General features: G+C 28.0%; 97 protein-coding genes (1 of these 97 only partly in view). All 97 read right to left on the bottom strand.

The window, feature by feature from the left end; translation table 11 throughout:
* Nucleotides 1-99, bottom strand: partial view of a hypothetical protein gene (locus QZ357_RS03720; protein ID WP_290771932.1) — the 5' portion only. It extends 348 nt beyond the left edge of the window; 99 of the gene's 447 nt are visible here — the first part of the coding sequence; its start codon is at nt 97-99; the stop codon falls past the left edge of the window.
* Nucleotides 100-190: 91 nt separating this feature from the next.
* Complete coding sequence (locus QZ357_RS03715; protein WP_290771929.1) at nt 191-892, bottom strand: hypothetical protein; 702 nt, start codon at nt 890-892, stop codon at nt 191-193.
* A gap of 167 nt (nt 893-1059) precedes the next feature.
* Nucleotides 1060-1590: a hypothetical protein gene (locus QZ357_RS03710; protein WP_290771926.1), complete on the bottom strand. Its 531-nt coding sequence runs from the start codon at nt 1588-1590 to the stop codon at nt 1060-1062.
* A gap of 89 nt (nt 1591-1679) precedes the next feature.
* Entirely contained in the window at nt 1680-1967 is a 288-nt protein-coding gene (locus QZ357_RS03705; protein WP_290771923.1) for a sigma factor-like helix-turn-helix DNA-binding protein, read from the bottom strand.
* 40 nt (nt 1968-2007) lie between these two features.
* On the bottom strand, nt 2008-2412 hold the full coding sequence (locus QZ357_RS03700; RefSeq protein WP_290771921.1) for a hypothetical protein: 405 nt from the start codon (nt 2410-2412) through the stop codon (nt 2008-2010).
* A 24-nt stretch (nt 2413-2436) separates the two neighbouring features.
* Nucleotides 2437-3117 carry a D-Ala-D-Ala carboxypeptidase family metallohydrolase gene (locus QZ357_RS03695; RefSeq protein WP_290771918.1) on the bottom strand — a complete coding sequence of 227 codons (681 nt, stop codon included), beginning with the start codon at nt 3115-3117 and terminating at the stop codon, nt 2437-2439.
* Nucleotides 3118-3321: 204 nt separating this feature from the next.
* Complete coding sequence (locus tag QZ357_RS03690) at nt 3322-3903, bottom strand: DUF2612 domain-containing protein (RefSeq protein ID WP_290771915.1); 582 nt, start codon at nt 3901-3903, stop codon at nt 3322-3324.
* A gap of 2 nt (nt 3904-3905) precedes the next feature.
* On the bottom strand, nt 3906-5069 hold the full coding sequence (locus QZ357_RS03685; protein ID WP_290771913.1) for a baseplate J/gp47 family protein: 1164 nt from the start codon (nt 5067-5069) through the stop codon (nt 3906-3908).
* Nucleotides 5070-5082: 13 nt separating this feature from the next.
* The gene (locus tag QZ357_RS03680; protein WP_290771910.1) at nt 5083-5448 is read right to left on the bottom strand and encodes a hypothetical protein; all 366 of its coding nucleotides are present in this window, start codon (nt 5446-5448) and stop codon (nt 5083-5085) included.
* A gap of 9 nt (nt 5449-5457) precedes the next feature.
* Nucleotides 5458-6078, bottom strand: coding sequence for a Gp138 family membrane-puncturing spike protein (locus tag QZ357_RS03675; protein ID WP_290771907.1), 621 nt, complete (start codon nt 6076-6078; stop codon nt 5458-5460).
* A gap of 4 nt (nt 6079-6082) precedes the next feature.
* Nucleotides 6083-8026: a M23 family metallopeptidase gene (locus QZ357_RS03670; RefSeq protein WP_290771904.1), complete on the bottom strand. Its 1944-nt coding sequence runs from the start codon at nt 8024-8026 to the stop codon at nt 6083-6085.
* Complete coding sequence (locus tag QZ357_RS03665; protein ID WP_290771901.1) at nt 8010-8396, bottom strand: hypothetical protein; 387 nt, start codon at nt 8394-8396, stop codon at nt 8010-8012. Before QZ357_RS03665 ends, QZ357_RS03670 begins: the two co-directional genes overlap by 17 nt.
* Nucleotides 8397-8415: 19 nt before the next feature.
* Nucleotides 8416-8997, bottom strand: a complete 582-nt coding sequence (locus tag QZ357_RS03660; RefSeq protein WP_290771898.1) for a phage baseplate protein — start codon at nt 8995-8997, stop codon at nt 8416-8418.
* An 8-nt stretch (nt 8998-9005) separates the two neighbouring features.
* Nucleotides 9006-10421, bottom strand: coding sequence for a hypothetical protein (locus QZ357_RS03655; RefSeq protein WP_290771896.1), 1416 nt, complete (start codon nt 10419-10421; stop codon nt 9006-9008).
* 6 nt (nt 10422-10427) lie between these two features.
* The gene (locus tag QZ357_RS03650; RefSeq protein WP_290771894.1) at nt 10428-10667 is read right to left on the bottom strand and encodes a hypothetical protein; all 240 of its coding nucleotides are present in this window, start codon (nt 10665-10667) and stop codon (nt 10428-10430) included.
* An 8-nt stretch (nt 10668-10675) separates the two neighbouring features.
* Nucleotides 10676-11152, bottom strand: coding sequence for a phage tail assembly chaperone (locus QZ357_RS03645; protein ID WP_290771892.1), 477 nt, complete (start codon nt 11150-11152; stop codon nt 10676-10678).
* A gap of 34 nt (nt 11153-11186) precedes the next feature.
* The gene (locus QZ357_RS03640) at nt 11187-11621 is read right to left on the bottom strand and encodes a phage protein (protein ID WP_290771890.1); all 435 of its coding nucleotides are present in this window, start codon (nt 11619-11621) and stop codon (nt 11187-11189) included.
* Between the two features lie 20 nt (nt 11622-11641).
* Nucleotides 11642-12763 carry a DUF3383 family protein gene (locus QZ357_RS03635; protein WP_290771888.1) on the bottom strand — a complete coding sequence of 374 codons (1122 nt, stop codon included), beginning with the start codon at nt 12761-12763 and terminating at the stop codon, nt 11642-11644.
* A gap of 14 nt (nt 12764-12777) precedes the next feature.
* Complete coding sequence (locus tag QZ357_RS03630; RefSeq protein WP_290771886.1) at nt 12778-13362, bottom strand: hypothetical protein; 585 nt, start codon at nt 13360-13362, stop codon at nt 12778-12780.
* A 1-nt stretch (nt 13363) separates the two neighbouring features.
* On the bottom strand, nt 13364-13747 hold the full coding sequence (locus QZ357_RS03625; protein ID WP_290771884.1) for a hypothetical protein: 384 nt from the start codon (nt 13745-13747) through the stop codon (nt 13364-13366).
* Between the two features lie 2 nt (nt 13748-13749).
* Nucleotides 13750-14457 (bottom strand): hypothetical protein, encoded by a 708-nt coding sequence (locus QZ357_RS03620; protein ID WP_290771882.1) that lies wholly within the window; start codon nt 14455-14457, stop codon nt 13750-13752.
* A gap of 1 nt (nt 14458) precedes the next feature.
* Nucleotides 14459-14944 (bottom strand): DUF4054 domain-containing protein, encoded by a 486-nt coding sequence (locus QZ357_RS03615; protein WP_290771880.1) that lies wholly within the window; start codon nt 14942-14944, stop codon nt 14459-14461.
* A 22-nt stretch (nt 14945-14966) separates the two neighbouring features.
* Nucleotides 14967-15365: a hypothetical protein gene (locus tag QZ357_RS03610; protein ID WP_290771879.1), complete on the bottom strand. Its 399-nt coding sequence runs from the start codon at nt 15363-15365 to the stop codon at nt 14967-14969.
* Nucleotides 15366-15446: 81 nt separating this feature from the next.
* Nucleotides 15447-16295, bottom strand: coding sequence for a DUF2184 domain-containing protein (locus tag QZ357_RS03605; RefSeq protein ID WP_290771877.1), 849 nt, complete (start codon nt 16293-16295; stop codon nt 15447-15449).
* A 180-nt stretch (nt 16296-16475) separates the two neighbouring features.
* Nucleotides 16476-16985, bottom strand: a complete 510-nt coding sequence (locus QZ357_RS03600) for a hypothetical protein (RefSeq protein ID WP_290771875.1) — start codon at nt 16983-16985, stop codon at nt 16476-16478.
* A complete protein-coding gene (locus QZ357_RS03595; protein WP_290771873.1) occupies nt 16985-18292 on the bottom strand; it encodes a DUF2213 domain-containing protein in 1308 nt (435 codons plus the stop codon). The genes QZ357_RS03600 and QZ357_RS03595 overlap by 1 nt, the downstream gene beginning before the upstream one ends.
* A 110-nt stretch (nt 18293-18402) precedes the next feature.
* On the bottom strand, nt 18403-18786 hold the full coding sequence (locus QZ357_RS03590; RefSeq protein ID WP_290771871.1) for a hypothetical protein: 384 nt from the start codon (nt 18784-18786) through the stop codon (nt 18403-18405).
* A gap of 12 nt (nt 18787-18798) precedes the next feature.
* Complete coding sequence (locus QZ357_RS03585) at nt 18799-19284, bottom strand: hypothetical protein (protein WP_290771869.1); 486 nt, start codon at nt 19282-19284, stop codon at nt 18799-18801.
* A gap of 2 nt (nt 19285-19286) precedes the next feature.
* Entirely contained in the window at nt 19287-20012 is a 726-nt protein-coding gene (locus QZ357_RS03580; RefSeq protein WP_290771867.1) for an ADP-ribosyltransferase, read from the bottom strand.
* A gap of 4 nt (nt 20013-20016) precedes the next feature.
* A complete protein-coding gene (locus QZ357_RS03575; protein WP_290771865.1) occupies nt 20017-20844 on the bottom strand; it encodes an ADP-ribosylglycohydrolase family protein in 828 nt (275 codons plus the stop codon).
* Nucleotides 20845-20849: 5 nt separating this feature from the next.
* Nucleotides 20850-21056: a hypothetical protein gene (locus QZ357_RS03570; protein WP_290771862.1), complete on the bottom strand. Its 207-nt coding sequence runs from the start codon at nt 21054-21056 to the stop codon at nt 20850-20852.
* Nucleotides 21057-21087: 31 nt separating this feature from the next.
* Entirely contained in the window at nt 21088-22095 is a 1008-nt protein-coding gene (locus QZ357_RS03565) for a zeta toxin family protein (protein WP_290771860.1), read from the bottom strand.
* A gap of 10 nt (nt 22096-22105) precedes the next feature.
* Nucleotides 22106-22270: a hypothetical protein gene (locus QZ357_RS03560; protein WP_290771858.1), complete on the bottom strand. Its 165-nt coding sequence runs from the start codon at nt 22268-22270 to the stop codon at nt 22106-22108.
* 16 nt (nt 22271-22286) lie between these two features.
* Entirely contained in the window at nt 22287-22628 is a 342-nt protein-coding gene (locus QZ357_RS03555; protein ID WP_290771856.1) for a hypothetical protein, read from the bottom strand.
* Nucleotides 22629-22638: 10 nt separating this feature from the next.
* On the bottom strand, nt 22639-22929 hold the full coding sequence (locus QZ357_RS03550; protein WP_290771854.1) for a hypothetical protein: 291 nt from the start codon (nt 22927-22929) through the stop codon (nt 22639-22641).
* A 110-nt stretch (nt 22930-23039) separates the two neighbouring features.
* On the bottom strand, nt 23040-23897 hold the full coding sequence (locus tag QZ357_RS03545; RefSeq protein WP_290771852.1) for a phage minor head protein: 858 nt from the start codon (nt 23895-23897) through the stop codon (nt 23040-23042).
* Nucleotides 23894-24193, bottom strand: a complete 300-nt coding sequence (locus QZ357_RS03540; protein ID WP_290771850.1) for a hypothetical protein — start codon at nt 24191-24193, stop codon at nt 23894-23896. The genes QZ357_RS03545 and QZ357_RS03540 overlap by 4 nt, the downstream gene beginning before the upstream one ends.
* 26 nt (nt 24194-24219) lie before the next feature.
* A complete protein-coding gene (locus tag QZ357_RS03535) occupies nt 24220-24726 on the bottom strand; it encodes a hypothetical protein (RefSeq protein WP_290771848.1) in 507 nt (168 codons plus the stop codon).
* Nucleotides 24727-24756: 30 nt separating this feature from the next.
* Nucleotides 24757-24960, bottom strand: a complete 204-nt coding sequence (locus QZ357_RS03530; RefSeq protein WP_290771845.1) for a hypothetical protein — start codon at nt 24958-24960, stop codon at nt 24757-24759.
* Nucleotides 24961-24984: 24 nt separating this feature from the next.
* On the bottom strand, nt 24985-25149 hold the full coding sequence (locus QZ357_RS03525) for a hypothetical protein (protein ID WP_290771843.1): 165 nt from the start codon (nt 25147-25149) through the stop codon (nt 24985-24987).
* Between the two features lie 21 nt (nt 25150-25170).
* Entirely contained in the window at nt 25171-25296 is a 126-nt protein-coding gene (locus QZ357_RS03520; RefSeq protein WP_290771840.1) for a hypothetical protein, read from the bottom strand.
* Nucleotides 25297-25307: 11 nt separating this feature from the next.
* The gene (locus tag QZ357_RS03515) at nt 25308-25478 is read right to left on the bottom strand and encodes a hypothetical protein (protein WP_290771838.1); all 171 of its coding nucleotides are present in this window, start codon (nt 25476-25478) and stop codon (nt 25308-25310) included.
* 82 nt (nt 25479-25560) lie between these two features.
* Complete coding sequence (locus QZ357_RS03510; RefSeq protein ID WP_290771836.1) at nt 25561-25905, bottom strand: hypothetical protein; 345 nt, start codon at nt 25903-25905, stop codon at nt 25561-25563.
* Between the two features lie 36 nt (nt 25906-25941).
* Complete coding sequence (locus QZ357_RS03505) at nt 25942-26187, bottom strand: phage holin (protein WP_290771834.1); 246 nt, start codon at nt 26185-26187, stop codon at nt 25942-25944.
* Between the two features lie 16 nt (nt 26188-26203).
* The gene (locus tag QZ357_RS03500) at nt 26204-26494 is read right to left on the bottom strand and encodes a hypothetical protein (protein ID WP_290771832.1); all 291 of its coding nucleotides are present in this window, start codon (nt 26492-26494) and stop codon (nt 26204-26206) included.
* 19 nt (nt 26495-26513) lie between these two features.
* On the bottom strand, nt 26514-26762 hold the full coding sequence (locus tag QZ357_RS03495; RefSeq protein ID WP_290771830.1) for a hypothetical protein: 249 nt from the start codon (nt 26760-26762) through the stop codon (nt 26514-26516).
* A gap of 160 nt (nt 26763-26922) precedes the next feature.
* Entirely contained in the window at nt 26923-27138 is a 216-nt protein-coding gene (locus QZ357_RS03490) for a hypothetical protein (protein ID WP_290771828.1), read from the bottom strand.
* 18 nt (nt 27139-27156) lie between these two features.
* Nucleotides 27157-27288: a hypothetical protein gene (locus tag QZ357_RS03485; protein ID WP_290771826.1), complete on the bottom strand. Its 132-nt coding sequence runs from the start codon at nt 27286-27288 to the stop codon at nt 27157-27159.
* Between the two features lie 38 nt (nt 27289-27326).
* Nucleotides 27327-27701, bottom strand: a complete 375-nt coding sequence (locus QZ357_RS03480; protein ID WP_290771824.1) for a hypothetical protein — start codon at nt 27699-27701, stop codon at nt 27327-27329.
* Between the two features lies 1 nt (nt 27702).
* The gene (locus QZ357_RS03475) at nt 27703-29628 is read right to left on the bottom strand and encodes a hypothetical protein (protein WP_290771822.1); all 1926 of its coding nucleotides are present in this window, start codon (nt 29626-29628) and stop codon (nt 27703-27705) included.
* Between the two features lie 56 nt (nt 29629-29684).
* Nucleotides 29685-30143: a hypothetical protein gene (locus QZ357_RS03470; RefSeq protein ID WP_290771820.1), complete on the bottom strand. Its 459-nt coding sequence runs from the start codon at nt 30141-30143 to the stop codon at nt 29685-29687.
* A gap of 142 nt (nt 30144-30285) precedes the next feature.
* Nucleotides 30286-30930 carry a hypothetical protein gene (locus QZ357_RS03465; RefSeq protein ID WP_290771817.1) on the bottom strand — a complete coding sequence of 215 codons (645 nt, stop codon included), beginning with the start codon at nt 30928-30930 and terminating at the stop codon, nt 30286-30288.
* Nucleotides 30931-31045: 115 nt separating this feature from the next.
* Nucleotides 31046-31177 (bottom strand): hypothetical protein, encoded by a 132-nt coding sequence (locus tag QZ357_RS03460; protein WP_290771815.1) that lies wholly within the window; start codon nt 31175-31177, stop codon nt 31046-31048.
* 24 nt (nt 31178-31201) lie between these two features.
* A complete protein-coding gene (locus tag QZ357_RS03455; RefSeq protein ID WP_290771813.1) occupies nt 31202-31348 on the bottom strand; it encodes a hypothetical protein in 147 nt (48 codons plus the stop codon).
* A 28-nt stretch (nt 31349-31376) separates the two neighbouring features.
* Nucleotides 31377-31571 (bottom strand): hypothetical protein, encoded by a 195-nt coding sequence (locus tag QZ357_RS03450; protein WP_290771811.1) that lies wholly within the window; start codon nt 31569-31571, stop codon nt 31377-31379.
* Nucleotides 31572-31582: 11 nt separating this feature from the next.
* Nucleotides 31583-32005 carry a hypothetical protein gene (locus QZ357_RS03445; protein WP_290771809.1) on the bottom strand — a complete coding sequence of 141 codons (423 nt, stop codon included), beginning with the start codon at nt 32003-32005 and terminating at the stop codon, nt 31583-31585.
* Between the two features lie 172 nt (nt 32006-32177).
* Nucleotides 32178-32711 carry a hypothetical protein gene (locus tag QZ357_RS03440; RefSeq protein ID WP_290771807.1) on the bottom strand — a complete coding sequence of 178 codons (534 nt, stop codon included), beginning with the start codon at nt 32709-32711 and terminating at the stop codon, nt 32178-32180.
* Nucleotides 32712-32747: 36 nt separating this feature from the next.
* Nucleotides 32748-33785 carry an S-layer homology domain-containing protein gene (locus QZ357_RS03435; protein WP_290771805.1) on the bottom strand — a complete coding sequence of 346 codons (1038 nt, stop codon included), beginning with the start codon at nt 33783-33785 and terminating at the stop codon, nt 32748-32750.
* A gap of 169 nt (nt 33786-33954) precedes the next feature.
* The gene (locus tag QZ357_RS03430; RefSeq protein ID WP_290771803.1) at nt 33955-35079 is read right to left on the bottom strand and encodes a hypothetical protein; all 1125 of its coding nucleotides are present in this window, start codon (nt 35077-35079) and stop codon (nt 33955-33957) included.
* Between the two features lie 2 nt (nt 35080-35081).
* Nucleotides 35082-35228 (bottom strand): hypothetical protein, encoded by a 147-nt coding sequence (locus QZ357_RS03425; RefSeq protein WP_290771801.1) that lies wholly within the window; start codon nt 35226-35228, stop codon nt 35082-35084.
* On the bottom strand, nt 35225-36427 hold the full coding sequence (locus QZ357_RS03420) for a hypothetical protein (protein WP_290771799.1): 1203 nt from the start codon (nt 36425-36427) through the stop codon (nt 35225-35227). The genes QZ357_RS03425 and QZ357_RS03420 overlap by 4 nt, the downstream gene beginning before the upstream one ends.
* A 15-nt stretch (nt 36428-36442) precedes the next feature.
* Complete coding sequence (locus tag QZ357_RS03415; protein WP_290771797.1) at nt 36443-36919, bottom strand: hypothetical protein; 477 nt, start codon at nt 36917-36919, stop codon at nt 36443-36445.
* 67 nt (nt 36920-36986) lie between these two features.
* Entirely contained in the window at nt 36987-37202 is a 216-nt protein-coding gene (locus tag QZ357_RS03410) for a hypothetical protein (RefSeq protein ID WP_290771795.1), read from the bottom strand.
* 10 nt (nt 37203-37212) lie between these two features.
* A complete protein-coding gene (locus QZ357_RS03405; protein WP_290771793.1) occupies nt 37213-38829 on the bottom strand; it encodes a DUF1073 domain-containing protein in 1617 nt (538 codons plus the stop codon).
* On the bottom strand, nt 38795-39271 hold the full coding sequence (locus QZ357_RS03400; protein WP_290771791.1) for a hypothetical protein: 477 nt from the start codon (nt 39269-39271) through the stop codon (nt 38795-38797). Before QZ357_RS03400 ends, QZ357_RS03405 begins: the two co-directional genes overlap by 35 nt.
* A 170-nt stretch (nt 39272-39441) precedes the next feature.
* Nucleotides 39442-39702 carry a hypothetical protein gene (locus QZ357_RS03395; protein WP_290771789.1) on the bottom strand — a complete coding sequence of 87 codons (261 nt, stop codon included), beginning with the start codon at nt 39700-39702 and terminating at the stop codon, nt 39442-39444.
* Nucleotides 39703-39872: 170 nt separating this feature from the next.
* Nucleotides 39873-40142, bottom strand: coding sequence for a hypothetical protein (locus QZ357_RS03390; RefSeq protein ID WP_290771787.1), 270 nt, complete (start codon nt 40140-40142; stop codon nt 39873-39875).
* A gap of 83 nt (nt 40143-40225) precedes the next feature.
* On the bottom strand, nt 40226-40405 hold the full coding sequence (locus QZ357_RS03385; RefSeq protein ID WP_290771785.1) for a hypothetical protein: 180 nt from the start codon (nt 40403-40405) through the stop codon (nt 40226-40228).
* Nucleotides 40406-40696: a hypothetical protein gene (locus QZ357_RS03380; protein ID WP_290771783.1), complete on the bottom strand. Its 291-nt coding sequence runs from the start codon at nt 40694-40696 to the stop codon at nt 40406-40408.
* A gap of 3 nt (nt 40697-40699) precedes the next feature.
* Entirely contained in the window at nt 40700-41968 is a 1269-nt protein-coding gene (locus QZ357_RS03375; RefSeq protein ID WP_290771781.1) for a PBSX family phage terminase large subunit, read from the bottom strand.
* Entirely contained in the window at nt 41958-42107 is a 150-nt protein-coding gene (locus tag QZ357_RS03370) for a hypothetical protein (protein ID WP_290771779.1), read from the bottom strand. Before QZ357_RS03370 ends, QZ357_RS03375 begins: the two co-directional genes overlap by 11 nt.
* Entirely contained in the window at nt 42088-42390 is a 303-nt protein-coding gene (locus QZ357_RS03365; RefSeq protein WP_290771777.1) for a hypothetical protein, read from the bottom strand. The genes QZ357_RS03370 and QZ357_RS03365 overlap by 20 nt, the downstream gene beginning before the upstream one ends.
* A gap of 144 nt (nt 42391-42534) precedes the next feature.
* Complete coding sequence (locus QZ357_RS03360) at nt 42535-42957, bottom strand: hypothetical protein (protein ID WP_290771775.1); 423 nt, start codon at nt 42955-42957, stop codon at nt 42535-42537.
* A gap of 113 nt (nt 42958-43070) precedes the next feature.
* Nucleotides 43071-43349 (bottom strand): hypothetical protein, encoded by a 279-nt coding sequence (locus QZ357_RS03355; RefSeq protein WP_290771773.1) that lies wholly within the window; start codon nt 43347-43349, stop codon nt 43071-43073.
* Nucleotides 43330-43500, bottom strand: coding sequence for a hypothetical protein (locus QZ357_RS03350; protein WP_290771771.1), 171 nt, complete (start codon nt 43498-43500; stop codon nt 43330-43332). Before QZ357_RS03350 ends, QZ357_RS03355 begins: the two co-directional genes overlap by 20 nt.
* A 180-nt stretch (nt 43501-43680) precedes the next feature.
* Nucleotides 43681-44205, bottom strand: a complete 525-nt coding sequence (locus QZ357_RS03345; RefSeq protein WP_290771769.1) for a hypothetical protein — start codon at nt 44203-44205, stop codon at nt 43681-43683.
* A 10-nt stretch (nt 44206-44215) separates the two neighbouring features.
* Nucleotides 44216-44536, bottom strand: a complete 321-nt coding sequence (locus QZ357_RS03340; RefSeq protein ID WP_290771766.1) for a hypothetical protein — start codon at nt 44534-44536, stop codon at nt 44216-44218.
* Entirely contained in the window at nt 44536-44871 is a 336-nt protein-coding gene (locus QZ357_RS03335; protein WP_290771764.1) for a hypothetical protein, read from the bottom strand. Before QZ357_RS03335 ends, QZ357_RS03340 begins: the two co-directional genes overlap by 1 nt.
* The gene (locus QZ357_RS03330; protein ID WP_290771762.1) at nt 44859-45434 is read right to left on the bottom strand and encodes a hypothetical protein; all 576 of its coding nucleotides are present in this window, start codon (nt 45432-45434) and stop codon (nt 44859-44861) included. The genes QZ357_RS03335 and QZ357_RS03330 overlap by 13 nt, the downstream gene beginning before the upstream one ends.
* 19 nt (nt 45435-45453) lie before the next feature.
* Complete coding sequence (locus QZ357_RS03325) at nt 45454-45645, bottom strand: hypothetical protein (protein ID WP_290771760.1); 192 nt, start codon at nt 45643-45645, stop codon at nt 45454-45456.
* A gap of 15 nt (nt 45646-45660) precedes the next feature.
* The gene (locus QZ357_RS03320; protein ID WP_290771758.1) at nt 45661-45852 is read right to left on the bottom strand and encodes a hypothetical protein; all 192 of its coding nucleotides are present in this window, start codon (nt 45850-45852) and stop codon (nt 45661-45663) included.
* Nucleotides 45836-46153, bottom strand: a complete 318-nt coding sequence (locus tag QZ357_RS03315) for a hypothetical protein (RefSeq protein ID WP_290771756.1) — start codon at nt 46151-46153, stop codon at nt 45836-45838. Before QZ357_RS03315 ends, QZ357_RS03320 begins: the two co-directional genes overlap by 17 nt.
* 246 nt (nt 46154-46399) lie before the next feature.
* The gene (locus QZ357_RS03310; protein ID WP_290771754.1) at nt 46400-46654 is read right to left on the bottom strand and encodes a hypothetical protein; all 255 of its coding nucleotides are present in this window, start codon (nt 46652-46654) and stop codon (nt 46400-46402) included.
* Complete coding sequence (locus QZ357_RS03305) at nt 46654-47079, bottom strand: hypothetical protein (RefSeq protein WP_290771752.1); 426 nt, start codon at nt 47077-47079, stop codon at nt 46654-46656. The genes QZ357_RS03310 and QZ357_RS03305 overlap by 1 nt, the downstream gene beginning before the upstream one ends.
* 99 nt (nt 47080-47178) lie before the next feature.
* Nucleotides 47179-47457: a hypothetical protein gene (locus QZ357_RS03300; protein WP_290771750.1), complete on the bottom strand. Its 279-nt coding sequence runs from the start codon at nt 47455-47457 to the stop codon at nt 47179-47181.
* 3 nt (nt 47458-47460) lie between these two features.
* A complete protein-coding gene (locus QZ357_RS03295; protein WP_290771749.1) occupies nt 47461-47859 on the bottom strand; it encodes an NUDIX domain-containing protein in 399 nt (132 codons plus the stop codon).
* Complete coding sequence (locus QZ357_RS03290) at nt 47859-48530, bottom strand: terminase small subunit (RefSeq protein WP_290771746.1); 672 nt, start codon at nt 48528-48530, stop codon at nt 47859-47861. Before QZ357_RS03290 ends, QZ357_RS03295 begins: the two co-directional genes overlap by 1 nt.
* A gap of 14 nt (nt 48531-48544) precedes the next feature.
* On the bottom strand, nt 48545-48910 hold the full coding sequence (locus QZ357_RS03285) for a hypothetical protein (protein WP_290771744.1): 366 nt from the start codon (nt 48908-48910) through the stop codon (nt 48545-48547).
* 13 nt (nt 48911-48923) lie between these two features.
* Nucleotides 48924-49400, bottom strand: a complete 477-nt coding sequence (locus QZ357_RS03280) for a ribonuclease H (RefSeq protein WP_290771743.1) — start codon at nt 49398-49400, stop codon at nt 48924-48926.
* Between the two features lies 1 nt (nt 49401).
* Nucleotides 49402-49773, bottom strand: coding sequence for a hypothetical protein (locus QZ357_RS03275; protein WP_290771741.1), 372 nt, complete (start codon nt 49771-49773; stop codon nt 49402-49404).
* A gap of 93 nt (nt 49774-49866) precedes the next feature.
* Nucleotides 49867-50361 (bottom strand): hypothetical protein, encoded by a 495-nt coding sequence (locus tag QZ357_RS03270; RefSeq protein ID WP_290771740.1) that lies wholly within the window; start codon nt 50359-50361, stop codon nt 49867-49869.
* Nucleotides 50362-50484: 123 nt separating this feature from the next.
* Nucleotides 50485-50706, bottom strand: a complete 222-nt coding sequence (locus QZ357_RS03265) for a hypothetical protein (protein ID WP_290771739.1) — start codon at nt 50704-50706, stop codon at nt 50485-50487.
* A gap of 13 nt (nt 50707-50719) precedes the next feature.
* A complete protein-coding gene (locus tag QZ357_RS03260; protein ID WP_290771738.1) occupies nt 50720-50926 on the bottom strand; it encodes a hypothetical protein in 207 nt (68 codons plus the stop codon).
* Nucleotides 50927-50931: 5 nt separating this feature from the next.
* Nucleotides 50932-51291 (bottom strand): hypothetical protein, encoded by a 360-nt coding sequence (locus tag QZ357_RS03255; RefSeq protein WP_290771737.1) that lies wholly within the window; start codon nt 51289-51291, stop codon nt 50932-50934.
* The gene (locus QZ357_RS03250) at nt 51288-51590 is read right to left on the bottom strand and encodes a hypothetical protein (RefSeq protein ID WP_290771736.1); all 303 of its coding nucleotides are present in this window, start codon (nt 51588-51590) and stop codon (nt 51288-51290) included. The genes QZ357_RS03255 and QZ357_RS03250 overlap by 4 nt, the downstream gene beginning before the upstream one ends.
* Nucleotides 51568-52068 carry a hypothetical protein gene (locus QZ357_RS03245; protein WP_290771735.1) on the bottom strand — a complete coding sequence of 167 codons (501 nt, stop codon included), beginning with the start codon at nt 52066-52068 and terminating at the stop codon, nt 51568-51570. Before QZ357_RS03245 ends, QZ357_RS03250 begins: the two co-directional genes overlap by 23 nt.
* On the bottom strand, nt 52058-52327 hold the full coding sequence (locus QZ357_RS03240; protein ID WP_290771734.1) for a hypothetical protein: 270 nt from the start codon (nt 52325-52327) through the stop codon (nt 52058-52060). The genes QZ357_RS03245 and QZ357_RS03240 overlap by 11 nt, the downstream gene beginning before the upstream one ends.
* Between the last annotated feature and the right edge of the window lie 122 nt (nt 52328-52449).

The raw sequence follows: 52449 nt of genomic DNA, 5'->3' as shown, positions 1-52449 counted from the left end.
ATTGTTATTAAAAACAACTACACTTTGAGCATTTACAGTCTGCTCGGCTCTTGTATAAGCATTTAAAGCACTTTTTTGATACCTTTTATCACAAGTCATTTTATTTCCTCCTTTTATTAAAAAAGACGGATAACATTACATTATCCGCCTAAAAATCAAACAATGTAATTATACATAACTATTTTATTTTTTAGCAACCACAACCGCAACCACAAGAATTAAATAATCTATCATTTGCAGATTCGTATGGACTGCAAGTAATGTAAGCCGGTCTGCTTATAGGTCTAAGCTCATTAATTAAATTAGCAGACTGTGCCTGTTGAGAAAGCTGGAAGTTTGCTGTCATAAGATCTCTGTCTCTTGCTTCAAGTCTATCTCTAAGATCCTGCATTGTATTAGCATTAATTAAAGCTCTTGTTGCTTCTCCTTCGGCATGAATCGCAGTTGTTATATCACAAGTATTTTTCGCCGCTTCATAACGAACTGCATCAATATTTCTATTTGTTTCACAGCAACAATTTTGCATTTGATAACCAAGATTTGATATTCCGGCATTTACATTATTAAATCCCTGGCATAAATCTCTTTGAATACCGCTAAATCCCTGGAGCATTGTGGTATTCTGAGCATAAAAACCATCACAAAGTCCATTCTGGATGCCTCTTATACCATTTTCAATTTGATTAAAATTAAGGCCATCGTAAAGCTCTGCTCTTGTAAGACCTGCCTGGTAAGCCGTGTTATCATTACGACCTCCAAAACCAAAGCCATTTCCACCCCAAGCTAAAAGAATGAAAAGTAAAAATACCCAAGTCCAAGTACCGCCACCTAAATTACCATTACTACCGCAAACATCATAAACAGGTGTAGCTCCCATCATTTCTCCTGCCATTTTATACCTCCTAAAAAGAAAAAGAAATAATTTATTATATTAAATTGCAATTTAATCAAATTTTTAACCCCATATTTTTTACCATATCCAAAAGACTATCAAAATCTACACCAACTTGCTTGCTTAGATTCATAACTACTTGTTTGATTTCCTCTTCACTTTTACCATTAGTCATTTCCATAGCTCTTTCCATTGCTGGATTTCCCTGAAACATTTGCAACATCATTGCTTGTGGATTCTGAACTTTTGATAGCTGGGATAAAACCTGTAATGGATTGAACATAACTATTTACCTCACTTTCAAGTTTTGTTATTTTATTTTCAAGTAAATTTATTTTATTTTTTAATTCATTTTCAACTTCACCAGAATTTTGTACATTTTGTTGAACATTCATAGGATTTACCAGCTCATATGTTCTTATGGAAGCTGTACCATCCATATTAATTTGTTTAGTATAAATTTTTCCACTTGCATAATCAGGAAAAATAAAAACAGATCCGTCAAGATCTATCATACTTGCTTTTGCTTCATCAAAACTTGTTACAGGTCTACCTTTCAATATCAAATTATTATTTTGTTGAATTTGTTGTTGACTACCATAAAACTGATTTTCCATCGACTGCAATCTGTTTTGCTGATTTATCATAGGATTAGTCATATATGGATTTCCCATATAGTAATTAGGATAATTAGCCAAATAAAAACCCCCTTTCCGTTTGTATATTTTTATTTTAACAAACGGAAAAGAGGTTTTAATAATCACATATTATTTAGTTTTAAACAATATTATAATTCATAAATATAATCAGCTATCATTTGCACTTCTTTTGGTAACAATTCATATTGTTCTAACAAAATTTCTTCTAAAACTTTTCTTGATTTAGAAATTAAATTATTTACCGTTTCTTTCGTATAACCTAATTCATTAGCTATTTCAACTAAAGATTTTTCTTCCACGTATTTCTTATATAAAACATTCTTATAATCTTTATTCAAACCAACTTCGTTTATTAAAATCTTAGTGGAATTTTTATTCAATCTATTTAATCTTCTCGCAAAACTTGTTTCAATCATTTTTTACCTCGCATTTTAAAAAATAAAATGCAAAATAAATTTATACTAATTTAGTTAAAATTGCAGTAACCAAAGTAGAAACAACAATTGTTATTACTGTATTTATAACAACCTCTTTTCTATTCTTATAGTTAACAATAGGTTCACTCAACATCTTATCTACTTTAACATTTAATTTATCTATCTCCCCATTACTACTATTTATATTTTTTTCTTTTTTATCTATATTTTTATTCATTCTTGCAACTGAATCATCTATTTTTTTAATCTCAAAATCTATAAACTTTAATTCGTTTTGCAATTCAATTAAAGCATGCTCTGAGTCTTCTATTTTATTTTTAATCAAATCTACTTGTTTATTAGTATCTTCAATTTTATTTTCTAAATTTTCTATAACTAAATTTACTTTTTGTTTAAATAAAATAAAAGCCTCATGATCTTGCAATTCAATACCCCTCGTTTCTTTTTTTTATTTTACCAAATCAATTGCCTCTTTTATCATTTTTACCGCTTCTTCTCTCGTCACATGAGACATATACCGTTTGTTACCATCAGGATCTCCATTTATTATACCATTTTTCTCCGCCCACTCACGATAAGGCGCAGACCAACTATTAGGATTTTTTTTAGCTAAATCATCAAAATATATATCCATCATTTTATTAAACTCTTGTTGTGTCATTTCTTCCTCCTTTTCTTCTTCCCCTTTATACTTTTCATATAACTTACCAAGGCCGAAACCGCTTACCACATTTGAACCTGTATTTTTCCACCTTACTTTATACCCTCTCGTATCAACATGAACAAAGGTAGCATACAGCCCACACCCAGTGTTTGGATAAAACATTTCCACATAAGATGCTACAGCATCCGGTGTTACACCTTGTACATTTATATCACAAGCAGTACCTTTTACATGTTGCGAATTAGAAGCACCACCAACTTTTTTATTATACTGAGGTGTCCTATAAGCTGAATTAATATTTATAGGTTTTTTAAAATAATCTCTTAATTCTTGTAAAATTTTCACAGTATCAATAGAAATAAGTATCTCATCACTACCATCTCTGCATCTAAATTCTTTTACTTTAAAATTTTTTGTAATACTATTTTCTCCATCTTTTTTTAAACTATATACTTTCACTCCCATTTATTTCACCTCTCAGAAATATTTTACAGATTACAAGCAAATAAAAAATAGTAGCCAAATGATAATTGACTACTATCGCAATTTAACTACTATAAATTTATTTTGCTCAATTATAACTTTTTACCATTTTCCTAATTTTTATTTTGAATTTACTAACTTAATTATTAGTATAACACAAATATAATGCTTTATAAATACCTTTCTTTAAAAGACTACCCAATTTCCTAAATCCCATCCTTTGAACATTTCTGTATCCATATCAAAAGCAAAAATCGCACCTTCTCCAAAATAGTAATTATATTGAACCCCAGCCGGACGAGGAACTAATAATCCTGCATATAACATACCAATTTGATTTTGTGTCATGCTTTCAGCACTAACAAAAACTAAACATGTCATATCAAGATTATCTATTAAATTTAACCTAACATTAGGAAACAAATTATCCCAAATATTAAAAATATTTTCCCTCGTTCCATCCCAATGATTCTGCGCTATTTTTGCCTTAACTAAAACTCTATAATCATCATCATTTAATTTATTCGTACCATCGGACAAAACAAAATCGACATATCTATCAACCCCAACTATTTTTCCAATAATATCCAATTGATTTCCTACTGCATAATCTAAATCGAAATCATAATCATAATTTAACAAACATTCTGCTACATCAAACAATGGTTTTAATAAATTTGATACAAAATTTATATATTTTTCTTTTGTTCTATGTTGTGAAGTTATAACATTTAAATATTTTTCACTATTTAAAACATCAGAGATCATTTTTACACCTCATTTTTAATAACAGTAATTAATGACACATCGGTAGTTAAAAGTTGAAACATTGAAGCTTCTACTTTTTGACTATTATCTACTAATACTGAATTTACAAAAAATGAAGGTGAAGAAATATCTCCCGAAGCAGACAAAATGGCATAGTATAAATTTGAAGCATACAATGTTTGCCCTATAGATAATTCTGAAAATTCTTGAACAATATTATTTTTTATATCAGCCTCAACTGCATCTGTAAAATTACTTAATTTTGTAATAGTAACAGAAACATTAACATTTTTATATTCTGGCCTTGAAAAAGAAATTTCAAGTTCTTGCTCTGAAGAAGTTGTTATTTTAACCTTTGTTGTGCCAAAAGTATCAGTGCCAGGTGTTTTTTTATTAAAAATAATATTAGCAATTTCATTTTCATCTCCACCCTCAACTACAAGTGCTATAGAATGTGGTGGCAATCCTAATTCATCATAATCTGACGTAAAATTTTCATATCCTTTAATTCTTACAACATTATTTAAAGCTTCTACATTTGCTAATATACTATCAAGAACTGTTAAAGCAGATCCTGAAGTTGCTTTAAATAGCCTTTCTCTTAATTCACTATCTGTTTCAATATCAGAACCAATTGTAGCCGGATATTTATTAGTCACACTTTCCCAACCTGAAGTTGGTGTATTAATTTTATTAATCGTACCAATTGGCGCCTGAATTGCTCCATAATCAACGCAAGAAGAAGTAACATCTATTTCACCAGATTCAGGAATTTCAAATTCTTTTTCTAATTGCCAAATATACCCGTTAACATCAATGGCCGATCCATAACTAACAATAGTTCCAGGTGCACCTTTACATGTTAACAGTGCGGCACTTGATATTCCAGACTTTCTCTTAATCCCCATATAAGACGCAACTCTATCAAGAGCTACTCCTATAGCTGTATCTGGATTATGCGAATTATAATCTAATATCAAACATTGGCAAATATCATAAAATAATAAACTAAAAGTAGATAAAAATTGATAATCTTGCGAATCTTCCGCTAAATATATATCATCACCATATATACTTTTAGTTTGCTCTATAAAATAATCTAAAACATCTTGATAAGATGGAACAATTAATCCTGACGCATCAATTGTAGGTGGAAAATAAGCCATTTTTATTTACCCCTTATAATTCTATTTCAACTTTAATTAATTCTCCAAAATTAGTTTCAAGTTCGCAATATAACATATAACTACGTGACACATTATCTATTTCACTTTTAAAAGTTACTATAGTTTCTACATTTTCAACTTGTAAAATCCTATCTCTTATTATTAAATCTATCGCAATTTTAGATTCTAACGTAGCATTAATGCCTAAAATAGACTGAAAAAACGGCGTTCCTTCATTTACATCTTCCCACCATTCGCCTTTTAATAACTTAATTTTAGTCACAACAGCCTGTGCAACTGCTTCGTTATCTTTTAAAAACCCTTGTTCATTCAGTCCGAAAACATAATCCCCATTTACATCCATTTTTCTATACTTCATATTTTTTACCTAAACCCAAGTAGAAGTTGTATAGACAGAATCACCTATTACTACATTATGCCTATGATTATTTATATTTATATCATTAACATAAATTCCATCATCTTTAATTTCAAATTGCGTACCTTTATAGTTTAATTTTATAGAATCACTATTAACATTTTTTAATTTACGCGGCTGTGACATTTGACAAGGTAAACAAAAACAATCTGATAAATCATGTCTTCTTTCTTCAAATTGTGCTTGTATTCCTCCTGACTGCCACCAAGAATCTATACAAGTATCTGAAAAAAATAACAAACATTCATCGTTTACTTCTAACGGGAATGTTATACTAATATCATTACCGCTACTCAGATAAACAATTGGAATATCAAAAATTTCTGGCAACTGAAAAGATTTTACTTCTTGCGTAGCAAATTTAATATTCTCTTTTATAACAGGCTGTGCGGTAACAGTCATTTCGTCATAATTTATCGACTTAATGATTGCTGGACAACAACATCTTAAATCAAAAAAAATTTGCTTTTTTAATTCTTGTAAATTTTGCAACGATCCGCCAGATAACTCATTTGTACCAAGTAAAGATTTTCCTGTAACATCTCCAAAAGTTATATTTTTTTCTGACATTTTATCACCTCGTTACTTTATATAAAGTTTTAACAGATTTTATCATGCCTGTAAAACCAGCATAGGAACAATCACCTGTTTTAGCAACTTTAGGACTACCTTTTTTTAATTGATTCTTGTCAACTATAAACTCTATTTGAGAACCATCATGTACACAATATTTATGAAGCGCATCAGTATCTCTATCTGCTTTTGAATCTCCAATAAAAGCATAAAAGGTTTTTCCACCTGTAAGCGTTATTTTTAACTTTGTTCCAGTATAGCCATAATATGTGCCCATAGCCACCATGTAATATGGTGTATTTGAATAACTATCTGCTATTCTTCTTCTAAAACCCTGAGAATCAGTATAAGATCCTCCATCGTGCTGATATTTATATTGCATAGACGATTTAGAACTTAAACTCGTCCAATATTCAAAAGATTTAAAAGATGTTGCACCAGAAACACCAGAGTTACCATATGATTCAATGTTATAAGTGTCTCCGTTACCTGTAGTATCAGTAAATCCTGAATTTCCCACAAGCTCTGCAATAATTTGCGGGATTGCTCCTGCTTGATTGGTGGCTGTACAATTTGTATACCAATTTTGCCCTCTTGTATCCCCAGAAAACTCAACTTTAATAATTCTATATAAATTATCCTGATCTAAAGTATAGACAACAGAATTGCCATCTGAATACTCTTGTTCTACGATTTGATCATTAGGAATATTTACCAAACTATATAAAGTTATTCTCGGATTTAATAAACATTGAAAAGAAATACCCTCAGCGTTTTGTTGCGGACTACCGATTAAACCCGAACTGCTATTTAAATGAATTATTTCATTTTCTGAAATATCATTAAAACTAACTAAATTTACTTTTCCAGAATCAGTATAAAAATTAGCATTTGATGTAGCGGCAAGTTGATCTAAAAAATCTCTCGATTTTCCAAAAACAACTTTCCCTCTAATATATTTCGCTGTATTAAATGAAGATGAAATAGAATTTAATTGTACCGGATTTGTCGAAACATTACAAATATTTTTTGCCACATCTCTTTTTGACATCCCGCGCGTCATTGTATAACTTATAAATCCACTATTTAAAAACCTTTCACAATCCATTGTAATTAAAGTTAAATAATAATCTACTCCATTTTCTACGCCTCTTATTCCTTGAATAACGTCCCCATCATATATTAAACCAAATAAACCTTCATAACCAGCTTCTATTGTTACTCTATTACAATTTACCATCAAATCATTTTCTGTTTCTGTATTTAAATTATAAATTGTAACTGTACCTGTATTTGCTTCTCTTGTTAAAGATTTTGAAACATCAAACACAATATGTAAATCCGATAAATCTAACCCTGTACCGTCTTCTCTAAAAACCATAATTCTATATTTTCGACCATATAAATAATTTCCCGTCTCACTTATACTATTTTCATTAACAATTACTCTTTCATAAGTATACTCATAATTATCTTGTAACGAAAGTCCGCTACCTCCAAATGCTGTGCCAGAAACAAGACCCGTATTTTCTAAATAAGGCTGAGGATTCAAAATATAATTAGTATTTCTACTAACACTCCAAAACTGAGAATACGGTACATTTCTAATTTCAAAATGTAAATGTGAACCTGTAGACCTTCCAGTACTCCCCATTTTACCTATCACGTCTCCAGCGGTAACAAATGAACCTACAGAAGTAGAAAAAGCACTTAAATGTGCATAAAGTGTGCAAAACTTATATCTTTGATGCTCTAAAATAATATAATTTCCATACCCATCCGGATCATTTCCAAAATATTTAACCACACCACCTTGAGCGGCATATATATTACTGCCTTTCACACCTGGCATATCTAAACCATAATGAAAACTACTTCCTCTCATACCAAATTTTGAAGAAACAGAATAATTTTGAACCGGAATACAATTAATTGAAACCGCCACTTTCTACCTCTCCTTCGCTATAGTATCTATACTCTGTATCACCCCAAATTAATTTAAATTCTGCACCCAATTGTTTTTCGTTTGGATAATCATTATTTACATTAGAAGATTTTAAAACCATAATGCTACCGATCATTTTATAAGCAAATTGTTTTAAAATATTTCCAGAACTTAAAATACTACCGCCTGTAACAAGTGGTATATTTGATATTATTATATTTTGAAAAGTATCCATAATAGTCATTAACCAATATTGACACACTTCACTATATGTAAATTTCAAAAAATAAAAATGTTTTTTTTCATCAAATGTAACCTCTACTCTTGCTAACTGATTAGGAAGAGATTTTAACGGTATATTATTCACCATTTTAATTAAACCTCTTTTTTTATCTTCCAAGATAATTAGAAATCATATATAACAAACTTTCATCACTTAACGATTCAGCTTGAATTGTTCCCGAATTATTTGTAGTTGTAGTTTGCTCCCTTTTACTTATTTTTACCGTTTTTTCTGAAGCAACAAGTAATTCTTGCATCGTAACAGTACACTTTAAACCATTTACATTGGACAAATCATCTTGTACAGATAAATTTGTAATCATCATATTCTGATAAGTTTCAATACGCGTATGTACCTGAAAAGCAAGTCTTTGTTTTTGTATTTCTCTTAAAATTCTATATGCCGCCGTAGACCTGGTGTAACTTATACCTTGAAACTGCGTTTCCTTCATTCCTGACATTGCATCAGACATTTTCACAGTCATAGTAACCTCTATCGGCTCAATATAAGCGTGATCTGCTATCGAAGCACCTTTCTGCACCTGATGAGAAGTTAAAACAGTATTTACATTATGCGCAACATCTAAAAATCCATCAAAAAAATATCCTGCTATATTTGTTTTTACTAACAACAATTCGGAATCAGTTATATCCTGCCACGGTAATTTAATTGGTAAACCATTTGCCATTTTTATTTTTACCTCACAACAGAAGAAATATTCATTGCTTCAAGTGCTCTTTTTGTATATTTATTTATTTCTCTTAGCGCATTATCATCTACGCTACCTTTTACATTTACATTTTGTTCATAGCTAACATTTAATTGTCTTGCCGCTTCTTTATCACCCAATAAAGCTCTGACTCTCATATTTTCAGCAGAAGAACCATCAAAAAACATATTTTTTAAAGTTTTTACAAATCCTAAAGAACTACTTAAAGGATCTCTGCCTGTTATAGCTTCTTTTCCAAGTGCCGCAAGAGATACCCCTTCTGGATCTTCGGAATCAGTTAAACCTAAAAAATCAGTACCTTTTTTTACATAAGGAAACACTTTCTCATCAAACCAATCAAATATATCTTTTAACCAACCAAACATATCTGAAAAAATATCATACAACCAAGAAAAAAATGGTTTTAAATTATTTATAATATAATTAACAGCCCATTCTATTTGCTCAAAAATCCACTCAAGAACACCTTTAGCTTTATTTAAAAATCCTTCAACTCCTTGCCACTTATCACCAAAAAGAGACTTTCCGCCTCTTTTCCAAGTCATATAATCATCTATTAACAAAACAATAGCTGAAAGACCTGCTAATATTATAGTCAATATCGGATTTATTGTCAATAAAATTGCACCAATAACACCAATAAACACTTTAAAAGTAGCAGGAAATTTTTTCATAAAATTATATGCACCAGAAATTAATTTAGCACCTAAACTAACAACATATGCTATTGCTTTACCAATCCTATAAATATAATATAACACCTTTGCTATTACAGCAGAAATTTTAGGAAGATTTTCTTGTAAAAATTTATTAAAATTAGATAGTTTTGCTCTTATTTCATCTATATCTACACCGAGATATTTCATAAAATAATAAACTATTTGACGAACTCCATTTTTAGCTATTACTTTCATTTTATCAAACTCAAAAGTAACATCTCTAACTTTTTTCAACATACTATCTAATTCTTTTGGTGCAGAAGTTTGTTGTCCAAGTGACACTAATTCTTTAAATCTCGCTGTAAGCTCTGGATTACGCGCAATGGTAGATAATTCATTCATTGAATATCCAAGACTTGTAACCGCATCCTCTGTTACTCTATAAGCGTCGACGTTCATCCACATTGAGTTTGCCGCATTTTGCATTTGCATATCAGCATCTGCAACAGAAACAATTAATTTACCAACAGCAACTACAGCAGATGAAACCAGCGTTATAATTCCAACAGTACCTTTAGCAAGGCTTGAAGTCATTTTTGACACCATCGACACCATTTTATCTGTACCAAAATTTACAGTATCTAAAGCATCTGATAATGAATTTTTATTTACATTAAAACCAAGCGAAACTAAATATTCTTTAATAACACCTTTTAAAGCCATATCAAATCACCTCAAATTAAATGAATTGGAAATATTATTTATTTCATTTTTATTTTCTATTTCTTTCATTTGCTTCTCAAAAAATAACTTTTCATTTAAATTTTTAACAGACATGGCTTCATGTATATCAAACAGATCCGAGATTATATACGTACCATCCCACAATTCATGCTGTTTCCACATTTTAGATAAAACTGGTGTATATAATATCATATCTATATTTTCGGAAACATAATATTCATACATACTTTCTTCTAAGCTGTAGCCGTTACATTCTTCACTTGATCCATTATTTTCTGAGATTCCTCCAAAACATTTAATTTTTGGAGGATTTCTAAGAAAAAATCCTTATAATTTACCTCAACTACTTTCAAAAGTAAAAACCCTACCAAAAGCATATTATTGTCTAAACCGGGCACACCAAAATCACCATTAGATTGCAACACAGCTACATCACCTGATTTTAATTTTTCATAACAATTTTTCATCAATCTTTTTTGAAATTCTGCAAACTCATCAATTGACATTTCTTTTTTATTCATTTTATTTGTAATAGACAAAACTTTATCTAATTCAATATTTAAATCATCATTTAAAAAAGAAAGTAAATTAAAAGGCAGAGCTTTTGTTAAAATTTCTTTTAAAACAGCGATTCCTTCAAATGGAGACATTTTTTTAATAACAAATGTTCTATCTTCATATTTAACAATCTGTTCTGTTACTCTTTCCATTTTCTATACCTCTTTCTATACCTCATTAAACAAACTAAATTGTATTTTGCGTAACATCTGCAAACAAAAAATTCCAAGTTATCTGCCCAGCGGTTGCTTCGTATGCCTTATCTGGTAATTTAACAATACTTCCCCCGTTCAATATATCCTGGACACCAGTCGTTTTATCAGTCAACACAGCTTTAATTAAAGACCATTCAGAAGTAGCCGCACTTTCTAAATAATTATACCATTTTTTTAAATTTGTATTTAATTCTGACGTTTGTTGTACATTTAAAGCTAAGGTACCGGTTCTATCTTTTATCTTTGAAACAACTGGAGTACCATCATACGCCACTTCAATTTGAGATCTATCTGTTCTCATGCTAACCTGCACAGAACCAAGACCCATGCCATTAACAGATAACTGACCCAAAGATGGATGAGATAAAGTTAAATTTACATCTGAAAAAGAATATGTTTTAGGCATTTTTTAATTCACCCCTCTCTTTATCTGCTTATATTTATTCCTAATGTGATATATTCAATTGCACCTGCTAATTTAATACATATAAAACAATTAGGTGCTTTTCTATCCACTCTATCGCTTGCTGGTTGTTCACTCAAATCATCAAATAAAATTAAATATCCTTGTGATAAAGTATCACCATACTCAAGTGAAAGAATTGAACTTCCAAGCCAAATTCCAGGTTGAATAAATTCAATATCTACATAACTATCCAAAACTTGAGAAATTGCCGAAGTCAAAATATTAATTCCCGTATCTGTCTGCGGAACTTTAGGATTATTAATCAGCGTATTCATTAATTCATTTCTCAAATCATTAACAAGCATATCTATATAATAAACTTCATCAAATCTATCACCATTCAACATTGTGCCTTGTCTAAATAAACTATAATAATATCCTTGTTTAACATATATATTTACATTATTTGATAAAATTTTTCTCAAATCAGCATATGTAATTTCATTAGATTCCAGCCCTACTATAGATTTATAAGCAAGAGTAAAAGACTTATTTATTTTTTTATTATACCCCAGAGCATATCCTAATATACCCGATATTGCAGTTTTATTAGAATTTGAATCCGATACATCTCTTTGAACAATTGTTTTCTTATAATTTTCAGATTTTAATTGTTCAATAATTGTATCATAATTTTCAAAATTTTTATCAAAATTTAAACAAAAAACTGATTCTGGAGAAGCCGTTTCAATATAAGAAGCTACAGCTTTAATATCAGTAACTTCCATTTTATTTACAACAGAATCCAATATAATTAAAGCATACCACTCAAAATTAAGATTTCTACATTCTGAAATAACATTAGCAAACTGTTCATCTGTTTCTTTTACACCTAAAAAAGCTTTTTCAGGTGAAGGTGACTGTGAAAAATATAAATTAATAGCAAGATATTCTGGTGAAGTAGTTTCAAATCCTAACTCAACCAAAGAATCTAAACTATCAATTTCTTTTACTCTGTCTTCTTTTGTTATTTTTTCAGAATCTGTAATAAATAAAGCAGAATTTAATGTCTTTCTATATGACACTACCGGACTTAATGTAACACTAATATCAATTATATCGTTTAAAGTTATATTTGCCACTTATTTAACCTCCTTCATTTTTCTTTAACTATAACTTCTCTATTTAAACTTTCCTTTTCTGTTATTAAATCAATATTAACAACATCTATCAATGGTATCTCTTCAATTAACGCTGATTCTAAATAGTAACTTACTATCAATTCAACCCTTGCCCACCATTGATTATTTAATTGTTCATATAATAAAACAGCCTCAGGAACATCTACAATCAATTTAATATCATATTTATCTAAAAAACTTTTAGCTTTATAACTATAAAGCATATTTCTAAATTCATAAGAAATATCTTGCACACTTTCATCTCCGTAAAAAATCCAGTGAACATCTATTTGTCTTAATTGCGACCTTTTTATTGTTATTTCGTCTTCTAAAACTTCTCTTATTTCTTCATTTATCTGTTTATTAGTATCATTATCGGCATAATTTATCCAAACATACGACACTCCTTGTCTTATCTCCTGAAAAGGTGCTGAATTTAATTGATATGCCAAACGTACAAGATCTGATTCATTTTCATTTTTTAAATCAATATCTCTCAAAAGTGCGGTTAAATTTACAAATATATCTTGTAATTCTGTATATTTTATAGTTTCTGACATTTTATGACGCTCCTATTTTTGATATTACCGCTTTTGTAAAGCCATAATCATCTGCGTCCATTACAGCTATAACTTTATATTCATCCTCATTATAAATTATAATATCAGAAGTCCTATTTTCACCTTTTGAAACCTCTGAACTCGTCATATAAATTTTTTCCAAACTATGTACAGATTTTATTGTTTCGTTTCTATCACCCTCTGGAACCATGCTTAAAGTTTTTTCATCCGATGCAGAAACAACAGCATTTATTTTTATCTCTTTTTCATCCTGCTCAAATCTACCATTTACATATCTTCCGTTAGAATGTCTTTTAATAATTATCTGCTGTGTAAACTCCGGACTTGCAACAATATCAGCAAGATTCAACCAAACCTTAGACATATTTACCTTCCATTTTTCTTTTTTACAACATATGTTATAGATTTTCTCAATTCACCTGTATCAATCAACGGTCTATCTTTTCCTTTTTTTGCTTTTATGGTTAAAGGTGAATTAGGCGGCCATCCATTTCGTGAATCAGTAAACCATGATCTAACTTTATTTTGTGCAAACATGCCAGTTTTCTTGAGTTCATTTACACCTTGTTCTAAATCAAAATTTAAAAATGATTTTAAACTTTTTAATAACTTCTCGTTTATCTTTTCACTATTCGCTTCAATTGCAGGCTCAATAATTGGACGTGGCGGTATACGATAAGCAGGTGAACCATGCGACATAATAAACATTTGATGTGCTTTTTTTCTTGCATCATTAAAATTCATACCATTGTCTATTTGCTTCTGAATTTCTTGACGTACTTCCTTTTTATCTACACCGTGAGTATGTATATATGCCAATTCTGCATTATTAATACCCTGCTCTCCTTTAGCTCTTCCTGTGTTTTCAGAAGGTATTCCTATTAACAAATCATACTGTTCTACTTCTTTTAAATATTCTTGTATATCTATATATTTTTTTATATTAATTTCACCAAAAACAAGAGACTTTAAAGGATCTCCTTTTGTAAAATTTTTTACGCTTTTATCAATTTCTTTTTCAATTAATTTTGAAAAATTACCCGCACTATTTTTTATCTCGCTTTCTACCGACATATTACCACACCCACATAGGGCCTTTCGACATTAATTTAGCTATAGAAACATATTGATTTCCAAACATAGTTAAATTAAACTGGCCCCAATTTTCTACATTTTGCATAGCAAGTGAAAAATCATAAGAAACAGAAACATCCCCAACAGATTTAGAGCTAACTAACCCTTTAGATTGTCCGGCGGCTATAACAGCGGCGGCAGGGCTATTTATATCAGAGTAACTCATTAAATATATAGAGCAAAAATGAGCTACAAATAAGCACATACCTAACTTCCACTGTTTTCCCCATCTACCTTCATTCACCACTTCATTTGCAAATTCTATATACATTTTCACAATTTCATCTGGTAATTCCTCTAAACCTTGAAATTGCGGATAAACCGCATAAAATTCTTCTAAATCAAACGGGGGATTTTCATTTTTTTTAATATTTGAAGCCGCACCAATTAAACCAATATCGTTAAATATCCTTCTATCATAGCTCATTTTAAAATCCCCCGTTTATATTTTAACCAATTAATTTTTCAATATAATATTCTTTTGGTTTTTTACTTTCAACTTGTATTCCTTTTTCTAAGCAAATATTATAAAGTTCCTTACTTGATTTTTCGGAATAAGACTGTAAATCATTATCACTTATATTTAAATTTTCTGTATTATTTAAAGCTTCATTTATTTCTTTTGATTCAATCTTTCCATTTGTTTCAATTTTAGCAATATCTGAATTACTTTCAATTAATTTAATTTTATTTGAATCTAACAAAGCTTTATACATTCTTGATTTTAAAATCCAATCAGGCGCATATGTAAATTCATATGCTCTTACTCTAAATTTAGTTTCATAATCATCTGGGTGGTTAAAAACAGCCGTTTGATTACTAAAAATTTGCACTTGACCTGTTCTCATATTTTTTCCTTTCACAAATTTAATCAAATACGGGAGGGCAAAAACCCTCCCCTAATTACTATTTAATTTATTTATTTTTCATTAAATACCATCTTTATAACGAATCGTTTCATAATACATAATTTTAACTTGACCTAATTGTCCTGCATATGCAGTCAGATAAGCCATCTGTTCTACATTAGGTTGCGTCATTACTCTTCCGAGCATAACAGGAATGTCAATTCTAACTTTTTCCTTTTCATTTACATAAGCAACCATTCTATTTTTTTGACTTGCGCCGGCACCTGTACACCATCTGCAAGGATAAATCATAAGATCTCTGTCTTGATTTTTAGCAATATTATTTTCAAGAATATACTGAAGCACAGAAACGTTACCAGCTTCAGAAACTTTTCTTGTAACAATATAGGCATAGTTAGCAGGATCAACCAAAATATGATTAGCCATACCAGTTAAATCATACTCAGAAGCTTCCCAAGTCTCAAGAACTAAACTATTAATATCATTTAAAATTTCATCTGGCGTTTTCTTTTTCCATTCCGAAGCACCCGCAGTACCGTTTTCCGCCATTTCACTTTGAACAAGCGGATTATTCACAAGACCATAAATATCCAGACTTTCATATCCTTCATATGTCATTGTGTCAATATCTTTATTCCAACCAAGTTTAATACCCTTGTCAAGAATATCATCCAGACTTCTACCAACCGTTTTAAGAAGCTCATTGTCAACAAAAGGAATCCTTAAAATATTCGCCCAAGAAAATACCTTAAAATTATCCTTAGTGATATTTGCTTGCATAATTGGAATATCATTTGTCTGTCCTCCAATTATACCAGAAGTACCACTACCTGTAGTGGCATAGTCTACAAAATAATTGGAAGTATATTCACTCCATCCGCCACCTGTATCAGCTACTATATCTCGCATCCAAGTTACGGATGTAAGTGGTTCATATAATTTAGGATCTCTTTTCTCAAGCTCTCCATTTAAAAAAGCTAAACCTGAAGCAATCGCGCTATCATTTACCCGTCTCATAACAGGCGCATTATCAAAAACACGTCTTACTTGATTATTTCCGTGAAACATTATTTTAACCCCTCCAAATTATTAAATTAAATTTCTTTCAAGTATTGTAATTTCTACTCCGCCTTTACCATCTACATAACCTGTTGTGAATCTTGCTGGAATAGCGAAACCTTTTGTAGATGGATCTGTCGCATCAAACTTTCCCGTCACAAAATTAAAGTATACTTTTCCACCCGCTTTAGGTGTACCTGTACCCATCTCAACAATTGCGGTACCACGCACAAGAATATCACAACCCTTATTCTTTAAATATGCAGAAGCTTGCTGTGTATATTCTGTAGCCTGAACTACTTCAGCTACAGCGATACCTACAAACTTATCAACTGTATCAGTAGATGTTTCTTCGCCTACATCACCTGTTACAGTGACATTTCTTACAGTATTATCATCATTTAAAAATACTGCCGCACCAAAATCAATTGCTTCACTTTCACCAGAAACAATCCGATTAATTACAATTGCATCTGCATCTCTTGAAATTTTTCCGATATATCCTAAATTTAAAACTTTTCCAATAACAGAACCTGGCATTACTTTACCTCCTTTTTATAATGTGGATTATACATTTCAGCAATTTTCTTACCTAAATCAGATTCATTTGAAAATGAATTGTCTTTAGTTCTTCCATTTAAAATATCAGAATAAACTTTAGACGATGTTTTTTTATAATTCTTCTTAGAATCTTTCACTTGCTTCTTAAGAACTTTTGCTAAATTATCAGAAACACGCTTTCTTTCCTTCTTATTGGGAATATATGCAATAATAGGCTTTAAAACCCTCATTAATTCAATTGCCGAATCTTTTGTTCTCTCTATTTCTTCCTTTTCCTCTATTTCACAATCACCATCTTCATTAATTTCTTCCGGAGACACTTCTACAGATTCTATTTCATCCACATCAGCATCTTCTACTTCTTCCTCTTCTTGCAACTCTTCTTCCAACTCATCTAAAGATTCCATACCCTCGTCCGAAGGTTCTTCTATCCCTTCATCTTTTACTCTTGATTGCAAAAGAGAATACAAAGCATCTTTTACATCAGACAATGTTTCCTTCATTTGCTCCATTTCCTCATCATTATTTTCTATCTCTTCTTCCTCTTTCTTAATAATTTTAGCAGGCTGGACTTCCTTTTCTTCATCTTCAACCTTTTTTTCTTCAACAAGATCATTCATAGCATCTAAAATATCTTCAGGATCGGCATCCATAGCAACATGCTTTAAACCTACCGCTTGAAGAAATTCTGACGTTTTTTGTCTCTTAGGAACTCTATAGCTCATTTTTTTTCTTCCTCCTTTTAATGATTCATTTTTATTATCTTTTATAGCAACCCTATTCCCAGCTCTACCAGCACTCACTAAAGCAACATGGTTTCCTATTATATTTTTTTGAGCATACCCATCTTTAAATGGTACATACTCACATTCATACCCGCAAGATACTTCGCGCTTATGCTTACTTTCTATTTCTTCTATTTGAGCTAAATTATAAACTATAATATCAGCTAAAAGTAAATCACTTTCTTTTCCTGTACCTCTTCTAACATTAGTTACCACACCTTTTCCGTAAGTTTGAAAATTCATCGGTGTAACCCAGTCAGACGGATGCTCGTCAACAAACACTTTACCCTCAAATGAAGATATTGTTTTAGCATTAAAAACTTCATCTTCTGTACGATAAACTTTTATTATTTCATCCGCCCTATCATGCAAACCTAATTCTTTACCTAAATATTTTTGCACACCAGTTCTTGCTATTGGTACATTATAACATATTAAAAAATCTTCTGGTGTACGCTTCATATTAGGACTTATTTTTGAACCAAAATGCCCTTTAGCCATTAATTTTATTTTACCTCTCTCTTTACATGCTACTTATATAGTATAACATAGCATAAATAATATGTAAACAAAATTCGGACTTCGTATCCTAAATATTTGAATCACCTACCTTAATTTTTTCTACACTCAACTACATTAGTAGCTGATTCATCACATTTAGAAATTATAAAATTATTAAAAACTTTATATTGTTCATCCGAAATATTTTTTATTGCTTTTATAAATTTTTCTCTATATTCATTATATAAACTTGTTTTAGATTTTACATTATTTCCAACTTCATCATTTAACAATTTTTTAATCTCAACAAGAAAGTCGGACAATAATTCGTTATTTTTCAATTTTGCTTTCATCAATCTATCTCTTGCAGAAATAACATTTAATATATTTTCATTTCTTGCAAAATATTCAACAAATTTATATTTAAAATTTTCATTTAATCTACGCTCATACTCAAACAATATTTCATCTAATTTACTTATTATTTCTTTCATTTTATTAAACCTTTATTTTGATACACCTTGCAATCTATTAATAATACCTTGATAGATTAAAGAATGATCATTTTCATCATTAGCTATCTCGACAAACTTTTTTCTATCTTCATCAGGTGCAATCTCTAATAACATTAAATTTATTTCTACGGCATCATTTTCCATCTGTAACGCTCTTGCTAAAATCTCTTCATAATCCATACCATTATACTTACCTGTTTCAGATGGTAAACCTTCATCTAACTTTTTTTCTAATTCATTTTCATTCAATACTTTTAATTCTTCAGCAAGCTCATCTAATGTATTTCTTAACCTTTTTTTATCTCTTTTTGAAATTACATCAGAATTTAATTTACTTTCGCATTTTTCTATTTTTTTAATTATTTTAAATAAATCATTATCATTTACTTTATTAATTTTTTGATCTGAAAAACCTACTGGATTTTCTGTATCACTATCAATTTTCCATTTATCATACAAAGTTAAATTTTTTGACATATTTATACCTCTTTTAAATTTATCTCTATTATCTTTTTACCATTTTCTAACTCTGTTGTTTTAAAATCATTATTTTTTAACACATATCTTGATGTTGTTGGGTGTAATATTTCATCTTCTTCAGGAAAAACAGATAACTCTTTAACAGAAGCACCAGATTTATTTTCTAAATTAAACAACAAACAAATATTTTTATTATCATCCAGAGAATTTTTACCAAAATTCATAGATATAGACTTATTAGAACTCCAACTTGAAATTCCTTGCATATCCATCGTTTTACCTTGTTTTAATTTATTTATTATTTTATCCGCATCTTCATCTGAAACACCAAGACCTCTGTAAACTGTACCTTCATACTTTTCTGATCTATATATAAAATCATCTAAATCATTTGAATATTTTTCAAACTCTTCATCAAACTGTTTCCCAGAGTATTTATCTCTGTAAGCTTGTTTTATTCTATCGTAATATGAACCAGTATAATAATATAAAGACATATAATATCTATCGGTATCTTCTTCAGAAATGCCTTTAATTCTCTCTTTTATTTTACTTTTCGGATCATATTCTTTACTTTCAGTATGAGATGAAGAAAAATTTTTATTTTGATTTCTTCTAAATTTACCGCTTCTCGCTGAACCGCCTTTATGTTCCGGTATTCCTACATGATTATAATGACCTGAACCATCTCCACCATCAAATACCTTAATAATTTCACATAACATATTTTCACCTTGTTAGCAAAACATTATTAAAATCGCTTAATTTTAAAATAAATTCTTTTTCCAAATACCCTAATACTTTCTTTGAAATTTCTTCATCCTCAGGGTAATAAGCTTCTGCTAATGAGGCCGTAATTATACCAAGTGTATCAGAATCAACTCCACAACTAACAGCGTTTCTTATAGCATCTTCTGTAGAATTTGAATCTATAAAACATTTATAAGCATATGGGATTGTACCTTCACATGTTTCATCAAATAACGCATTTGAAATTTCACTCGGAACAACATATCTGCTTTCTTTTATAATCTTATCTTTGCTCTCATAATAATTAAGCAATTTAAATATTGATTCTGCAATATCAACCGCACCCTTTATACCATATGGATGATTATGTGTTACAGAAGCAGAACATTTTGCTAAAATTCTTACTTCCTTTATTGATTTTGAATACCATGCAATGGGAGATACCCTCATTGCTGAACCATTTCCAAAACTATTATAAGGATACGCTTTTTCATATGTATTTGATAACCATTTTAAAAAGTTCGATCCATACAACAATTTTGAATCATTATATTTGTTACCATAAGTATAATATTTTTCTTTAAAAATATTAATCAATTTCTCTTCAATATCTTCAATAAAATCGTAACTTTCTTCTGTATATCTCTTATTTATTTCAATCAAAGCGTCAACCGTTGCAATAGTCAATACTGTATCATCTGTATAATACATATCATCTTGAAACAGTTCAAAATCTTTCGTATGAATATTATTAAATTCATATTTAGAACCAATAATATCTCCAGCTATAGTATTTAACAATCTCATTTTACTTAATCCATCCATTCTGCATTTTTTGTAATCTCTGCCAACTCCTTATCTAATTTTTTATCAAATTCTTCATCATAAATTTCTAAAGCATCATCGTCATAATCAAACTCTTGACTACCAAAAGGGATAATTTCTTCTATCAATCCTTCTCTACCTTTTTCATCTTTCATTTTCATAATCTCTCTTTTTGTGATTTTACTTTTTGCCATATCAGCACCTCCACTATTATTATAACATAAACTATATTTTAGGTCTACTTTTTAATTTAGCACCAGGATTATTTTTTAAATATTCCTTTTCATAAACAGGAATCATCTTTTTAAATCTCTGTTTTATTTCATCATCAGATTCTTTTGTTTTATTTATAAATTTATTATATTTTTCTTTATCTAAAATCTTTAACTTTCCATCTTCACCAGATTTTGCTATTATAACAGGCTCTTTCCCATTATTATCTATCAATGCAGATTTATTAAATAATCCTGCTAACTCTGGATAATTTACAGATACTTCTTTATGGTTCTTAATCACTGTATCTACCGAAGGAAATCTACCTGTCCGTAAATATCTTAAATAATTTCTTTTTAACGCTTCATCAATATCTACAGTTGCAAAATTACCCACAACCGGACTTCCTGATTTTTTAGCATCAAGTATTTTCTTTTTCGCCTTTTCTGTTTTTCCAGCAAGTGTACCATCCATTAAAACATTATATTCTTTACTATTTACTGCTTTACTAAATAACTTCTTAGCCAAAGCAGAACTTTCTTCATGTGCAAAACCTGCGGCAGTTGGATCATTTTTAGACTTTAATTCATTATACTCTGGTATATCTTTCTTTAATTCGTCAGGATCTACAACAATACCCATTTTATTTGAAGCACTCGGAACTTCAGGAAATAATTTAGAAATTGCAGTTGTTTTACCACTTGCAGAACCACCACCATTAAAATAAATCACTGGATTATGGGTTTTCTTAACATCTCTAAAATAATTTTTTATTGCTTCATTATGTAATTTTTTTCTATTATTTGAAAGTTTTCCGTTTTCTATATATTTACCTACCGAATGTTTTTCAGGATTTTTCAAAACATCAGTATCAAGATATTTCATGAACGCACTTCTACCAGATCCACCTACTTTTCCGGGTCTGCCCTCATGACCAAAATTGCCACTACCTTTCCCTCCATCTTTTACTATTATGCCTCTAAAAATACTTGAAATATCATCATAAGTTTTGCTTTTCATATTACTTCACCTACAAATCATCCTCTTCAAAACCAACTCCATTATAATTTTGAAAAAATCCATTAAAAAAACCTTTTTGTACACAACCTTCTTTTAATAACATTCTATACTCAATATAATTAGGCACAATACAAATTAAAAATAAAACTTTTTCCTTAATAACTCTTAATTTCATTTTTTCTACCTCTCTTCTATTCTTTATATATCTCTATACCTTTATCTCTTTTCATAACACTTTCAAATCTTGCTCTTGTTTGTGGATAAGCTGACACAAGCTTTCCTCTTTTACCACCGACATAAACAGTAGTCCAGTCGCCATCATTTTTTACCGTTCTGTTTCCTACAGTATATGCCCTTACTCTTCTTCCATCAATATCTTTTAAAGATCTTTTTTCAGATTCTTTAAAATACTTACTTAACCCCATGTCTTTTGAAATATCATTTCTCTTTTTTCTTTTTATAAAATGAGATTTTCCATTTTCAAATTCAAATTTAGCATCAAATATTTTCACTATACTGCTAATTTCAATCATATTAACCTCTTTATTCAACCAATTCAAACTTTTCCTGCATAATATCACAACACTGGTCTATATAATCTGCGACATCATTCCAAATTCTATAATTGGAAGTCATTTTCTTAACCTGATCAAACAAATCCATGCAATCAAGTTCAGATATTTTTTTCATCATTTTTTCAGTAATCACAACATATGGGATAAATCCATTTCCACATAAATCTTTTCTAAATTCTTTCAACGTATAAGATTTTGAAGCCACACATGTTATATTTTTATTTTCTTTAAAATGTCCAATTGCTAAATATTTTCTCACTTTTCTATCTCCTTTTACAATCTATCTCTCTCAATCTGTACTTATAATATATCACATTTTTTTATTTTTGTCTATCTTTTTTATAAACTTTTGCTTCTAAATCATATAATTTATCTATTATAAAACTCATTCCTGAATTTACTTAATGTCATAACTTCAATCTGTTTTGTTTTCCAATTATATACTTTATGCGGCCAGTTTATATCATCCAAATCAATCAAAGGCTCCTGATAACATCTACAATTATAAATATTACCTGCATGATATGGTAATGGTATCTTTTTATATTTATGTCTTTTATCAAGTGATTCAGGTGAAGCTGGATGTTTATAATTTACTAAAACACCTTCCATAATCTTATGAGAACTTCTCACTGATACGTCTTCCGAAGTTCTCCACACATACCAATAAACCCCTAAGTCTTCTGATCTTGCTTGTGTCAAAGCTGAACTAAATTTACTTGTTTCTGTTCGCGCTATTAATTTTGCACTTGCAGAAGAATTGTGAGGAAAAAACTTTTTTATTTCTTTTGAAATATCTTCAGATCTTTTTCCTTTAAACGCTTCTGAATTTATATGCCTTATAACATCTTCAGAAATTTTCAAAGGTAATGTTTCTATAAGTGTAGCGTTATATTTAAACAACTCTTCCATTCTTTTAGAAACATTACCTTTGATTTCTTTTTCTATATCTTTTTTAATTTCTTTTCCTCTACTACTCTTTCTTGCCGCTTCGCGCCAACTTCTGGAATTTGAAGCTAATAACATAGTAGATATTGTTTTTACTATTTCATTTGTCTTACGTTTATAAATTTTAGATTTTGATGCATTTTTTAAAACAGCTTTAAATTTTGATATATCATCTGTATATTTTAAAGCCTCTTTTTTTATTGGCTTTAATAATTTATTTAATAAAGTTACATATTTTCTTTCTATATATTTTGGTGTATCAAAATTCTTTTTTTTCATTTCTTTTTACATAATCTTTCAAATTTTTCTAAACTATTTAATGCTTTTAATATAAACTTTGTATCTTCTGCTTTTCCCATTGTTGGTATTCTTTTATTCAGCATTTCGTCTTCGTCACATTTATCAAAACTTGATTTAACATATTCTAACATTGTATCATCTTTTTCTTCTACCTTTTCAGGAAGTTTTAAACCCTTACTTTCCTTATTAAATTCTTTAACATTTTTCTCACCAACAACTTCTTTTCCTTTTTCAGAATTAAAAAATCTTCTCTGAGCTTCACTTTTGTATGGCATTATTTACACCTTTCATTTTTTTAATATTACAAAAATTCATTTCCAATCTTTTTAGATTTATATGATTCATTTTCTTTCTCAAGTTCATCAATTAATTTCTGTGCTTCTTTAAAATTTTTAGAAAAAATATTGTTTATAATTTCTTTCGATTTTTCAGATATTTCAGAATACCATTCTAATAACAAATCATCATATCCTACATAATCAGAAGCATCATATATTAACTTTGATAGCCACTTTTTTATTCTTAAATTACCATTTTTGCCATTTGCATAAATTACATTGGCTTGCTTTTTAGATAATTTTACTTTACCCAAACCTTCTTTATTCTTTTTTATTTCTTTTACTACATTTTGTTGTTTTATATTATTTGAAGATGATTTTTTATTTGCAAACTTACTCCCAAAAACTTTTGGATTGCCTGCAATCAAACCTCCACCTTCACCAAAAGCTACATGTTGATGCCTCACTGTTTTCCAGTCCGCTTCTTGACCATTTACAATTGCATCAACAACTCTTTTTAAATTTATCATATTTCATCACCGTTTATCAAAAGATCAAAATTAATATACCATTTTTAACTGAGTATTTTCAATCCTAATATTTAAAGCTCTGTTATAACCAAACAAACGATAAGCAGTATTTTTAGCATCTTCTTTATTTGCTTTACTATTTGCTCTATGAGAACTATAAAATTCAAATTCACCGTAATCATGCCCATCATCGTAAAACGCAATATATTTTCTCATTTTTCTACCTCTTTTCATTGTTTTACTATCTTAAAGATAAATTTAATTTCTAATAGTAAAATTATATATTGTTGTCAAAACATTAAATTCTGTTTTACATTCTTCACAATATTGTCTCAAATAATTAACAGCCTCATTTATTTTTTCACTATCTTCTGTCACAGCCCAATCAACACCATCTAATCGTACTATATAATAACGTTTCATATTACACCTCTTTTTCTTTCTCTACTCAATTACAAGCTCTACACTAACTCCTTTTAAAACAGATTTACTTTTCTCTAAAAACAACTCTGCTCTAATTTTATCTCTAAACATAAAATAATTATTATTTATTTTTACAAAATAACTCATATCTCTCCTAATCACGCAACAGCATTTATTACATAGATTGAATCACTATTTTTTCTCTCAAAGAAAAGACCATTGAACTTATAACCTCTTACTATCAATTTTACATCTTCCTTGTCATATATACCTAAATTAAATTCTTTTTCCGTTTTCACATTTATTTTAGTCACTTCATATCTTTTCATTTTTTTCTACCTCTTTTCTTTTTTTCTAACTCATAACTTCTATAATTATAATAACATGATTTTATAGTTTTGTAAATATAAATTATATAATTTCTTTAAATTCTTTGCTACATATTTTATACAAAAGATCAAAATATTCTTTTTCTTTTTCATCATTTATATCAATGTTATTTTCTAATACATCACTTAAAAATACACTAATATATTTAATTATACTTTTTAATTCACCAGCTTTATTAATAACTTCTTGTTTTGCAATATTGTTACTCAAATCATTATTTAACTCTTCCAATACTCTTTCACTTTTTCTCTTAGTATATAATAAATCTAAATTATCCGGCTTATCTATCAATGCTACTTCGCATAAATTTATCATTTTAACATATGTTTCTTTTTTAAATAATTTAGGCGTTCTATTATTTACCATCTTATCTCCTTTTTATTTTTATTTATATTATATTATTTATTTTTCTTTTAAACTTTTCTTATATTCATCAGCAATTACAGCCTCTTTTGTAAAACTGTTATTTTTCCACCATGCCCATATAGTAGCAACAACTGAAATAACAGCAGAAACGCCTTCATAAACCTGTTCATCACTAAATGGTAAAGGATTAACATTACACATTGTCAATACAGAATTAAGCAGAGCAATAACTAATACTATCGTTCTTATCAATGTTTCTTTGGAAATTTTTAAATCACTCATAATAATTATACCTCCTTTAAAAATTAGGTCTTTTTATTTTTGAAATATCCACATCATCGGGTTCAATATACAATTTATAATCTCCCAAATCAAACCCGCCGCCTTTTTCAGCAATAATTAAAGCATGATTATAAAAATCATTAATAGTTTTATCTAATTCTTCAATATCTGAAATTTCCGCTCCATACATAAAATTCATAAAATTTGCTGAATCGTGTAATTCTTCATATACATCCTGCAAATCGTATAATTCTTTCACAGGATTATTGCAAACTATTGTATTCTTTGCTACTTTAAAATATCTCATTTTCACCACCTACCTAAACCTAATAGTCTCCATTGACTATAAATACATTTTTTCCATCCACCTCAATATCTAAATATGACTGGTTAAATCTATCATGATATTTAAGTGGTGAAAAGAAATTTGCTAAAGAATCAGCAACTTTTTTATCAGAATATATTTTATACTCAGCAATTGCCTTTTTAATATCATTAGCACCTATCTTAAATGCCGGAATATTTTCACACTCACAAACGCAAACACTCACAACATCAAATCTTCTATCAAACATATCCATACCTCCTAAATTTCATTACCTAACTCATAACTCCTATAATTATAATAGCACAATTTTAATAGCTTGTAAATACAAAATAACAAAAAATACCCAGATAATTTAATTTATTTTTTAATTTCTGGGTATTTTAGCTTAATTTATTTTATTTTTTATCTCATTTAACCATTTCAACAATCTTAGCAAGTGTATGTTTTCTGCATAATTCTCTAAATTCATTGTATTGCTTCATTATTTCTTCACTTCTTTCTATTTTATTGTTAGCAACAAACATATCTAAACCTACTCCAATATCTACATCTTCTTTTAAACAAATTTCTCTAATTTTATCTGCATTTTTAACAAAAATATTTCTTTCTGCAATTTCCTTCATTATAATTACCTCCATTTTTTATTTTTCAATTAAATATTCAACACCATTCTCAATTAAAATAGTGTCTACCTGACTTCTTAACTTATTGGGTACATCTGCATAAGTAATTTTTCCTAAAATTAATTTTGTTGCAAATAACATAGCCATCATTTTAAACCTCTTTTCTTTTTATATTAAAAATAGCTTATTTAAGCATATATAATTTGACCTACTTCTATTAAACAATCTTCAAGAAATTCCTGATTTTGACTTAAAACATCTATTTTTGCTTTTAAAAGATTATTTTCTTTTTTAACTTCATCAAGTTTTCTTTGCTTTTCTTCTGCTTCATTTTTTACAACCCCTAAATAATCTTGATAACTTTTTTCATCCCATACACATTCTATAACGGTTCTACTTTCCTCATCTATTTTAAAATCTATAAAACCTGAATATAATTTACCTGGCATTTTATATATCATTAAAAAATCTTCAGGAAATATATATAAATCATCATTTACATCTAAATCAATATCTTTATACAATGTCTTTGTTTTTATATCTAATGCATATTTTACATTCATTTTAATCACCTATCATACCAACATCATTAGAGAATTTGAAGAAATACACTTTATATAACACATCTTTTTCATTACAACCTAAAACTGGATTTGATTGAGATGTAATTATTAATTTATTATTGTTTTTACAAACTATATAATCATCTGTTAGATCAATATCATAACTACTATCCGTGAAATACCTCTTTGTACCATTCAAAGCAATCAATTGACTGCCTGCTTTAGATTTAACAAATATTCCATCAAAACCTTTTTTTAACACAGTTTCAGGAATTGTAATCATATTTGTCATTCCTAAAGTATTAACATTAGATTGTAGCAAAATATAAACACCTGTACCTAAATATGTAACTGTATCAATTATATACAAAGGAAAATCACTTATCTTTTCATTATCACTATTTTTTACACTTATTTTTGTGTAACTATACTGACCCTCTTTATATTTAAAAGCTTTAACAGGAAACGGTAAAAATTCTTCTACAAAATATTCATCATATTTAGTACTAATAGAACTCATACTTACATCTTTACTTTTAAAATCACTTATAAAATATACACTTCCATTTAAAATATATGGAGTGCATCCTGGATATTGGCTAATCTCATTTTCATATATATTATAAGACTTATATCCTGACGATGAAGTTATACTTGTTATTTCTATATATTGACTTTGATAAATAGCTATAAATTTATTATTATAAAATCTTATCAAAGGTCCAATTGTATTAATATTATATGTTGCATTATTGCTACTATAAGGTACTGTTGTTATTCTTGTTACCCCATTTTCCACAAGACTTGATTCTGATACATAGCCTATTCTATTATCTTCTTCATTTTCTTCTAAAATAAATGTAACTAAAAATTGATTTTTAGATGTATCAAAAGATATGCCTGTTACAACATCTGTTAAATTTGTACTCAAACAATATGCAACAACATTATCTTTATTATTTTTATTTATTTTTAAAACAAATGCTTGATACCTATTTTCATTTCCATGTGCTACATACACATACTTATATGTACTATCAATTTCTTGTTCACTTAATATATTTATAGTATTAATTCTTGTTGCAATACCACTTATATTTATATCTATCAATTCGCCATTTCCTGAATAATCTACATATAACAAATCAATATTACCATTTGTGCTACCAGGCTTTACTAATGCAATACCATCATCCATATAAAAAGCACCATTTGCATATGATGAATCATATGAATATCCTGTGCTTTTTACTCTTACTGTATTATTTGCTCCTATAGTATAAGTGTCTAAATACAAAGAGCCTGAAGATCCATTTTCTGTAGCAAGTATTAAAACCTTATTTCTTTGGCTATTCCAGCATGCATAAATGTAAGTTGTATTATATGCCCCTCCACTTTGTCTATTTTTTATTTCTTTTATTGCTTTTGTACTTTCATTATATGTAATTAGTATTGGATAAGTCGTATTACTATTGCTTATAGCATATCCTGAAACTCTTTTTAAAAAAATAACCCATGTACCATTATATATAGTCAACAAACATGCTCTTGTTCCCGGATAGCAAATGTCGAATAAATTTTCAAGATATTTCATTGTAGAAGTTTTATCATTTTCTTCTACATAATACATACTACTTGAATTTATAATATCGCCACCAGGTGGTATAATGCCATCACCTTTTAAAAGTTTTTCAACATTTTCTTTTATTGTACTGTCTTCTTTGGCATCAATATTTCTATCAGACATTACTTGAGCAATAGCATTTACCATTGTAGTGGATTGTCTTAATGCTTTATTGTATAGACTTGACCTTGCTATTCCAGACTCCACTCCGTTTAAACGCTGTCCATCTGTTGAATAAGCCTCGTTTGTCATTGAATTATTGTTATTTTCATCAAAAATTAAAAATTCATTTATACCAGGCAAAATAAACCTCCTTTTGTTTTATTTATATATTTTGAATGCAATAAATTTATAATTAATCAATAAAACGCAAAATAATAATATTTATTGCCTTTTTCATTAGTATTTTTATTCCATCCTTGCGAAATTCCAACGTAAAACCCATCATCAGAACATAAATATGTTTCTGTGTTTGTTATACGATTGCCATTTATATTAGTAAATTCGGCATAAAATATTTTGCATTCAAACATTACTATAAAATCGCCCATGATAAGTACGCCTTGTGGAGATATATCTAAACTTATTTTTCTAACATTACTACCATCACCATCATAACTTCCAGTTCTAAACCTATTTTCTTTCAAAACATCATCTACAGTTCCCATACCATCCACAATTATATTTTTAGCATTAAATAAACTATATATATTGCTTTTTAACGTCCCATCTTCTTTAGCATTTAAACCTTTCTCAGACAATAATTGTCCAAAAGCATTTGAAAGTAAAGTGGCCTGCCTCATTGCTTTATTATACAAATTTGATCTTGCTATACCCCCCCCACTCCATTTAACCTTTGTTCGTCTATTGAGTAGGCTTCATTTGTTAAAGAATTTTGATTATTTTCATCAAACACAAGAAACTCATTTATTCCTGACATTTATTTTTCCTTTCTTTATTTTAAACATAATAACTATAAATATTCACAGTAAAATTTATATTAAATTTATATTCACCCGGTGTTGATCTTGGTGTACGAAATTGCAATAAAATTTTATTGCCATTCCAAACTTCAAAATTATCATATGATGTTACTAATGATGAAAAATTAACATGCTCCGGTATATTATCTACATGATTATAATTTAAATTTATTTCCTTATTTATATAATAAAATTTTCTATCATTAAACTTATACTTTCTATTTTTTGATTGTGTAGAATCTAAATAGAAATTCATTAACATACATTTATCAGTTGAATACGGTTCGTCATTCAATTCTCTTCCGATACAAAGTTTAACATACACTTGCGAATTACTTCTTGTAGTTTCAAATTCTGCTTCTCCAATTACCTCAAATTCCAAATTTATATATTTATTAAACTCTTGTATATCAATATTTTCTATCAAATTTGCAACTTGTTCATTTAAATAATAGCAATCTTCATCTATATTTATTTTTGTACTTTTTATTAATTTTCTTTTCATAACTGTTTTAGCAAAATCATTATAATTTTTATTTAATTTCTCTAAAACTTCATTTACATCACTTCCACCTAATTGTGAAACAAAATCATTCGGTATCTTAACATTATCAGATCTCATTAATCCGTTTTGCAAATTATCTTTTAAACTTGCATCTTCTTTAGCATTATAACCATTTTCAGATATAATTTGACCTATAGCATTTCCTATTATAGTAGCTTGCCTAATGGACTTGTTATAAAGACTTGATCTTGCAAGCCCCCCCCTCTACACCATTTATTCTCTGCTCATCTACTGAATACATTTCGTTTGTTATTGTATTTTTATTGTTCTCATCAAATATAAGAAATTCATTTATCCCAGCCATACTTTACCCTCCCAATAAAGTTTATTATTCTTTTTCCATCATACTAACAAGTTCATTATATTGCTCTGTAGTAATTCTATCTGCAAGAAGAAACACATCTAACTTTTTAAGCATATCTTCTTGTTCATAGCTACCATTTTGAATTAATTTCTTGCATCTTTCATACGTCATAATAAATACCTCCTTAAATATTAAATAGTTATATATTTAAATCTGACAAGCAAACTAAATACTCTACATTTAAAGAAGTATCAAGTATTGCTATTTCAGTGTCAGACAAAACATTATCAGTTTGCTTTTCAGATCTTACTTGCTTTATTTCTTTTGTAACAGTGCTGTTATCATATTCAGTAAAAATATAACCTTCTTTTTCATATTGATTTATTATATTCATTTTGCATCCTCCTACTCATCTAATTTATATCTTACATATACTTCATATTTTCTTGATTTAGAAGTATCTAAGCAAAATGAATATGTTTGTATTTTCAATGAATCATTGAAAATAATAGGCAAATCTAACACAGTATAAACATGCTCAAGACTTTTTGTACAAGTTACATCCCAATCATCAATAGTCTTCCAATTAACTTTAGCATTAGTTGTACTAATTGAATTAGATGTTCCATATATATCTAAATAATTATTTTGATTATTAAATTCCACATTTATACCTTGACTATAAACAAATCCATTGTAAAAGCTATTACAAGCCCAAAGTACAATTTCTCCATCAATTGTGACCTTAATTATTACAAATTCATTGTTAACATTTGAAGCTGACACTATATTAGTAAAGCAAGCAAGCACGATTCCTGAACCTTGCACATCTAATATTGTTTTTAAATTTACATTTTTAATATTAGAAGGTTCTGATGTACTATCAACACTTAATTCGGTATTTATTTCTTTAAAATTCTTTAGCTCCTCCAGAGCCCCCCCTCAATTGTACCACCTGAGGAGTACATACCTAATGGATTTAATAACATATTATTTCACCTCATTTTAAATAACAATAAACTACATAGCATTTTACTAATTTATTAGGTTTTCTTTTACATTTAAATTTTAATGTATTTGTTGCCTGATTATAACTTGTTATTCCGAATTTCATAAACAAATCCATTGTTTCTATTTTTGGAATTGTAATTATAAGTTGTTCTTCTTCATCCGAAGTTATACCGTTTATTGTTTTTGTACAAACATACTTTTTTAATGTATCATCTACAATCCAATCACTTACATTAAAATTAACAGAAGTTACTTTCCAGCTATCTACATTACCAAAAGTAAACTTTAATGCTTCTTCCAACTCATTTACATCCTCAATTGCATTTAAATTTCTATCAGATATAATTTTTCCTATAGTAGAAGTCATTACAGATACGTTTCTTTGAAATTTATTTTGCAAGTTAGATCTTGCTATGCCTGAAGTCAAACCATTAATTCTTTGCTTATCTGTTGAATAAGTTTCATTTTCTAAAGTATTATTTTTATTTTCATTAAATACTAAAAACTCATTAATTCCTGCCAATTTTATCACCTCCCTTTTAAAATTAAACTATTTTATTTATTTTATTTTATCTAAGTTATATAAAACTTGTGCCAATTGTGCTCTTGTTAAAGGTGAATCAGGTTTAAATTCATCTTCACTCACACCTTGCATATAACCTTTTTCTACAACATACTTTATTGCTTCGTTATACCATGCATTTTCTGGTATATCTTTAAATTTTTTCATTTCAACTTCACCTTCATTTTCTTTTTTACTTGGAAACTCATATTCTTCATTTATATCTCCGAGAATTGGAAGGCCATATCCTGTATATTTATCATAACCTTCTACATCTAAATCTTCTGCATGATCTTTCCAATATTGGACAACATCTTCTTGTGTTAAATCTCCATATCTTTCAATTAATAATGCCGTTTTGCCTGCCAAATATGGGGCTGAAAAAGAAGTACCACTATCCCATCCTCTGAAATCAATAAAATTATGATCTGAAATTCCAGTAGAAGAGTAGTAATCTCTCACAGGCTTTCCTTTGTTGTCCAAATGGCATGCCTGAACATAAATAGCAAGATCTCCGGTATCATCCTTATTTTCATTGCCTTTATTTCCAAAAGAATTAAAGAAAATAAGATTATATTTATCCTGCATTTCTTCCCAAAATCTTCCCATTGGACTTTTTTCAGGATCTTCAAAGAATCCACCGCCGATTGATCTTGTTATAATCTTAATTTTAAACTTCTTTATAAACTCTTCTGGATCATATTTGATTCTTTCATTAGAATCATGTGACGGTTGATATATAACTTCAAATTTTTCTATTTTTTCATTATCATAAATGGAAGAAATACTTGCATTTATAATTGTTGAAGCAGGTGCGGCATCAAATATACGATCATGCGTTTTACATCCATGCTCAGAAGAATTTCCTTTATGATTTTCCGTTGTCCAAACAACAACACCTTCACCTAAATATCCTGCATCATTCCATCTTTTAACACCACAATATTCATTTTGCGTTATCACTTGAGTGGAATAATAAGTATTTTTAGGATCACCACATCTTTTATATAAAAGGTCTTCTATTTTTTTACTCATCTTTTCTCCATTTCATTACAATTTTATTTTTCAACAAACCAAATGCCTTTGTCCCGACCAACTTATTCTTGATCGAAACTAAAATAATATTTTTTTATTTCTTTATTATTAAATTATTAAACTTTACTCCTTTTATAAATTTAAATTAATATAAATAAAACTTAGCATTTTATACAAATTCAGCTTTAAATTGCAAGCTGTCATTTCCTGAACTACCGGATACGTCCTTTCTATATTTAATATATATTTCATGATTTCCAGCAGATATATTAGAATATGTATACGTTTCGGCAGTTGTACTACTTTGTCCTTTTAAACTCAGTGCATAGGTAGAGTCTACTGTATTTGATAGACTTAAAGGTGTATCTAATTCTCCTAATATTCCAAAATCATAATTATTTTCACCGCTATTTATGTATGTTATTTTTACATTACATACTGTAGTACATTCAATTGAAATTTTACACAACGAATAAGAACTATTTATACCTTTATTTTGAGATTCATAATATCCGGAAGAATTTAAAACAAATCCATATTGTGCACCCGAAACCTTTTGTATTGAAAGTTTATTTTCAACTTTAGAAAAATATGCTTTACAAAATAATATCTGCGCAGAACTTAAAGCTATTTCTTTATATAAAATTGATGTATAAATTTTTTCTGTTCCAATTTCCCAATATTCAAATTTACCATCCGTTTTAGCTGTAGCTACATTACTTATATTTATTTTTCCATTATTTATTGTTAAAACTTGTCTTGTCTTTTGAATACTTCCATATGTAGAATTATTTAACGAATAATTTACAACAGATTGTAACTTATCAGGTATTCCGTCAGGTGAATTTATTGGTGTTTCACTTTTTTCATCCCATATATCAACATCAAAATAAACCATTATTTTATTTTTTGTTTCATTACTTGTAATATAAATTTTCAATACAGATCTATCATTATCTAAAATATATGTTTTTCCATCATAAACTAAATCTGAATCAGGAACAATATAATTTAAATACGATTCAGTATCATATTGATTTTCTTCTGGTGTTTTGTCAACCTCTGTATAAGTATTATTGTAATTATAATAGTAATATGTAACAGTATAATGATACTTTGGCCTAACAAATATTCCTTCCGGACTCCATTCACCTTTATCCCATCCTGCACTTTCACTATCAAAAGTAAAATAATATTTCTTTTGGAAAACTAATATATTATTTAAATACACTTTAGAAATATTTCTATTATTTAATTTTATATCACTAATTTTCGTATTGTTTATATAAAGCATTTTTATTCCTCATATATACAATATAAAACACCTTGCTGTTTTGTTTGTAAATTATTGTATTCTTCTTCAGTCAATCCTACTATTTTGGAATCTACATATTCTTTTATTACTATATCCTGTATTTCTGTCACATTGGATAAGTTTTTCATGCATCTACCTCAATATATGATACAACAATTGTTAAATCATTTGTAGGAACTTTTGCAATATCAATTTTTACTTGGCTTCTTACAGCATTATAAGTTTTATCTGTCATTACTTCTTCAAAAGTAACAGAATCATATATCATTACAGAGAATATTTTTCCTCCTGTAACATTAATTGTTTTTGTTATTTCGGTTTTTAGAAGTGTACCTTCTTGAATCTTTACTAACTTAGGCTTATTTGATAAATCTTCATAACTTCCGCTTTTAGCAACATTAGAAAGGCCATCAAACAATTCCTGAACCTGCTGTATATTATCAGGCAAGGAATTTATCTGTTGTGAGCTTAACGTAACCCCAAAGTCATTTAAAGTTGTTCCATGCGGATTGCCTGTTTTTATTTGACTATGATCATATGCAACTTTACCTTTGTCTCCAGGATAAGCGGTTGAAGATGTTTCACCCAAAGCTAAACTTGGAGAAATTTCTACATAATTACTACCAGACCATCTATAAGTTAAATTTGTATCTTTTGCAATATATATTTTTCCAGATTCACCGGTTGCAGGAAAATTATCCTTTGTATCATATTCAACAACATCATCTACATAGCTCGGTAACTGTGCAGAAGGTACTTTACCTGTTTCATCTAATGATGCAACTCCATTATTTGCACCTTTTTCTGAAGAAGGTATTGCATTAATATCAGATGCTTGTGTAGGAACTGTAATATTTACACCTTTTTCAGAAATAGATTGCTGTGCTCCGTTTACACTTATTTTTTCAATAACATTAACTTGTGCACCTGCGGCAATTCCTGATAATTTTGTTTTATCTTCGGTAACATAGTTATTGTCAGTATGTACATAATTAGCATCTTGTACTAAATCTGAAGGTTTATTTAAAACATCTTCCCATTCTACAGCATCAGCAACACCGCCACCTGTTGCACTAAGAACACCATCATTTATTGCAAGCCCTGCACCTACCTTAATACCACCTAAAGTACTTGAAGATGCAACAGGTAAAGTATATTCTTTTCCAACAACTTTCCATGCTGATCCATTATAAATATATAAATTCTTTTCAGAAGAATTATAAACAATTTGGCCTTCTTTTGCACTTCCAGGTAACACACCAACAGGTTGTATTACAGCATTTTGCAATTCGTTCCCTAATAAATTTAAATTAACTAAGTATATCATTTTAGCCCCCAATTCTTAATTTAAAAATGCCTTACCACTCATTATACTTGAGAAATTTATTCTCAAACTATTTTCATCCAAATATGTAACCTCTCCTATTACATTTGTACCTGCACTATCTATAATTGACACACTTGGATATTTTTTTAATTTATGGTTTATAATCCATTCATCTTTTGATTCCATTTGTTTAAATAAAAAGAACTTATCACATTCAATTGTAGGTTCTAAATCATCATCATCTATACCTGTTTCTGCTATCGGAATACTGTAAATATTTGTTTCTGCTTTTTTTACAAATATTTTATTTCCATCTTCATCTTCCTCAGCTATTTCTCCATAACAAGCAACTTTTAAAATACCGGCTTTTATTCCAGAAGGCATTTTAATTGTTACATCATTTTCTTCACCTAAATCAATATTTACTAAATAATCTATATCTTTTCTTTTTCTATCGTCTTTATCTTGGCTAAATTGAACTAATTTTTTCATTTCTGTCCATTCTTCACTAAAAGAAAAATTTACATTTAAAAAATTAATTTGATTTTCTATAATATCTCTACTTGGTTTCTCTATTAATTTTAAATTTTGAGATAATATCTGAAATTTTAACATCTTCTTTTCCTTTATTATAACTTTTAGAATCAAAAGTGTAAAGTCTTTTTCTTTTTAAATCAAACATACTTTCAAACTTAGAAATATTATTATTTAATGAATTTATATCACTATACAATTCTTTAACACATTTCTGGACACCTGCTATATTGTTTAACATTTTAATACCCTTACTTTCTCAATTTAGACTTTACCCTATCCATCCAAGTTAACGAATCATTATTTAAAACTACTCTGTTTTCTTCATTATCTAAATTTAAATTATTTTCTGTTTCCGGAGAAATTTCACTAACCAGATTATTTTCTTCCTCATCAGTCAATTCGCCCTGCTCATCTTCTTGTTTTGCTTTCTCTATGTCTTCATCGGTTATATTAGACCACATACCAGTCTTTTCATTCTGTTGTTTTAATTCTTTCAAAGCTATTTCTTTTGTTATCAGGCCAGCTCCAAACGCTTCAAGTATAGGTCCGGCCATTGCCTGTGCTAAATCTGCAAGATCTTTGCTACTAACAGACATACAAGGATTAAATTCCCAGTCTAAATCCTCTGGCACTGCTCCTAAGGTTGACATAAAAATAATCGGTAACAATTTATCTAAAACTGGCTGTAAATAAGTTTCTTGTTTTTCTTCTACCGTTTCATAATATTGTGTTAAATCTCCTTCTCCTGTAGCATTAAAACCAGCAGGATTTCTGCCGAATAACTTTGTTACCGGCATTTCACAAGCACCGGCTACATCTAACATAAAAGATTCATATATATCATTTAATCCGCTAAAACTATACTGTTCTGTATTAAAATCATCGTCTTTATCCATAACATATATTCCCATGTTAGACATTAATTGATTTTGTGCTTGTAATACTTTATATAAATTCTCTTGAGCCTTTTGTGTACTTGCTCCTAATAATTGTCCTAAATCATTCATTTTTAATACTCTAATATTTGCTAAAAATATTAAACTTGCTATATTTGCAGAAGTATTATCCCTCTTCTTTAACTCTTCAAAAACTATCTCGATTTCAGATTCACCCCAATACATTTCAGCTTGTCTTTCCCATTGTGGCAAATCTCTACCGCTAAATCTTATAATCCTTGAATGATGTACCTTTATTAAATCTCCTTCTTTAAAGTTTAAATTATTAGATACTTGAGATAAAGAAATTGAATAATATTCCGGTAAACCAAACTCATCATCTGAAATATCTGATTCTAACTGTAAATCAGGAAAAACACCGTTCCATCTATCTATTATTAACAGTCCTTTATAATCATCTAACATTATCTGATCGTAATCTAAAGGTTCACTTAAATCTTCATCACCTTCTATTAAAATAAGCCCTGCCGCACCTCCGTACAGTCTCGCCCATCTCAATCCTTCTTTTATTTTTTCTTTTGTTTTTGTTTTCCGTATTACATAATTTATTTTACTTAATTTATCAGGATCCAACGAAGAATTAAATTTTATCCAATTCTTTAACATATCTGAAGGAAAAACATCTACTATTTTTCTAACAATCCATGAACTTCTATATAGAGAAGTAAACAATGTATAATTTTGACCCATCCTTGTTAAAGGATATTCTGCACCCTCATTTAAATTAGGCTGTCCAAATCCTAATCTCGCCATCTGATTTTGAAAAGCATCCGTAGTATATAATTTACTCAATACTTCTGTCTGATTTTTTAATTTACTCTCTATAATTTCTTTTGAATCTGTTTGAAGAATAGGCTCCATTTCTTCTATTTCTCTAAGTAAAGATTCTTGCACTTCCTTGCTCATCATCCCATCCTTCCGGTAAACCAATTAATTCTTTTATTTTTTCACAAGCTTTTGTTTGACCTATACATTTTGCTTTTACTTTTCCATTTACTTTTATTCTATATACATTCCTACTATTAATTCTTTTCATCTTAACAGAAATAACTCTTCCGTCTCTCAATCTTCCTGTACAGGATTCATTTGTAAATTTATAATTAAAACAAAGCCTTTCTCTTGGGATTAAACGGGGATTATATAGCAATTTATTTATCATAAACATGCAATTTCCCTTAGTTCTAAATATACTTTTCTCTACCCCGTTTTCTTTTTCTTTTTTTATTAACTCTTCTATTTTTCTTACATCTTCTTCGGTAACTTTTATATTCTTTTTTAAACGTGCTCTTTGTTTTTGCGATTCTCTTTTTGACCTTAATATTACATCGTAGTCTTTTTTATGATTAGCCATTTTACTTATTTCTTTATATAGCAAAATCCCTACTAAAGTAGGGAATAGTTTTATCCTAATAATTATCTAAGATTAAATCATAATCTTCTAAATCAAATAACTTATTTTTCATGTGCAACTTTATAAACTTTCATCTAACTTTTCCTCATTCAATCTAATTTATTAATTTATTAATACCTTTTTATCAACATTCTTAATAGCCTTTCTACTTCATATGGTTTTAATTCTCTTTCAATTGAAATTAAAATATTTATCATATCATCTAACCTACATCTTAACTCTCCTTCTATCATGCTCATTTCAGTTATTACAAGATCTATTATTTCATTTACACTATCTTGCACTGTTTTATAATAAAACTTTTCATATTCCTCTTCCTCATTATGATTTAAATGATTTAATTCATCTATAATTTTAGATACATTTTGCATTTTTTTCTTTTGCTACTTCATAATAAATTGACAATTCTAAATCATTCATTTTACCTAAATCTAATGCTATCTCTTTTAACTCTTTATTCATCTATATTCTCCTTAAGTTATTTAATAAAAATATCTTCTACATCATAAAATATAAATACTTCATGTCTATTTATATAATACTAAACTATTCTGTTTACAAACTGTCCTACATTTTCAACTCCTAAATTTTTACTTATACCCCCATTATATATTATATCATTATATTTCTTTACTAAATTATTGTGCTTTTCTTTTGCTTCATCTAAAGTTTTAGAACGAGCAATTTCTATTTCTTCACCATCATTTAAAAACATAACTATTGTTTCATACTCATCATAGATTTTAACTGTAGAAATAACTGCTTTATGACTACAATAAATCATTTCATGAAGCGCAATTCTTTCAAACATTTTTCTACCTCCTAAATACATCTAATAACTATCATTTCTATATTTATAGTATCATACTTTTAAAAATTTGTAAATACTTTTTTTTAATTACTCTCCTCTTCTTCTTTTTCTTTTATATCTTGTATTATATCATTTACTAATAATTCTATTTCTTTAAATTTATTAACATACGGTATATTATAATTAAAATTATTTTTCTTTATTTCACCAAATGATATACTTTCTATTTCATATAACTTATTTAACATGCTTTTATTTATCATTTAAATTTCTCCTTCAATTATAGCTTTGATTTTTTCTCTATCTTCTTGTTTTGTAATATTAAACCTACACTTACCATCACCATCTATAAAAAACTTTTCTCCTTCTACCTCACAAATAAAAGAGTGTCCAATATTACAATTATATTCTATTAATCTTAATAATTTTATTAAATCTGAATCCTCTTTATCTACTATAAATTCTATATTTAAATTACCCCTAATTACACCATATTTATCTATTTTTATATCACTATCATTTATAAAACAATTTATTATTTTATCGTATTTCATATTTTATGCCCTCCCCAATATTCTTTTTCTCATTATTGTATTGATAAAATATCTCATTGCATCCATTGCATGATCATTTAACTTAACAGGTTTTTCTTCTCCTCTTTGTTTTGCTTTATCATCCCATACATATCCACCTAATTCGGAGATTGTCATTTTGCAATTGTTTTTATTTATTTTATATTTTTTCTGCCATAAAGCAGAACTTGTACACACTATTCCTTCTCTTACTGAGTTATCTGCCAATTTAACAACATATCCTTCATTTCTTAACAAAACAATTAAACTTTCTGCACTTGGATCTACCACTATTTTAGTTACAGGTATTTCTTCTTTTTTTTCAAGCTCTTTTATCATTCTTAAATATTCTATATCCGGAAGTCTTTTTTGTGCTTTTTTACTATCATAATATATTTCGTTTTCCTGATATGACACATCCCAATTATCATATATATCTAACACTACGAAAGGATTTGTTGTTCCATAGTCTATTGCAAAATATCTTGTACTATTTAATTTAATACTTTCATCTAAATTTAAATATACATTATTTTCTTCAGTAAACATATCATATATTATACCCTCGGATAAAGCCCATAGTCCTAATATATATCTTAAATAAAAAACTCCTGTAAATCTTTTTTTATAATCTTGCTTTACTTCTTCATCTAAAGATGGATTATCGTCCATGGTAAAATGTATATGTAACATATTTAATTCTTCTGCTTTATCAATAAACTCTAATTTAAACCAATGATTAGGCATATCCGGGTTACAGTTAAACCATAACTTACTACCTTTTACAGAGCATCTACTTATTGCCTGATTAACAAAAGATTGAGGTTGTAAAGCGGCTTCATCAAAATACCATCCTGCCGCTGTCATTCCCTGTATTGTAGCATAAGAACTTTCATCCCTTCCACCAAATACATAAAAATGATTTATTTTTACTTTACCTGTTTCTTTATCTTTTATTCTTACTATTAATGTATCGTCTTTATATTCTACTTTATAACCTCTTGATTTTAACAAAGGTATTAACCAAAAAATAACATTACGTTTAAATGAGGCTACTGTCCTTCCAGACATACCAAATTGCTGACCATCAAAGTTTTTCATAGCCCAAAATATATATGAAGCACTCATGCTTAAAGATTTGCCACTTCTTACTGATCCGTCGCAAATAATGCCTTTTTGATTTTTAAACTTACTTTTTGATGTCCACCATGTTAAAACAATTAGTTGTTTTTTTGAAAATATATCAAACTTCATTATTATTTTCTTTCTTTAAATCATTTTGTAAACTTTCTATCGCCATTGTAATAGCTTCTTTTTCTTTTTCATTAAACCATGGTAAATACATTTGACTTAACAATATTACTGCTTCTTGTTTACTTAACTTTTGTTTCATTTAACATTGTTACCCCTATATTTTTACTTTTATCAATATCATATTTATATTGCAATTTTAACCAATAATTTTTACTAATATCAAAATATTGTTCTAAACCATCAGCTATATTATCATCTATGCTTATTTCATAATTTAATAATTTTAACATTTTATCTTTTTCTATATTTAATATTTTTACAAATTCTTCTTTTGACATATTATAATATTCTCTAATTTCATTTAAATAATATGCCGGATGGAATATTGCTTTATCATTTATAATATCATAACCTTCATACATTTATTTTATTTCATTCTTCTAATGCTTCTTTTCTTGTTTTTTCTGTTTTAAAACCACATTTAGAACATTTATAATAATACATATTTTTTAAACCATTTAATGTGCAAGTCCATTCTTTCGGATATTTATTACAATAGATGCATTTTATTTTTGCCATATTTGTTCTATGCCTTTAATCTCTTTTGATAAAATAAATCCATTTTTATCTAAATATTTTTTAACATTTCTTAATTGTTTTCTCAATATATTTTCTTCATTTATTATATTGTCTTTTATAGATATTAATTCTGTTCTTTTTATTTCTGCTTGCACTTGTAATTTTATCAGTTCTATTTCTTTTTCTGATTTTGATAATTTCCACCATTTTTTTATTTTTCTTTTTTCATTTTCTATTTGTTCAATAATTTTATTCCAATTTTCTATCAAATCTGCACATTTATATTCTTCTTTTTTATTCTCTAACAAAGTTAAATGACAGATCTTTGTTAAATCTGATTTTATTTTATAATCTATATTTGAAAATTCAAACTTAACAAACATATTTTCATATTTTATTTTTACTTCCATTTTCTTATACCATATAAACTATAATATCAAAATAAATATTAATGATACTACTAATCCTATTACTACACCTAAACAAATATAAAATAACTTATCTAATATTTTCATTTTTTATTCTACCTTAACTTTATTTTATTCAAATTCCATGATTTTACTTCTAATTTTAATTCTTCAATATATTCTGCTAACTCTTTTAAATCTTCTAATTCTCTATCTGTCATTCTCACTCCATATTCAATAAAACTTAATATTAAATCTTCTAAATTTCTATGATAACCGCTAACTCTTATTTCATATTTATCTTTTGTTTTATCTTTAGGTATTTTTACTTTAGTTATAAAAAAACAATTGCTGTCTGCATTTAAATAATATCTTTTACCTATTTTTATTTTCATATTTCACCCTCATCATATCTGCCGCCACTAACAATTTTTTAGATATAGTTTCATCATATGGAATCATAACATAACTACCTCTAAAACTTTGTATTTCTTCGGCTATATTTATCAATGTTTCAATAACACTTTTATATTCTTTTTCTTCCAATTTATTGTCCTCAAATTACATTAAAATTGTAGGCGCAATATACAATAAAAACATAACAGATATTCCTACTATTCCACCGGTTATTATTTCTAAAATCATTTTTTTCATTTTTCTACCTCCTTAACTCATATCTAAATTATATCACACTTTTATTATTTTGTATATATATTTTTAAATATATTATAAAAAATATTCATCATTTAATAAGTGCACTCCATACAGAAGTGCGTATCCTCTATTTGATTTTATCCTGACAGGATCTTTTTGTCTTCGATAGTAAATCTTCACATCTTCGCCTAAAACCTTATATACACTTGTTAAATGCTCAGACTGCACCGCTACTCTATTCTTTTTATCAATAACAAAGATACTCATTGTTTCTATTTTTTTAGATCTTTTTTTAATATCTTTAATTTCAGGTATACATTTCAACTCTTTATATCTTTTTCTTTTATTATCTTTAATACTTGATAATATTACATCATTTATTAAATCATTTTTATTCAAATATACCCTTAAACCTTTTTCATTTAACTTTTTATCATTAAATTTAAATATTATTTCACCTTTGTAACAATAATAAAAATAGCCCTCCTTGTCTTGCGACAAGGCCAAGCTATAATTATACTTATAATTTCCACATTTTAATAATTTTTTATCATTTTTAACCTTATTTATTAATTTATTTATTTCTTTTATATACATTTTTAATCCCTCAGGTTATATTAGATATATCTACTCCTGTTTCTTCTTTTAATATTTTTACTAATTCTCTTAGCTCAACTTTATTTTCTAAAATACACTCATAATTATTTAAGCAAAAATCTATAAACCTTTCTTCTCTATTTCTATTCTGTTCATCGACTTTTTTCATTAAACTTGCATATTTATCATGTATTACCATCGTTGGAATACATAACATTAATATAAAGGCTTTTCTAATTGCATCATTAGTAATATCATCTTTTATTTTTTCAATTTCTTTATTTGTTACCAATTTCTTTTTCTTTCTATTTTTTTTAATTCTGTTAGACATTATTCAATATTTATCCTTTTTATATTTCTTTTCATTTTAATATCTATCTCTTCTATTAACTCTTTTAAATCTATTTTTTGTGCTTTCAAATAAATATAGAGAGAAATAATAACATCTGCGCTCTCTTCTAATAAACTTGCTCTATATTTCAGAAAATCTGAATAATTTTTCATTCTAAGCATTTTTACAGATGATTGTATCAATTCAGAACATTCTTCAATTAATATAAATTTTGATATTTCTTCTCCATGAAAATTTATCATTGCACTAAAATCATTTCCATATCTTTCTAACAAATTATCAAGTAAATTTTTCTTATCTCCTAATTGTCCCATTCTTCTACCTCATCAGATCTTTCTTCATCAATATATTCATTGTCTTCTTCAATTTCCTCTTCATATTCTTCCGAGTCATTTAAATCACTTTCAACAGTATTTTCATTCTCCATTACATTCTTATCCTCTACTAACTCTTGATCTGCCTCTATAGTCTTCTCTATGCTTTCTACTTTACTTTCTGACTTAACCGGCATTTCATATTTTTTTTCATCCCACTCTGCGTCTTTTGGTTCAAACCACCATGGACAATCACTACAAGGTATCATTTCTTCACAATTAGAAAAATATCCACACCTAATAAAACCATCTGCATTTTTTTCAGCCCACGGTCTATTTTTAAATTTATAGCTAAATAAATCGCTATTTGTTTTTCTCGGATTTTCACTCATCCATTTATTCATATCAGATAAAAACAAATCAGGATCAGAAATCATATATTCATTACAATCTTGAAAATTATATTCTTCCATATTTTTGGTTAAACAACATTCTAAACATGTTTCATATGTTTTACACATTCTTGACTTTTCTTTAATTATTGTTTTAAAATTTGTATTCATTTTTCATTTCTCCTTTTTATTAATAAAATTCAATAGTATTACTATTTTTTAAATCTTCATCTAATTTTAAAATACAGTATCTTTCTGAAGTTTTTAAATCTAACTCAAAAATCATACCACTTTTTATTAAAAGTTTTATTTTTTCTCTTAATTTTAAATTAAAAAATACCCTTAATGTAACATTATTTTGGTTACATACATCTATTCTCATTTTACACCTATTTTATTAATCATCTAATAATCTAAAAGGTTTTATGCTTAATTTATTTTCATCTATTTCTATATTCCAACACTCTTTTACATAACTTGCTATCTCTTTTCTTGTTTTATATTGCGAAGCATCCAAAATCATTCTTCTAATTTTTTCTCCATCTTCAAAATATAAAACAGATAACTCACCACTATTTATTCTCTTCATTTTTACTTTCTTCATTCAAATAACAATATAAATTGATTAAATATATAATGTTATCTTTTATTTTCTCCTCCCATTTTTCAATAGAAAAATTTGCACCCTCAGCACTTTCACAAATCATATCATAAATTGAAACTGTGTGCTTTACCATCATACCAGCTATTGCTTCGGGTATTGTTTCATTTAATAAAATTGCTCCAGTTCTAAAATTATGGTAATCATCTTCAGTAGCATATTCATTATGCTTTTCTTTTATTGTTTTATTTACTACATTAAATAATTTTTCAATACTTTTTTCATACATATTTACACCTAATTATTCGCAATTCCCATTTTTTTTTTTTTTAAACTTATGGTTCATTAAATATAACTCACCAGCAGAGCCATTACAAAAATCAATAACGTAATCTGCTTCTTTAAACTTCCATTTTCATTTCTAATTTGAATACAAACTGGACAATCATACCCAAATTCTTTATTAATGTTTTACAAATGTCTTCTAATTCACCAGTTGTTAACATAATATTATCCTTTCAATTATTATCACAACTTATATATGTCTATCATCTTTTATCGTTATTCTTAACTCAATCTTACGTCCGTCTTTAAGATCCCATTCATATCCTCCGGTGGTAGCTTTGCTACAATCATAACCACCTAAACAGTCCATGACCATATATGAGACAACAGAATTTATAGCTTCGTTTGTACACTCCGTCTTGTTTTGCCACATAGATTTATTTTTATTACTTAGTGTCCCAGCATATATACCAAAAGCACCACATCCAACATGATATTCATCCATTACTCTTCCACCTCCCACGTCAGCATTTCTTCAATACTATGTGGTTCTTCATCTTCCCATTTGATAAATAAAAACCATGAATTCTGGGGAAGGTAAGTTGCAGGAACATCTTCATCAAGATGCCATACAACCACACTTTTCTCAGGCTTACTTATATAAAAGAATAAAGAACCGCTCTTATCTCTTGCGATATATCCACTACCAAACGCTTTGCATAAATGCATTTCTTTTTCTGTCAGCTTCGGTTTCGGCTCTTTATATTCTTCAGCAAACCATCTTAATAATGTTATAAAGCACCCCTCATGTTCATTATTAAGATCACATTCATTACACATCACATCGTCACATGAAGTAAGTTTTTCATTTTTTACAGCAGTATATCCTTTTTCTATTGATTCTTTATGATATTTTTCAAAATTAGTCATATAACATTTTCCTCCTATCTCTTAATCATTACTATCTCTCTTACATTTGTTATTTTATCACATTTAAAATCATTTGTAAATATTTTTTCTTATTCTAATTTAAATATTTTCATAATTTTCTTCGATTAAAGGCTCTAAAACATTAGTTGGTCTACCGTCCATTATTATTTTATTTGCATCTTCTATTTCTTCTTTTTTTACAGAAAAATCTATCCTATATCTTCCGTTTATTATTTCTTTTGTTTCAGTGTTTATCACATTCTCTTGTTTTTTTACTTTATAAATATATAAATTATCATAGTTCATTAACATTTCTAATAAAATTTCTTTTGTTTCATTTTCGCTATCCACCATCAAACTTAAATTTAATTTTTTCATTTTCTATTCCTTTATTGTTTTACCTAAAATATATTTAATACATTTTTTTGTTTCATTTGTAACACCAACATTATTAGGGTTTAGCACCCAATTTATATTTTTTACAAATAATATCCCTTCGTCTGATAAATTTAAATTTTTTGTAGTTTTATACAAATCTTCTACAATCAAAGTAAAAATATAAGATTTTATCTTTTTATATACACCTATAATTTTAATATTTTTACTATCACTGATACCTGTTTCTTCAAACAATTCTCTTCTTGCACATTCAGTTACCGTTTCACCTTTTTCAATATGCCCTCCTACGCCACACCAAGTACCCATAGCAGGATTATTTTTTCTATTTAACAAAAGTACGTTTCCCTTTTTGTCAATAACAAATATTAAAGTATAACGCATTATTCTTCCTCTGATTCAATTGATTCAGTGTCATTTATTGATAAAGCGGCTTTTTCCAACGCCTCTAAGAATCCATCATCTTCTACTTCATCTAACATACCAGCTTTAGATTTTTCAATAACTAACTTTTCTTGCATTATTTCGATCTTCTTCTCTTCCATTTTCCTTTTCCAGTCATACGGATTGGTGTCCATATAATTTTCCAGTTTCTCAAAGGCTTTCAAACGGTCAGGAAATTTAACAATAAATCCTCCATTCGGAGTTTGCCTTATTTCTTGTATCACCTGACCGTCAATTTTATCAAAATCTTTTATAACAACATTTCCTTTTTCATCTTTTTCAAAGTAATCTGTAACATCATAAAAAGCAAGCTTAGCATAACTATTGAAAATATCTAAAGCCGAAACACAGGCTTTATCATATAGCCTTATTTTTAACCAAGCTATATAATTAATCACCCTTTGTTTCGACCTTACTATTTTGTAAATATTCTTCAGCGTGGTTACTTTATATCCGGCTTTAATGGCCGCCATTTTCATATTATAATCATTTATATAATATTCACAGAAAGCAACCTCTCTATCTGTCATTCCGTCTATTATTTCATTTCTATCCATCCCTCTCAACTGTTCTTCGGTATAATTTGATACCTTTTTTGACTTTGGCGGCAAATTTTAGCACTCCTTTATTTTAATATTTTTTCTTTATAAAAACTTTTACTTATCATTTCTTTTTCAGATATTTTTTTTAAAAAAGAATTTATATTGCAAGAATTACAATTATATTTTTCATTTATAAAAAATGACTTATGAAATTCCTTACATATTTTACAATTATTTTCTTTCTCTTTTTCAATATCTAAAACACAATAAACTGTCAATGTTATTGTTGTTTCAGAAACTTTTGTAAATCTGTAAACTAATTTATTTTTTAACTCTTTATTATTTAATATCTTTTTTGCTACAAACTTACAACCATTTAAATAAGCTTTTTTTAAATCACCCGAGCTATTTATAAAATCTTTTTCAATAACAAAAGAAATGGTTTTCATTTTATTTATTCCTCTAAATGCTTGAAGCAGATAATCTTGCTAATTCATCAACTTTTTCATTCAATTCATTGCCCGCATGGCCTTTAATTTTAATTAAATCAAATTCCAAATCATCTGATAAATCAATAAATTCTTCCCATAAATCTCTATTTAAAACTTCTGTACCTTTATTTGTTTTCCAACCATTTCCAAGCCATTTTTTTAACCACTTCTTGTTATAAGCATTTACACAATATTCCGAATCAGAATATATTTTCAAATCATATTCGCTTATTTTATTTTTTGTTAACATTTTTTTAAAATCACTCAAGGCTTCTAAAATAGCCGTTATTTCCATTCTGTTATTAGTCGTATAACGCTCCCCACCACTGGATTTTTTTACAATTTCTCCTGTGCTATTTGTAGCAATGTACGCCCAACCGCCTTTTCCTGGATTTTTTAAACAAGATCCATCTGTATATATATTTAACTTCAATTTCTTTTGTTTCATTTTATTTCACCTTTTTCTTTTCATGCATTATTTTGTAATAACAAAATACAATTATTTTTAAATACATTTCATTTAAATTTAATGATACAAAAGTATATATATCTTTTCCTTCTTTTTTCTGTTTATTACTCATTCCTTTTTTTATCAAATGACAAACTTGCCTGTTTTTAAAGTACATTATTGTTGTAATATCTAAATCTGTTTTAGAGCAAATTTTATACGACAATTCTGCAAATTTATCAAAATCATTTTTAAAATTTCTATATGATAAATTTTTATTTTTTATCATTTTCATTTCATTAAACTTTTCTATTAAAAATTTAACATTTTCTTTTTCCCTGCAATCTAACATTGGGATTTCATTTAATTTCATTTTTTATTTTACCTCTTTTTTTAATTAAAAAAGCCTGTACTTGAAACATATTAAGTTTTCCAAGTACAGGCAAAATTTAAAAGATATTAGTCATTAAATATCCCAATCATCATCATCTTCATCATCTTCTTCTTCAACTACCTTCTTCTTTTTCTTAGCAGGTGCCTGTGCTTTCTTTGCCGGTCTACCTCTCTTCTTTGCTGGCTTAACTACTTCTTCTTCCTCTTCCTCATCATCTTCTTCTTCGTCAAAATCGTCCTCTTCTTCAACTACCTTCTTCTTTGCCGGTCTACCTCTCTTACCAGTCGCTTTCTTTGCTGGCTTAACTACTTCTTCTTCCTCTTCCTCAGAAGCTTCTACCTTAATGATAGAATCAAATTTGCGAATCGTACCCCATTCAGGTACAGCGTTGAAGAAATTCTTCAGATTTTCCATTGCTTTTTCATTCGGCATAGAAGATACAAGGGAACTCATGATCGTTGTGATTGTTGGAAATCTCTTTCCTGCATCTGCGACAGCCTCCATTGCCTCATCCCCACCTGCAATTAAAGCGTTTCCTAATTCTGCAACTGTCCAATTTTTTGCCATTTCTTTTTTTCTCCTTTTCTTTCTTAAACTTCTTTCTTAAACTTTCTCAATTTAAAGGTTTAAATTTTCCTTCCTGCACAATTATAATATCATATTTATCACAATCTGTAAATACTTTTTACCCTATTTATATAAAAAATATTTATTTATACCTTCAATAAATTTATCAAACTCAGATCTACCTAAAACAATACTGCCCTTTTCGTACATATACCTTTCGTATCCTCCATCAGAAACTACAAACCTTTTAGCTAAAACTATATCACCATTTTTATTCTCTGACACTACAAATTCTTTATAATCTGAAATATTGCATGAAGTTATCACTTTATATCCATTATCCATTATTCTCCTCCCACTATTTATTTTCTTTTGTTTTCTTTTTAAAATTTTTAATTTCCGCTTTTATCTTGTTATAACCCATATTTCTTTTTGAAATTATAATATTTGAAATTATTGGTTTATCTAAATTAGAATTTTCAATAATTTCATTTACTTCTGATTCTATATCTTTTACTATTTTTGCTATATTTTTTAAAGCAATATATGACAGACCTTCTTTCATTTTATCTATTCCTCTTCCTCATCGTCTTCATCAATCATACCGGAACATAATATGAATATAATCGCTTCTCTTTCTACAAGTTCATTTAAATTTTCAATTTCTACATTTTCAATCTCTGTATTAAATTTAATAATAGATTCTCCATCTCTATCTACTATTAAACTATTTAAATAAAAAACACCTATATCAAACGGTTTATTATTTATTTTTGCTTTTATTTCAATATTACAATTTATTAGTTGTAATAAACTTAAACTATTTACTAACTCTGAATATGGAGACTTAAACTTTAAATCTACCGATCCATTTTTTTTAATAGAATGTCCGTTATACTGCACTTCTAATTTTGTTTTTACCTTTTTCATTTTAATAAAATTTCTCCCTTTTTATCTTTTATAACAATAAAACCTAAACATATATCTTTTATTAATATATTTATTTTATAGCCTGAATTTGTTTTAAAAGTAAGCATACAATTATCAAAACCCGACATACATAAAAATTCATTATTTTCAATAAAAACCGGCATTTTATTGCTTTCTTTTCTCTTCAAACTATATTTTTCACCTTTTATTAATTTTTTATTTAAAAACTTTTTTACTTCTTTCATTTCATTTTTTAAATCACATCTCATTAAAAAACTATCTTCTTCTAAATTTTTCACTTTTCTTTTTCCTTTCTTCTTCAAGCTCTTTATAAAAACGCTTTCTCGCTTTATTTGAGCTTTCAATTTTTTTTCTTTTATTATTATTTAATTCTTTTTCTTTTTTTTCATTTAACTCATTTAATATTTTTGTTTCTTTATATTCACCTAATTCTAAATATTTACTTAATTTTACTAAATCATTCGGTTTTAAAACAAAATATACTTCATCTCTTTGTAAAAATTCTATAATGAATAATGGTATTTTGTTTTCTACAATTGCATGATATTCTAATTTATCAATATCATCCAATAACAATTTATAGCTATTGGCATCTGTAGATTTTAATTGAGCTAAAACATAGTCATTATATCCATCTTCTTTTGCAATCCATCCGGCGCCAGACATTGGAGTCGCTTTTAAACCATACCTGCTCATTATCTCTTTTTCATTTTTACTATAGAATTTCCCTGTTCTTCTATTCTTTCTATTCATCATCTTCTAAACTTTTTAACAACACTTCTACACTATACGCTTCTGTGTTATCTTCAGAAACTTTTTCAATAAAACTTAAATCAGGAAATATACTTGCAATTTCATCAATATAACAACAACTTCCTGATGATATTAAAAACATAGCGTTATAGTCATTTATCGGTTTATTTTCAAACCAATGTAAAACATTGTTATTTGCCCTTGCTAAATAACCTCTACCTAACATTTTCAAAAATGCTTTTTGTCTCTCATCTAATTTCATTTCATTTTCTCCCATTTCTTTTGTTTTTTAAATATTTAATAATTTATTTTTTAATGGTGGGCCATCGGGGACTTGAACCCTGGACCTGCCGGTTATGAGCCGGATGCTCTGACCAACTGAGC

The sequence above is a fragment of the Anaerofustis sp. genome, from assembly GCF_019420015.1.
Taxonomy (GTDB): Bacteria; Bacillota; Clostridia; order Eubacteriales; family Anaerofustaceae; genus Anaerofustis.
Note: the sequence above shows the minus strand (reverse complement) of the source record. Positions and strands in the feature narration are given on the sequence as shown.

Excerpts from the sequence above, each read along its gene's own strand:
- QZ357_RS03480 (WP_290771824.1), bottom strand. The coding sequence starts at position 27,701 with ATGAATGTAAAATATGCATTAGATATAAAAACAAAGACATTGTATAAA.
- QZ357_RS03325 (WP_290771760.1), bottom strand. The coding sequence starts at position 45,645 with ATGAGAATAGATGTATGTAACCAAAATAATGTTACATTAAGGGTATTT.
- QZ357_RS03570 (WP_290771862.1), bottom strand. The coding sequence starts at position 21,056 with ATGGCAAAAAGTAAAATCACAAAAAGAGAGATTATGAAAATGAAAGAT.
- QZ357_RS03685 (WP_290771913.1), bottom strand. The coding sequence starts at position 5,069 with ATGGCTTATTTTCCACCTACAATTGATGCGTCAGGATTAATTGTTCCA.
- QZ357_RS03500 (WP_290771832.1), bottom strand. The coding sequence starts at position 26,494 with ATGAGATATTTTAAAGTAGCAAAGAATACAATAGTTTGCAATAATCCT.
- QZ357_RS03515 (WP_290771838.1), bottom strand. The coding sequence starts at position 25,478 with ATGAAAAGATATGAAGTGACTAAAATAAATGTGAAAACGGAAAAAGAA.
- QZ357_RS03545 (WP_290771852.1), bottom strand. The coding sequence starts at position 23,897 with ATGAAAAAAAAGAATTTTGATACACCAAAATATATAGAAAGAAAATAT.
- QZ357_RS03680 (WP_290771910.1), bottom strand. The coding sequence starts at position 5,448 with ATGAAGTATAGAAAAATGGATGTAAATGGGGATTATGTTTTCGGACTG.
- QZ357_RS03615 (WP_290771880.1), bottom strand. The coding sequence starts at position 14,944 with ATGAGCTATGATAGAAGGATATTTAACGATATTGGTTTAATTGGTGCG.
- QZ357_RS03675 (WP_290771907.1), bottom strand. The coding sequence starts at position 6,078 with ATGTCAGAAAAAAATATAACTTTTGGAGATGTTACAGGAAAATCTTTA.
- QZ357_RS03435 (WP_290771805.1), bottom strand. The coding sequence starts at position 33,785 with ATGAGTAAAAAAATAGAAGACCTTTTATATAAAAGATGTGGTGATCCT.
- QZ357_RS03395 (WP_290771789.1), bottom strand. The coding sequence starts at position 39,702 with ATGCAAAATGTATCTAAAATTATAGATGAATTAAATCATTTAAATCAT.
- QZ357_RS03245 (WP_290771735.1), bottom strand. The coding sequence starts at position 52,068 with ATGATGAATAGAAAGAATAGAAGAACAGGGAAATTCTATAGTAAAAAT.
- QZ357_RS03335 (WP_290771764.1), bottom strand. The coding sequence starts at position 44,871 with ATGGGACAATTAGGAGATAAGAAAAATTTACTTGATAATTTGTTAGAA.
- QZ357_RS03715 (WP_290771929.1), bottom strand. The coding sequence starts at position 892 with ATGGCAGGAGAAATGATGGGAGCTACACCTGTTTATGATGTTTGCGGT.
- QZ357_RS03530 (WP_290771845.1), bottom strand. The coding sequence starts at position 24,960 with ATGAAAAGAGGTAGAAAAATGAGAAAATATATTGCGTTTTACGATGAT.
- QZ357_RS03540 (WP_290771850.1), bottom strand. The coding sequence starts at position 24,193 with ATGCCATACAAAAGTGAAGCTCAGAGAAGATTTTTTAATTCTGAAAAA.
- QZ357_RS03495 (WP_290771830.1), bottom strand. The coding sequence starts at position 26,762 with ATGTTTGATAGAAGATTTGATGTTGTGAGTGTTTGCGTTTGTGAGTGT.
- QZ357_RS03310 (WP_290771754.1), bottom strand. The coding sequence starts at position 46,654 with ATGGATGAATATCATGTTGGATGTGGTGCTTTTGGTATATATGCTGGG.
- QZ357_RS03370 (WP_290771779.1), bottom strand. The coding sequence starts at position 42,107 with ATGAAACAAAAGTTAAGTAAACAAGAAGCAGTAATATTGTTAAGTCAA.
- QZ357_RS03345 (WP_290771769.1), bottom strand. The coding sequence starts at position 44,205 with ATGTATATAAAAGAAATAAATAAATTAATAAATAAGGTTAAAAATGAT.
- QZ357_RS03265 (WP_290771739.1), bottom strand. The coding sequence starts at position 50,706 with ATGGATAATGGATATAAAGTGATAACTTCATGCAATATTTCAGATTAT.
- QZ357_RS03280 (WP_290771743.1), bottom strand. The coding sequence starts at position 49,400 with ATGAAACAAAAGAAATTGAAGTTAAATATATATACAGATGGATCTTGT.
- QZ357_RS03315 (WP_290771756.1), bottom strand. The coding sequence starts at position 46,153 with ATGTATGAAAAAAGTATTGAAAAATTATTTAATGTAGTAAATAAAACA.
- QZ357_RS03405 (WP_290771793.1), bottom strand. The coding sequence starts at position 38,829 with ATGATGAGCAAGGAAGTGCAAGAATCTTTACTTAGAGAAATAGAAGAA.
- QZ357_RS03485 (WP_290771826.1), bottom strand. The coding sequence starts at position 27,288 with ATGATGGCTATGTTATTTGCAACAAAATTAATTTTAGGAAAAATTACT.
- QZ357_RS03385 (WP_290771785.1), bottom strand. The coding sequence starts at position 40,405 with ATGATAAATAAAAGCATGTTAAATAAGTTATATGAAATAGAAAGTATA.
- QZ357_RS03420 (WP_290771799.1), bottom strand. The coding sequence starts at position 36,427 with ATGATATACTTAGTTAATTTAAATTTATTAGGGAACGAATTGCAAAAT.
- QZ357_RS03620 (WP_290771882.1), bottom strand. The coding sequence starts at position 14,457 with ATGTCGGTAGAAAGCGAGATAAAAAATAGTGCGGGTAATTTTTCAAAA.
- QZ357_RS03605 (WP_290771877.1), bottom strand. The coding sequence starts at position 16,295 with ATGCGAGATATAGTAGCTGATACAGGTGGCGGATGGAGTGAATATACT.
- QZ357_RS03625 (WP_290771884.1), bottom strand. The coding sequence starts at position 13,747 with ATGTCTAAGGTTTGGTTGAATCTTGCTGATATTGTTGCAAGTCCGGAG.
- QZ357_RS03375 (WP_290771781.1), bottom strand. The coding sequence starts at position 41,968 with ATGAAGTTTGATATATTTTCAAAAAAACAACTAATTGTTTTAACATGG.
- QZ357_RS03285 (WP_290771744.1), bottom strand. The coding sequence starts at position 48,910 with ATGAAAACCATTTCTTTTGTTATTGAAAAAGATTTTATAAATAGCTCG.
- QZ357_RS03355 (WP_290771773.1), bottom strand. The coding sequence starts at position 43,349 with ATGAAAATAAAAATAGGTAAAAGATATTATTTAAATGCAGACAGCAAT.
- QZ357_RS03400 (WP_290771791.1), bottom strand. The coding sequence starts at position 39,271 with ATGGCTAATCATAAAAAAGACTACGATGTAATATTAAGGTCAAAAAGA.
- QZ357_RS03660 (WP_290771898.1), bottom strand. The coding sequence starts at position 8,997 with ATGGCAAATGGTTTACCAATTAAATTACCGTGGCAGGATATAACTGAT.
- QZ357_RS03360 (WP_290771775.1), bottom strand. The coding sequence starts at position 42,957 with ATGGAAGTAAAAATAAAATATGAAAATATGTTTGTTAAGTTTGAATTT.
- QZ357_RS03610 (WP_290771879.1), bottom strand. The coding sequence starts at position 15,365 with ATGAGAACAGGTCAAGTGCAAATTTTTAGTAATCAAACGGCTGTTTTT.
- QZ357_RS03300 (WP_290771750.1), bottom strand. The coding sequence starts at position 47,457 with ATGAAAAAATTAAATTTAAGTTTGATGGTGGATAGCGAAAATGAAACA.
- QZ357_RS03270 (WP_290771740.1), bottom strand. The coding sequence starts at position 50,361 with ATGGCAAAAAATTGGACAGTTGCAGAATTAGGAAACGCTTTAATTGCA.
- QZ357_RS03260 (WP_290771738.1), bottom strand. The coding sequence starts at position 50,926 with ATGAAAGAAGGTCTGTCATATATTGCTTTAAAAAATATAGCAAAAATA.
- QZ357_RS03645 (WP_290771892.1), bottom strand. The coding sequence starts at position 11,152 with ATGGAAAGAGTAACAGAACAGATTGTTAAATATGAAGATAGAACATTT.
- QZ357_RS03305 (WP_290771752.1), bottom strand. The coding sequence starts at position 47,079 with ATGACTAATTTTGAAAAATATCATAAAGAATCAATAGAAAAAGGATAT.
- QZ357_RS03380 (WP_290771783.1), bottom strand. The coding sequence starts at position 40,696 with ATGAAATACGATAAAATAATAAATTGTTTTATAAATGATAGTGATATA.
- QZ357_RS03575 (WP_290771865.1), bottom strand. The coding sequence starts at position 20,844 with ATGAGATTGTTAAATACTATAGCTGGAGATATTATTGGTTCTAAATAT.
- QZ357_RS03430 (WP_290771803.1), bottom strand. The coding sequence starts at position 35,079 with ATGCTTTATATAAACAATACGAAAATTAGTGATATAAAATTAAATAAT.
- QZ357_RS03465 (WP_290771817.1), bottom strand. The coding sequence starts at position 30,930 with ATGAGATCTGATAATGTTAAGATACCGAATGATTTTGTTTCACAATTA.
- QZ357_RS03580 (WP_290771867.1), bottom strand. The coding sequence starts at position 20,012 with ATGTTATGTGAAATTATTAAGGTATTTGATGGTGGAGATGGTTCAGGT.
- QZ357_RS03255 (WP_290771737.1), bottom strand. The coding sequence starts at position 51,291 with ATGAAAAAGGTAAAAACAAAATTAGAAGTGCAGTATAACGGACATTCT.
- QZ357_RS03630 (WP_290771886.1), bottom strand. The coding sequence starts at position 13,362 with ATGTCAGAAACTATAAAATATACAGAATTACAAGATATATTTGTAAAT.
- QZ357_RS03600 (WP_290771875.1), bottom strand. The coding sequence starts at position 16,985 with ATGCCAGGTTCTGTTATTGGAAAAGTTTTAAATTTAGGATATATCGGA.
- QZ357_RS03330 (WP_290771762.1), bottom strand. The coding sequence starts at position 45,434 with ATGAATACAAATTTTAAAACAATAATTAAAGAAAAGTCAAGAATGTGT.
- QZ357_RS03415 (WP_290771797.1), bottom strand. The coding sequence starts at position 36,919 with ATGAAAAAATTAGTTCAATTTAGCCAAGATAAAGACGATAGAAAAAGA.
- QZ357_RS03460 (WP_290771815.1), bottom strand. The coding sequence starts at position 31,177 with ATGGCTGGGATAAATGAATTTCTTATATTTGATGAGAACAATAAAAAT.
- QZ357_RS03505 (WP_290771834.1), bottom strand. The coding sequence starts at position 26,187 with ATGAGTGATTTAAAAATTTCCAAAGAAACATTGATAAGAACGATAGTA.
- QZ357_RS03650 (WP_290771894.1), bottom strand. The coding sequence starts at position 10,667 with ATGTATGAATATTATGTTTCCGAAAATATAGATATGATATTATATACA.
- QZ357_RS03520 (WP_290771840.1), bottom strand. The coding sequence starts at position 25,296 with ATGAGTTATTTTGTAAAAATAAATAATAATTATTTTATGTTTAGAGAT.
- QZ357_RS03340 (WP_290771766.1), bottom strand. The coding sequence starts at position 44,536 with ATGTCTAACAGAATTAAAAAAAATAGAAAGAAAAAGAAATTGGTAACA.
- QZ357_RS03365 (WP_290771777.1), bottom strand. The coding sequence starts at position 42,390 with ATGTATGAAGGTTATGATATTATAAATGATAAAGCAATATTCCATCCG.
- QZ357_RS03425 (WP_290771801.1), bottom strand. The coding sequence starts at position 35,228 with ATGAAAAACTTATCCAATGTGACAGAAATACAGGATATAGTAATAAAA.
- QZ357_RS03390 (WP_290771787.1), bottom strand. The coding sequence starts at position 40,142 with ATGTTTGAAAGAATTGCGCTTCATGAAATGATTTATTGTAGTCATAAA.
- QZ357_RS03410 (WP_290771795.1), bottom strand. The coding sequence starts at position 37,202 with ATGTTAAACAATATAGCAGGTGTCCAGAAATGTGTTAAAGAATTGTAT.
- QZ357_RS03275 (WP_290771741.1), bottom strand. The coding sequence starts at position 49,773 with ATGAAATTAAATGAAATCCCAATGTTAGATTGCAGGGAAAAAGAAAAT.
- QZ357_RS03510 (WP_290771836.1), bottom strand. The coding sequence starts at position 25,905 with ATGGTAAATAATAGAACGCCTAAATTATTTAAAAAAGAAACATATGTT.
- QZ357_RS03535 (WP_290771848.1), bottom strand. The coding sequence starts at position 24,726 with ATGATAAATTTAAAAAGAGTTGTTGATGCAATTGTAAATGGTCAAGAA.
- QZ357_RS03525 (WP_290771843.1), bottom strand. The coding sequence starts at position 25,149 with ATGAAACGTTATTATATAGTACGATTAGATGGTGTTGATTGGGCTGTG.
- QZ357_RS03665 (WP_290771901.1), bottom strand. The coding sequence starts at position 8,396 with ATGGTGAATAATATACCGTTAAAATCTCTTCCTAATCAGTTAGCAAGA.
- QZ357_RS03590 (WP_290771871.1), bottom strand. The coding sequence starts at position 18,786 with ATGAAAGAAATAATAAGTAAATTAGATGAAATATTGTTTGAGTATGAG.
- QZ357_RS03640 (WP_290771890.1), bottom strand. The coding sequence starts at position 11,621 with ATGCCTAAAACATATTCTTTTTCAGATGTAAATTTAACTTTATCTCAT.
- QZ357_RS03565 (WP_290771860.1), bottom strand. The coding sequence starts at position 22,095 with ATGAAAAGCAAAACTTATGATGATATTTCAAGTATTTTTAGAGGCATA.
- QZ357_RS03560 (WP_290771858.1), bottom strand. The coding sequence starts at position 22,270 with ATGAAATTAAGAGTTATTAAGGAAAAAGTTTTATTTTTAATTTGTATT.
- QZ357_RS03595 (WP_290771873.1), bottom strand. The coding sequence starts at position 18,292 with ATGGCTAAAGGGCATTTTGGTTCAAAAATAAGTCCTAATATGAAGCGT.
- QZ357_RS03555 (WP_290771856.1), bottom strand. The coding sequence starts at position 22,628 with ATGATTGAAATTAGCAGTATAGTGAAAATATTTGATGCTAAATTTGAA.
- QZ357_RS03295 (WP_290771749.1), bottom strand. The coding sequence starts at position 47,859 with ATGCGTTATACTTTAATATTTGTTATTGACAAAAAGGGAAACGTACTT.
- QZ357_RS03695 (WP_290771918.1), bottom strand. The coding sequence starts at position 3,117 with ATGGGAGTGAAAGTATATAGTTTAAAAAAAGATGGAGAAAATAGTATT.
- QZ357_RS03240 (WP_290771734.1), bottom strand. The coding sequence starts at position 52,327 with ATGAAATTAGATGAGAGACAAAAAGCATTTTTGAAAATGTTAGGTAGA.
- QZ357_RS03320 (WP_290771758.1), bottom strand. The coding sequence starts at position 45,852 with ATGAAGAGAATAAATAGTGGTGAGTTATCTGTTTTATATTTTGAAGAT.
- QZ357_RS03690 (WP_290771915.1), bottom strand. The coding sequence starts at position 3,903 with ATGATCTCTGATGTTTTAAATAGTGAAAAATATTTAAATGTTATAACT.
- QZ357_RS03655 (WP_290771896.1), bottom strand. The coding sequence starts at position 10,421 with ATGGCTTTAAAAGGTGTTATTAAAGAATATTTAGTTTCGCTTGGTTTT.
- QZ357_RS03455 (WP_290771813.1), bottom strand. The coding sequence starts at position 31,348 with ATGACGTATGAAAGATGCAAGAAATTAATTCAAAATGGTAGCTATGAA.
- QZ357_RS03450 (WP_290771811.1), bottom strand. The coding sequence starts at position 31,571 with ATGAATATAATAAATCAATATGAAAAAGAAGGTTATATTTTTACTGAA.
- QZ357_RS03705 (WP_290771923.1), bottom strand. The coding sequence starts at position 1,967 with ATGATTGAAACAAGTTTTGCGAGAAGATTAAATAGATTGAATAAAAAT.
- QZ357_RS03585 (WP_290771869.1), bottom strand. The coding sequence starts at position 19,284 with ATGTCAAAAAATTTAACTTTGTATGATAAATGGAAAATTGATAGTGAT.
- QZ357_RS03490 (WP_290771828.1), bottom strand. The coding sequence starts at position 27,138 with ATGAAGGAAATTGCAGAAAGAAATATTTTTGTTAAAAATGCAGATAAA.